General features: G+C 64.1%; 55 protein-coding genes, 1 tRNA gene and 2 riboswitches (2 of these 58 running past the window's edge). Of the genes, 33 read left to right on the top strand and 23 right to left on the bottom strand.

The window, feature by feature from the left end; translation table 11 throughout:
* The 7 genes from uriH to pabB all read left to right on the top strand — a co-directional run.
* Positions 1 to 376 carry the 3' portion of a uridine-preferring nucleoside hydrolase UriH gene (gene uriH / locus ACSKT0_RS22010; RefSeq protein ID WP_437771624.1) on the top strand. 659 nt of this gene lie to the left of the window's left edge, so only the last 376 of its 1,035 coding nucleotides appear in the window; its start codon lies beyond the left edge, outside the window; the stop codon is at positions 374 to 376.
* Positions 377 to 1,804, top strand: coding sequence for a uridine transporter UriT (gene uriT, locus ACSKT0_RS22015; RefSeq protein WP_437771625.1), 1,428 nt, complete (start codon positions 377 to 379; stop codon positions 1,802 to 1,804). It abuts the gene before it with no gap.
* The gene (locus ACSKT0_RS22020; RefSeq protein ID WP_437771626.1) at positions 1,801 to 2,745 is read left to right on the top strand and encodes a ribokinase; all 945 of its coding nucleotides are present in this window, start codon (positions 1,801 to 1,803) and stop codon (positions 2,743 to 2,745) included. The genes uriT and ACSKT0_RS22020 overlap by 4 nt, the downstream gene beginning before the upstream one ends.
* 104 nt (positions 2,746 to 2,849) lie before the next feature.
* Positions 2,850 to 3,812 carry an ATP-binding cassette domain-containing protein gene (locus ACSKT0_RS22025; protein WP_437771627.1) on the top strand — a complete coding sequence of 321 codons (963 nt, stop codon included), beginning with the start codon at positions 2,850 to 2,852 and terminating at the stop codon, positions 3,810 to 3,812.
* Positions 3,809 to 5,401, top strand: a complete 1,593-nt coding sequence (locus tag ACSKT0_RS22030; RefSeq protein ID WP_437771628.1) for an ABC transporter permease — start codon at positions 3,809 to 3,811, stop codon at positions 5,399 to 5,401. Before ACSKT0_RS22025 ends, ACSKT0_RS22030 begins: the two co-directional genes overlap by 4 nt.
* Positions 5,402 to 5,594: 193 nt before the next feature.
* On the top strand, positions 5,595 to 6,155 hold the full coding sequence (locus ACSKT0_RS22035; protein ID WP_437771629.1) for a low molecular weight protein-tyrosine-phosphatase: 561 nt from the start codon (positions 5,595 to 5,597) through the stop codon (positions 6,153 to 6,155).
* Positions 6,152 to 8,236, top strand: a complete 2,085-nt coding sequence (gene pabB, locus ACSKT0_RS22040; protein WP_437771630.1) for an aminodeoxychorismate synthase component I — start codon at positions 6,152 to 6,154, stop codon at positions 8,234 to 8,236. The genes ACSKT0_RS22035 and pabB overlap by 4 nt, the downstream gene beginning before the upstream one ends.
* 3 nt (positions 8,237 to 8,239) lie before the next feature.
* On the opposite strand, the gene ACSKT0_RS22045 is transcribed toward pabB, so the two are convergent.
* On the bottom strand, positions 8,240 to 9,820 hold the full coding sequence (locus ACSKT0_RS22045) for an NCS1 family nucleobase:cation symporter-1 (RefSeq protein ID WP_437771631.1): 1,581 nt from the start codon (positions 9,818 to 9,820) through the stop codon (positions 8,240 to 8,242).
* Between the two features lie 136 nt (positions 9,821 to 9,956).
* Here ACSKT0_RS22045 and ACSKT0_RS22050 point away from each other — a divergent pair, with 136 nt between their 5' ends.
* Together ACSKT0_RS22050 and ACSKT0_RS22055 are read left to right on the top strand one after the other, a co-directional pair.
* Positions 9,957 to 10,421 (top strand): phage tail protein, encoded by a 465-nt coding sequence (locus ACSKT0_RS22050; protein WP_437771632.1) that lies wholly within the window; start codon positions 9,957 to 9,959, stop codon positions 10,419 to 10,421.
* 184 nt (positions 10,422 to 10,605) lie between these two features.
* Positions 10,606 to 11,325: a hypothetical protein gene (locus ACSKT0_RS22055; protein WP_437771633.1), complete on the top strand. Its 720-nt coding sequence runs from the start codon at positions 10,606 to 10,608 to the stop codon at positions 11,323 to 11,325.
* Between the two features lie 21 nt (positions 11,326 to 11,346).
* On the opposite strand, the gene ACSKT0_RS22060 is transcribed toward ACSKT0_RS22055, so the two are convergent.
* A complete protein-coding gene (locus ACSKT0_RS22060) occupies positions 11,347 to 12,444 on the bottom strand; it encodes an FAD-dependent oxidoreductase (protein WP_437771634.1) in 1,098 nt (365 codons plus the stop codon).
* 112 nt (positions 12,445 to 12,556) lie between these two features.
* On the opposite strand from ACSKT0_RS22060, the gene ACSKT0_RS22065 reads away from it, so the two are divergent.
* Positions 12,557 to 13,006, top strand: a complete 450-nt coding sequence (locus ACSKT0_RS22065) for a MarR family winged helix-turn-helix transcriptional regulator (RefSeq protein WP_437771635.1) — start codon at positions 12,557 to 12,559, stop codon at positions 13,004 to 13,006.
* A 4-nt stretch (positions 13,007 to 13,010) separates the two neighbouring features.
* Here ACSKT0_RS22065 and cls read toward each other — a convergent pair whose 3' ends face one another.
* Entirely contained in the window at positions 13,011 to 14,483 is a 1,473-nt protein-coding gene (gene cls / locus ACSKT0_RS22070; protein WP_437771636.1) for a cardiolipin synthase, read from the bottom strand.
* Between the two features lie 109 nt (positions 14,484 to 14,592).
* Between cls and ACSKT0_RS22075 the strand changes: the two genes are divergently transcribed.
* The gene (locus tag ACSKT0_RS22075) at positions 14,593 to 15,534 is read left to right on the top strand and encodes an aminodeoxychorismate lyase (protein WP_437771637.1); all 942 of its coding nucleotides are present in this window, start codon (positions 14,593 to 14,595) and stop codon (positions 15,532 to 15,534) included.
* Between the two features lie 153 nt (positions 15,535 to 15,687).
* On the opposite strand, the gene ACSKT0_RS22080 is transcribed toward ACSKT0_RS22075, so the two are convergent.
* Entirely contained in the window at positions 15,688 to 17,832 is a 2,145-nt protein-coding gene (locus ACSKT0_RS22080) for a polysaccharide deacetylase family protein (RefSeq protein ID WP_437771638.1), read from the bottom strand.
* A gap of 414 nt (positions 17,833 to 18,246) precedes the next feature.
* Complete coding sequence (locus tag ACSKT0_RS22085; protein WP_437771639.1) at positions 18,247 to 18,732, bottom strand: DinB family protein; 486 nt, start codon at positions 18,730 to 18,732, stop codon at positions 18,247 to 18,249.
* Positions 18,733 to 18,853: 121 nt separating this feature from the next.
* Between ACSKT0_RS22085 and ACSKT0_RS22090 the strand changes: the two genes are divergently transcribed.
* Both ACSKT0_RS22090 and ACSKT0_RS22095 read left to right on the top strand, forming a co-directional pair.
* Positions 18,854 to 20,050: an SLC13 family permease gene (locus ACSKT0_RS22090; protein WP_437771640.1), complete on the top strand. Its 1,197-nt coding sequence runs from the start codon at positions 18,854 to 18,856 to the stop codon at positions 20,048 to 20,050.
* Positions 20,051 to 20,158: 108 nt separating this feature from the next.
* Positions 20,159 to 20,728 (top strand): hypothetical protein, encoded by a 570-nt coding sequence (locus ACSKT0_RS22095; protein ID WP_437771641.1) that lies wholly within the window; start codon positions 20,159 to 20,161, stop codon positions 20,726 to 20,728.
* A 24-nt stretch (positions 20,729 to 20,752) separates the two neighbouring features.
* Here ACSKT0_RS22095 and ACSKT0_RS22100 read toward each other — a convergent pair whose 3' ends face one another.
* The 3 genes from ACSKT0_RS22100 to ACSKT0_RS22110 form a co-directional block, all read right to left on the bottom strand.
* Positions 20,753 to 21,139, bottom strand: coding sequence for a hypothetical protein (locus ACSKT0_RS22100; RefSeq protein WP_437771642.1), 387 nt, complete (start codon positions 21,137 to 21,139; stop codon positions 20,753 to 20,755).
* A 381-nt stretch (positions 21,140 to 21,520) separates the two neighbouring features.
* A complete protein-coding gene (locus ACSKT0_RS22105; protein WP_437771643.1) occupies positions 21,521 to 22,552 on the bottom strand; it encodes an ornithine cyclodeaminase in 1,032 nt (343 codons plus the stop codon).
* Positions 22,553 to 22,709: 157 nt separating this feature from the next.
* On the bottom strand, positions 22,710 to 23,141 hold the full coding sequence (locus ACSKT0_RS22110; protein ID WP_059389854.1) for an Lrp/AsnC family transcriptional regulator: 432 nt from the start codon (positions 23,139 to 23,141) through the stop codon (positions 22,710 to 22,712).
* A 55-nt stretch (positions 23,142 to 23,196) separates the two neighbouring features.
* Here ACSKT0_RS22110 and ACSKT0_RS22115 point away from each other — a divergent pair, with 55 nt between their 5' ends.
* The 4 genes from ACSKT0_RS22115 (at position 23,197) to ACSKT0_RS22130 (ending at position 25,623) form a co-directional block, all read left to right on the top strand.
* Complete coding sequence (locus ACSKT0_RS22115; protein WP_437771644.1) at positions 23,197 to 23,556, top strand: hypothetical protein; 360 nt, start codon at positions 23,197 to 23,199, stop codon at positions 23,554 to 23,556.
* A 70-nt stretch (positions 23,557 to 23,626) separates the two neighbouring features.
* A riboswitch (SAM riboswitch) is annotated at positions 23,627 to 23,739 on the top strand.
* Positions 23,740 to 23,749: 10 nt separating this feature from the next.
* The gene (locus tag ACSKT0_RS22120; RefSeq protein WP_236813293.1) at positions 23,750 to 24,007 is read left to right on the top strand and encodes a DUF1737 domain-containing protein; all 258 of its coding nucleotides are present in this window, start codon (positions 23,750 to 23,752) and stop codon (positions 24,005 to 24,007) included.
* The gene (locus ACSKT0_RS22125) at positions 24,004 to 24,414 is read left to right on the top strand and encodes a rhodanese-like domain-containing protein (protein WP_234750991.1); all 411 of its coding nucleotides are present in this window, start codon (positions 24,004 to 24,006) and stop codon (positions 24,412 to 24,414) included. Before ACSKT0_RS22120 ends, ACSKT0_RS22125 begins: the two co-directional genes overlap by 4 nt.
* A complete protein-coding gene (locus tag ACSKT0_RS22130) occupies positions 24,415 to 25,623 on the top strand; it encodes an O-succinylhomoserine sulfhydrylase (protein ID WP_437771645.1) in 1,209 nt (402 codons plus the stop codon).
* Here the strand turns inward: ACSKT0_RS22130 and ACSKT0_RS22135 are convergent.
* The 5 genes from ACSKT0_RS22135 to ACSKT0_RS22155 form a co-directional block, all read right to left on the bottom strand.
* Positions 25,620 to 26,891: a glutamate--cysteine ligase 2 gene (locus ACSKT0_RS22135; RefSeq protein ID WP_437771646.1), complete on the bottom strand. Its 1,272-nt coding sequence runs from the start codon at positions 26,889 to 26,891 to the stop codon at positions 25,620 to 25,622. The genes ACSKT0_RS22130 and ACSKT0_RS22135 overlap by 4 nt on opposite strands.
* Positions 26,892 to 26,994: 103 nt before the next feature.
* Positions 26,995 to 28,518, bottom strand: a complete 1,524-nt coding sequence (locus ACSKT0_RS22140) for a UDP-N-acetylglucosamine 1-carboxyvinyltransferase (protein ID WP_437771647.1) — start codon at positions 28,516 to 28,518, stop codon at positions 26,995 to 26,997.
* 208 nt (positions 28,519 to 28,726) lie between these two features.
* Positions 28,727 to 29,533 carry an energy-coupling factor transporter transmembrane component T family protein gene (locus ACSKT0_RS22145; RefSeq protein ID WP_437771648.1) on the bottom strand — a complete coding sequence of 269 codons (807 nt, stop codon included), beginning with the start codon at positions 29,531 to 29,533 and terminating at the stop codon, positions 28,727 to 28,729.
* Positions 29,530 to 31,134, bottom strand: coding sequence for an ABC transporter ATP-binding protein (locus ACSKT0_RS22150; protein WP_437771649.1), 1,605 nt, complete (start codon positions 31,132 to 31,134; stop codon positions 29,530 to 29,532). Before ACSKT0_RS22150 ends, ACSKT0_RS22145 begins: the two co-directional genes overlap by 4 nt.
* Entirely contained in the window at positions 31,134 to 31,763 is a 630-nt protein-coding gene (locus ACSKT0_RS22155; protein WP_345448478.1) for an ECF transporter S component, read from the bottom strand. Before ACSKT0_RS22155 ends, ACSKT0_RS22150 begins: the two co-directional genes overlap by 1 nt.
* 74 nt (positions 31,764 to 31,837) lie before the next feature.
* Positions 31,838 to 31,974, bottom strand: a riboswitch (TPP riboswitch).
* A gap of 202 nt (positions 31,975 to 32,176) precedes the next feature.
* Between ACSKT0_RS22155 and ACSKT0_RS22160 the strand changes: the two genes are divergently transcribed.
* Positions 32,177 to 32,923 carry an NUDIX hydrolase gene (locus ACSKT0_RS22160; RefSeq protein ID WP_437771650.1) on the top strand — a complete coding sequence of 249 codons (747 nt, stop codon included), beginning with the start codon at positions 32,177 to 32,179 and terminating at the stop codon, positions 32,921 to 32,923.
* Between the two features lie 51 nt (positions 32,924 to 32,974).
* Positions 32,975 to 33,235: a DUF4235 domain-containing protein gene (locus ACSKT0_RS22165; RefSeq protein WP_306963155.1), complete on the top strand. Its 261-nt coding sequence runs from the start codon at positions 32,975 to 32,977 to the stop codon at positions 33,233 to 33,235.
* Here ACSKT0_RS22165 and mnhG read toward each other — a convergent pair.
* The 6 genes from mnhG to ACSKT0_RS22195 are packed head-to-tail and all read right to left on the bottom strand — an operon-like array spanning position 33,232 to position 39,606.
* Positions 33,232 to 33,702, bottom strand: coding sequence for a monovalent cation/H(+) antiporter subunit G (gene mnhG, locus ACSKT0_RS22170; RefSeq protein ID WP_437771651.1), 471 nt, complete (start codon positions 33,700 to 33,702; stop codon positions 33,232 to 33,234). The two genes, ACSKT0_RS22165 and mnhG, sit on opposite strands and share 4 nt — an antisense overlap.
* On the bottom strand, positions 33,692 to 33,970 hold the full coding sequence (locus ACSKT0_RS22175) for a monovalent cation/H+ antiporter complex subunit F (protein WP_078107371.1): 279 nt from the start codon (positions 33,968 to 33,970) through the stop codon (positions 33,692 to 33,694). Before ACSKT0_RS22175 ends, mnhG begins: the two co-directional genes overlap by 11 nt.
* Positions 33,967 to 34,533, bottom strand: coding sequence for a Na+/H+ antiporter subunit E (locus tag ACSKT0_RS22180; RefSeq protein WP_437771652.1), 567 nt, complete (start codon positions 34,531 to 34,533; stop codon positions 33,967 to 33,969). Before ACSKT0_RS22180 ends, ACSKT0_RS22175 begins: the two co-directional genes overlap by 4 nt.
* The gene (locus ACSKT0_RS22185) at positions 34,530 to 36,104 is read right to left on the bottom strand and encodes a Na+/H+ antiporter subunit D (RefSeq protein ID WP_437771653.1); all 1,575 of its coding nucleotides are present in this window, start codon (positions 36,102 to 36,104) and stop codon (positions 34,530 to 34,532) included. Before ACSKT0_RS22185 ends, ACSKT0_RS22180 begins: the two co-directional genes overlap by 4 nt.
* The gene (locus ACSKT0_RS22190; protein ID WP_437771654.1) at positions 36,101 to 36,556 is read right to left on the bottom strand and encodes a Na(+)/H(+) antiporter subunit C; all 456 of its coding nucleotides are present in this window, start codon (positions 36,554 to 36,556) and stop codon (positions 36,101 to 36,103) included. The genes ACSKT0_RS22185 and ACSKT0_RS22190 overlap by 4 nt, the downstream gene beginning before the upstream one ends.
* The gene (locus tag ACSKT0_RS22195; protein WP_437771655.1) at positions 36,553 to 39,606 is read right to left on the bottom strand and encodes a Na+/H+ antiporter subunit A; all 3,054 of its coding nucleotides are present in this window, start codon (positions 39,604 to 39,606) and stop codon (positions 36,553 to 36,555) included. The genes ACSKT0_RS22190 and ACSKT0_RS22195 overlap by 4 nt, the downstream gene beginning before the upstream one ends.
* Before the next feature lie 86 nt (positions 39,607 to 39,692).
* Here ACSKT0_RS22195 and ACSKT0_RS22200 point away from each other — a divergent pair, with 86 nt between their 5' ends.
* The 7 genes from ACSKT0_RS22200 to ACSKT0_RS22230 all read left to right on the top strand — a co-directional run bounded on the left by ACSKT0_RS22200 (position 39,693) and on the right by ACSKT0_RS22230 (position 47,608).
* Entirely contained in the window at positions 39,693 to 41,096 is a 1,404-nt protein-coding gene (locus tag ACSKT0_RS22200; protein WP_437771656.1) for an MFS transporter, read from the top strand.
* An 85-nt stretch (positions 41,097 to 41,181) separates the two neighbouring features.
* A complete protein-coding gene (locus ACSKT0_RS22205) occupies positions 41,182 to 42,348 on the top strand; it encodes an ROK family transcriptional regulator (protein WP_437771657.1) in 1,167 nt (388 codons plus the stop codon).
* Positions 42,349 to 42,410: 62 nt separating this feature from the next.
* The gene (locus ACSKT0_RS22210) at positions 42,411 to 43,934 is read left to right on the top strand and encodes a glycoside hydrolase family 3 protein (protein ID WP_437771658.1); all 1,524 of its coding nucleotides are present in this window, start codon (positions 42,411 to 42,413) and stop codon (positions 43,932 to 43,934) included.
* Between the two features lie 48 nt (positions 43,935 to 43,982).
* The gene (locus ACSKT0_RS22215; RefSeq protein WP_437771659.1) at positions 43,983 to 44,768 is read left to right on the top strand and encodes a glucosamine-6-phosphate deaminase; all 786 of its coding nucleotides are present in this window, start codon (positions 43,983 to 43,985) and stop codon (positions 44,766 to 44,768) included.
* 77 nt (positions 44,769 to 44,845) lie between these two features.
* Complete coding sequence (locus ACSKT0_RS22220) at positions 44,846 to 45,328, top strand: cation:proton antiporter regulatory subunit (protein WP_059389838.1); 483 nt, start codon at positions 44,846 to 44,848, stop codon at positions 45,326 to 45,328.
* A gap of 5 nt (positions 45,329 to 45,333) precedes the next feature.
* A complete protein-coding gene (locus ACSKT0_RS22225) occupies positions 45,334 to 46,539 on the top strand; it encodes a cation:proton antiporter (RefSeq protein ID WP_437771660.1) in 1,206 nt (401 codons plus the stop codon).
* Positions 46,540 to 46,666: 127 nt separating this feature from the next.
* Positions 46,667 to 47,608, top strand: a complete 942-nt coding sequence (locus tag ACSKT0_RS22230; protein WP_437771661.1) for a hypothetical protein — start codon at positions 46,667 to 46,669, stop codon at positions 47,606 to 47,608.
* A gap of 64 nt (positions 47,609 to 47,672) precedes the next feature.
* Here the strand turns inward: ACSKT0_RS22230 and dcd are convergent, their stop codons facing one another.
* On the bottom strand, positions 47,673 to 48,248 hold the full coding sequence (dcd, locus tag ACSKT0_RS22235) for a dCTP deaminase (protein WP_236813334.1): 576 nt from the start codon (positions 48,246 to 48,248) through the stop codon (positions 47,673 to 47,675).
* A 133-nt stretch (positions 48,249 to 48,381) separates the two neighbouring features.
* Here dcd and ACSKT0_RS22240 point away from each other — a divergent pair, with 133 nt between their 5' ends.
* Positions 48,382 to 50,163, top strand: coding sequence for a CAP domain-containing protein (locus ACSKT0_RS22240; protein ID WP_437771662.1), 1,782 nt, complete (start codon positions 48,382 to 48,384; stop codon positions 50,161 to 50,163).
* A 70-nt stretch (positions 50,164 to 50,233) separates the two neighbouring features.
* Here ACSKT0_RS22240 and ACSKT0_RS22245 read toward each other — a convergent pair whose 3' ends face one another.
* Entirely contained in the window at positions 50,234 to 50,680 is a 447-nt protein-coding gene (locus ACSKT0_RS22245) for an SRPBCC family protein (RefSeq protein WP_345448491.1), read from the bottom strand.
* Between the two features lie 237 nt (positions 50,681 to 50,917).
* Between ACSKT0_RS22245 and ACSKT0_RS22250 the strand changes: the two genes are divergently transcribed.
* From ACSKT0_RS22250 to ACSKT0_RS22260, 3 genes are all read left to right on the top strand, one after another.
* A tRNA-Gly gene (locus ACSKT0_RS22250) sits at positions 50,918 to 50,991 on the top strand.
* An 86-nt stretch (positions 50,992 to 51,077) separates the two neighbouring features.
* A complete protein-coding gene (locus tag ACSKT0_RS22255; protein ID WP_269317335.1) occupies positions 51,078 to 51,212 on the top strand; it encodes a hypothetical protein in 135 nt (44 codons plus the stop codon).
* A gap of 17 nt (positions 51,213 to 51,229) precedes the next feature.
* Positions 51,230 to 52,363, top strand: coding sequence for a N(5)-(carboxyethyl)ornithine synthase (locus ACSKT0_RS22260; RefSeq protein ID WP_437771663.1), 1,134 nt, complete (start codon positions 51,230 to 51,232; stop codon positions 52,361 to 52,363).
* A gap of 78 nt (positions 52,364 to 52,441) precedes the next feature.
* Here ACSKT0_RS22260 and ACSKT0_RS22265 read toward each other — a convergent pair whose 3' ends face one another.
* Positions 52,442 to 53,839, bottom strand: coding sequence for an MFS transporter (locus ACSKT0_RS22265; protein ID WP_437771664.1), 1,398 nt, complete (start codon positions 53,837 to 53,839; stop codon positions 52,442 to 52,444).
* A 150-nt stretch (positions 53,840 to 53,989) separates the two neighbouring features.
* Here ACSKT0_RS22265 and ACSKT0_RS22270 point away from each other — a divergent pair, with 150 nt between their 5' ends.
* Complete coding sequence (locus ACSKT0_RS22270) at positions 53,990 to 54,844, top strand: LysR substrate-binding domain-containing protein (protein WP_236813341.1); 855 nt, start codon at positions 53,990 to 53,992, stop codon at positions 54,842 to 54,844.
* Here the strand turns inward: ACSKT0_RS22270 and ACSKT0_RS22275 are convergent.
* Positions 54,828 to 55,421 (bottom strand): TetR/AcrR family transcriptional regulator, encoded by a 594-nt coding sequence (locus ACSKT0_RS22275; protein ID WP_437771665.1) that lies wholly within the window; start codon positions 55,419 to 55,421, stop codon positions 54,828 to 54,830. The two genes, ACSKT0_RS22270 and ACSKT0_RS22275, sit on opposite strands and share 17 nt — an antisense overlap.
* Positions 55,422 to 55,520: 99 nt before the next feature.
* Here ACSKT0_RS22275 and ACSKT0_RS22280 point away from each other — a divergent pair, with 99 nt between their 5' ends.
* Together ACSKT0_RS22280 and panD are read left to right on the top strand one after the other, a co-directional pair.
* Entirely contained in the window at positions 55,521 to 55,853 is a 333-nt protein-coding gene (locus tag ACSKT0_RS22280) for a hypothetical protein (RefSeq protein ID WP_437771666.1), read from the top strand.
* A 55-nt stretch (positions 55,854 to 55,908) separates the two neighbouring features.
* Positions 55,909 to 56,156, top strand: the 5' portion of a protein-coding gene (panD, locus tag ACSKT0_RS22285; RefSeq protein WP_437771667.1) for an aspartate 1-decarboxylase. 181 nt of this gene lie beyond the right edge of the window; the window shows 248 of its 429 coding nt (coding positions 1–248); it begins with the start codon at positions 55,909 to 55,911; the stop codon falls past the right edge of the window.

A 56,156-nucleotide genomic window follows, 5' to 3' on the forward strand; every position in this document is an offset into this window, starting at 1 on the left:
GCCGGCCAAGTTCGTGATGGAACTGATGGAGTTCTTCACCAAGACCTACAAGGATGCACAGGGCTTCGACTATCCCCCGGTGCACGATCCCTGCGCCGTGGCCTACGTCATCGACCCCACCGTGATGACTACCCGCAAAGTCCCCGTTGACATCGAACTGCAGGGCAAGCTCACCCTTGGCATGACCGTGGCAGATTTCCGCGCCCCAGCGCCGGCCGACTGCCACACCTCCGTCGCCGTCGACCTTGACCACGAGAAGTTCTGGAACCTCGTAACCGACGCGATCATCCGCATCGGGGAGCCCGACGCCGGGGCTCCCGCCACCATTAGCGGCGACGCCGTCGTCGCCAGCGGCATCGCAGGAGAGGCCAAGTAAATGACCACCCTCATCAACGAAACCAAGACAAGCCGCGGCAACGTCGCGGCCCTCATGGTCGCCCTGCTGGCAGCCTGCGTAGCCTTCCAGCTCAACGCGTCCATGCTCAGCCCGGCACTGGTCACCATGGGAAACGAGCTCCACACGGACCAGGCGGTCATCGGCCTCTCCCAGACCTGGTTCTTCACGGCAGCAGCTTTGTTCTCGCTCTTCCTGCCGCGCCTGAGCGACATCGTCGGCCGCAAGAAGATCCTCCTCGGCATGATGCTGCTGATGGCCGTCGGCTCGGTCATCGCAGCCATGGCGCCCGACGTTACATGGCTCTTCGTGGGCCGCATCGTCCAGGGCGTCAGTGGCCCCACCGTGCCGCTGTGCCTCATCATGCTGCGCTCCGCGGTCAACAACCCGCGCAAGTACGGAGCCTTGATGGGCCTCATCACGGCAGTCAACGGCGGCGTTGCGGGCGTCGACTCCTTTGTAGGCGGTTACTTCGCCGAACACTTCGGATTCCGCAGCATCTTCTGGCTTATGGTCGGTCTCGCAATCGTGGCCACGACCCTGGTCGCCATCCTTGCTGGCGAGAGCAAGCCCGCCGCAGGCACAACCATGGATTGGCTCGGCGTGTTCTTCATAGTCATCGCGGTGGGCGCACTCCTGACAGCCCTCAATGAGGGGTCCAAGCTGGTCGGCGCCTTCTCTTCCGGAACGCTGATGCTGGCCATCGGGCTGATTGTGGTCGCTGCTGCCGCGTTCGCCGCGTTCTGGACAGTCGAGAAGCGGTCCAAGGAACCGATGGTGGAAACCGTCCACCTGCGCCAGCGTTCCACCTGGGCGCCGCTGCTGACCACCACCCTCGCCATGACCGGCATCTTCGCAGTCATCAACGGCATCGTCCCGGCCTACGTCCAGGCCGCGGCACCGGGATTCGGGGTTGGCCCCACCGAGATGTCCCTCATGATCCTCACGCCTTACGCCCTGCTCGGCTGGGTATTCGGACCCATCAGCGGCCGGCTCGCCCCGGTGCTCGGCTACACCAAAGTCCTGCGCATCGGCATGCTGGGAAGCATCGCGGCCCTCGCCGTCATCGCGTTCTTCGGACTCAGCAGCCTGCCCCTCATGATCGTGGGAACGGCGTTGCTCGGCATCATGTATGCCGGTACCGTCAACATCATGCTCAACGGACTCGGAGTTGTCCTCTCCCCCGCCGGCAACCCCGGCTTCCTGCCCGGCATGAACGCCGGAGCCTTCAACCTCGGCGCCGGCCTGAGCTTCCTGGTGTTGCCGGCGGTCCTTGTGGCGACCTCGGCGCTTGGTGACGCCAAGGCCTCGTACTTGACTGTCGTCGTCGTCGGCCTGGCCATCACAGTTGCCGCCTTCGCGGCATCGCTGCTCATCCCCAAGCCCCTCGAAGCCGAGGTTGAAAAGTGAACCGAAGGATCGTCGTCGTCGGGTCCTTGAATGCGGACCTGACCATCTATTGCGAGCGGCTCCCGCTCCCGGGTGAAACCGTCCACGGCAACGGCTTCGCGGTCAATCCCGGCGGCAAGAGCGCCAACCAGGCCGTCGCGGCGAGCAAGCTGGGCGGCACGGTGAGCCTGATCGGCGCGGTCGGAAACGACCCCAACGGTGACATGCTCCTTGCCTCCACGCAAGGGGCCGGCGTGGACGTTTCGCGCGTCCGCCGTTCCGCGGATGTCGCCACCGGCGTCGCGGTCATCGCGGTAGACGCGAACGGTGAGAACAACATCATCATTTCGGCAGGCGCCAACGGAACGCTCGCCCCGGCGGATGTGTCGGCGGACGCCTTCGACGACGCCGCGGTGCTCTGCCTCTGCCTGGAGGTCAGCCTTGAGACTGTGGAGGCTGCCGCCAAAACAGCGCACGACGCCGGCGCAACCGTTCTGTTGAACCTCTCGCCGTACGCCGAGATCCCGCAAAGCCTGGCCGCCTTGAGCGATGTACTGCTGGTGAACGCCCATGAAGCGTCCATGTTCCTGGGCGACGCCGAAATGCCGCACCCGGGGGCGCATGCAAGCGCCTGGGAGTCGGTCCGAAGCCAGTTCGCCGAGCGCGGATTGCAACGGGTATTGGTTACCCTCGGCTCGCACGGCTCGGTGGTGTTGGATTCGCTCGCCGCATCCGGGGAACAGATCTCCCGGATCGCGCCCACGAAGGTCAATGCCGTGGATACGACCGGTGCGGGTGACGCTTTCACCGGTGCCGTCGCTGCCCGCCTCGCAGTAGGCGTAACCCTGGCCGAAGCCGCGGCGTTCGCATCGGTGGCCGCAGCGCTCGCCACCACCAAGAAGGGCACCCAGGCCGCCTACCCCGGCGCTGAGGAAGTCCTGGAGCACTTGCGGATTTCCTGACTCAGACCCAGCCCGCAAGGCGCCCTTGGGAGATCACCGGCAGGTGCGGCGGACGACCTCCGCTGCACCTGTCCGCCCTGACAACGCGGGAGTAAGCTCACTCCATGACTGCCGCCGTCAGCATTTCGGGGCTCGTGAAATCCTTCGGGCGGTTCACGGCCTTGGACGGACTGGATCTCGAGGTCCGCGAAGGCGAGGTCCTTGGCTTTCTGGGGCCGAACGGCGCAGGCAAATCGACGACGCTCCGCATACTCCTTGGGCTCCTCAGGGCCGACTCAGGCGCTGTGAAGGTTCTTGGTGCCGACCCCTGGCGAGATGTCGTCCCATTGCACAAGCGCATCGCCTATGTCCCGGGGGATGTCAGCATCTGGCCCAGCCTGACCGGAGGCGAAGCGATCGATCTTCTCGGCAGACTGCGGGGCGGTTTGGATGAAAAGCGCCGCGAAGATCTCTTGGAGGCCCTTGAGTTGGATCCTTCCAAGCGTGGGCACACCTATTCGAAGGGCAACCGGCAAAAAGTGGCCATTGTGGCGGCCTTGTCCTCCAACGCCGAACTGTTGATCCTGGATGAGCCGACCGCCGGATTGGATCCACTCATGGAAGCTACCTTCCGGGAGGAAATCCAACGGGAACGGACCTTGGGACGTACGGTGTTGCTCTCCAGCCATATCCTCGCCGAGGTGGAAGCCTTGGCCGACCGCATCAGCATCATCCGCAAAGGCAAGGTCGTGGAAACGAACAGCCTTGAGGAGATGCGCAGCCGGACCCGCACCAACGTCTCGGCGACGCTCGATGACGGCGCCGGGACGCTGACCGCGCTGCCTGGAGTCACGGATCTGAGGATCGAGGGGAAGCGCGTGCATTTCAGCGTGGACGCAGAAACCCTTGGGGACGCGATGAGCGTTCTTGGCCGCCACGGCATGTCCGCGCTGACTGTCACGCCGCCAAGCCTTGAGGACCTGTTCCTCCAGCACTATGGCGAACAACATGATCCTCCCCGGGACGACGACGAGCAACGGCTGAACCCCTCTTTCTCGCTCAGGCGGGGCCGCAGGCGCACGCCATGAACCACGCGTTCACGGGGACGCTGCCCCTACTGCGGCACGCGATCCGCTTGGACCGTTGGAAGTTGCTGCCCTGGTTTCTGGCCTTCGGGATCATCCCGGTAGTTGTCTACGCGGTGTACGGATCCCTCTTCCCTTCGCGCTTGGACGCCTTGGCCCTCCAATCGAGCCTCTCCACCAATCCGGCATTCTCCTTGCTCCTGGGCCCCGCCACGGATCTCAGCAACGCGATCGGCTTCACCACGTGGCGCATCCAGATGTTCGGCATGTTTTTCGCCGCCCTCATGGCGATTCTCTCCGTGACCCGTCACACCCGGGCAGCCGAAGACTCCGGACAAGCCGAGCTTCTGGACTCCGGAGTCGTTGGCAGGCACGCAAGGCTGACATCGGCCGTCCTGTTCGCCTGGCTGGCTTCTGCCGCACTGACCGTGTTGGTGGGGGCGGCGTTGGCGATGGCCGGAGCGCCCACCACGTCGGCCTACGCGCTGGGGGGCGTCATGGGAGGCGCCGGCGTGGCCTTCGCAGGCGTCGGAGCGGTGACCGCGCAGTTGGGCTCCGTGGCGCGTACGGCCAACACCCTTGCAGGTACGGTGCTCGGCGTCAGCTACCTTGTGCGTGGACTAGGTGACACGCTCCAAGATTCCAACTGGCTTCTCTGGGCCAGTCCGCTGGGCTGGGCTGAACACATCCGCCCGGCGTCGGAAAACAATGCCGGGCCGTTGCTGCTCTTGGTAAGCGCCGGCGGCATACTGGCGGTTCTTGCCGCGTGGTTGTCTTCGCGGCGGGATTTTGGTCTCGGGCTGATCCCCACCAGGCCCGGTCCGGCTCGGGGACGCACAGGAATCTGGGGCCTGACCTCGCGGCTGAACCGCCTGCCGTTGTGGACGTGGGGGGTGAACCTGTTGATTCTAGGCACTGTGTTCGGCCTGGTTACGGGCACCCTCAGCAGCGCCTTTGCCGGCAACCCCTTCGTCAGGCAATTGATCGCCTTCCGCATCACCACCGAGGAGCAACTGACCTACGGATTCGTCGAAGTCCTCCTGCTGATACTGGGGATCATCGGTGCGACGATGGGCCTACAGCTCGCCCTTCGTTTCTATGCGGAAGAAGAGGAGCGCAGGGCCGAGTGGGTATTGTCGGCACCGCTGTCACGGTTGCGCCACGTCATGCCGACGGCGGCGCTTTCCATCCTTGCTCCCGCGGCGGGGATGGTGGTCTGCTCCCTTGCTTTGGCCACCGCGTCGAACGTCTCCGGTTCTCCGCTCGACGCAGGCAAGGTGGTGCTGCAGGGCACTGCCGAGCTTCCCGCCATATGGCTCGCCGTAGGAGCGGCCCTTGCCCTCATCGGGATTGCCCCGCAATTGCGATCGCTGGCCTGGCTGCTCCTGGTCTATTGGCTGCTAATCACGTTCTTCGGGCCGATATTGAAGTTCCCGGAGTGGCTGATGGACACGAGCCCCTTCCACGTGGTGCCACACGTTTTCTCCCCCGGAACGGACTGGGGGTCAACCTGGTGGACCTTGGCGATTGCCGCCGTCCTGGCTTCCGCCGGCCTGGTTGGTTACCGCCGTCGGGATCTGGTGTGCACCTAGGCGAGCCCACCTCAACCTCCCACCAGTTTTCCGGATCCGCACCCCGGAATCCCTGCGTCGGCGGCGTCACCGGCGGTCAAAAGCGGCAGGAAGTCGAGGCCCTTTTACGCCTCCCCCAGCGACTTTACAAATCCTGTAATCTCCTTTCCTTTTTGACTAGCCAAGACAGGGTGGCATCCCCCATGCTTGCTCCATGTACTCAGCGTCGAGCCCATACCGCATCATCACCGTATGCACGGGAAACATCTGCCGCTCACCCATGGCGCAACTGATGTTGACTGAAGCGTTCGACGCCGGAGGGCTGGGTGGAGCGGTTGTTGTGGACTCCGCGGGAACCACGTCCTACGAAGCCGGGCACCCCATCGATCCACGCGCAGCCCGGGTCTTGTCGGCACACCGCATCCGCTCCGAGGGTCACATTGCCAGGATCTGGCGCCCGGAGTGGTTCCGGGAACGGGACCTGATTTTGGCCCTCGACGTGGATCACTATGGCTGGCTGCACGAGGCCGCCCCGGATTCGGAAACACTCGCCAAGATCCGGATGCTTCGTAGTTTCGACCCAGCCGTTGTTGGCCGGAGCACCCTGGACCTTGGCGTCGAGGATCCTTGGTATGGGGGCCACCACGACTTCGACGTGACCTGGGACCTCATTCGCGCGGCCGTCCCTGGCATCGTCGCGCACACGCGGGAAGCCCTTGCCGCGAGGCAGCACGCACAGCAGCACGACCCGCAGCAGGTACGCTCTATTTCATGACCCCAGCACCTGTGATCATTGCCATCGATGGCCGGTCCGGCGCGGGAAAGACTACTCTCGCCGTCGAACTCGCCGCCCGCCTACGCATGCATCACAAGGTGTCGTTGTTCCATCTTGAGGACATCTATCCGGGCTGGAACGGCCTTGCCGCGGGCGTCGAGCGGTACGTCACCACCGTCCTGGCACCGCTGCGGCACGGCGACGCCGCCGAGTGGGTCAGTTGGGATTGGGACAAACACTACGACGGCCGCAGCCATGTGACGCTGCCTGCCGAAATCGTCATCGTCGAGGGCGTCGGTGCCGCCGCGAGTGCGGCCCGGCCCATGCTGGACGCCGTGGTCTGGGTAGACGCTCCCGACGACGACCGCCGGCACCGTGCAATGGCCCGGGACGGCAGCAGCTACGAACCGTTCTGGGACAGCTGGGCGGCGCAGGAGGACGAGTGGCTCGAGTCCGACGACGTCCTCGACCACATCGACGTCCGGGTGCTGAACCGGGCGGACGGCGAGGCCCCTGATGACGCCCTGCAGGCGCTGAACTACCTCCCTACGCTCTCCCCTGTGCTGGCTCCCGAGCTCTCGGCGCGCCGCGGATTGCAGCTCAAGGCCGAACGGATCGATGCCGCGCCGGACGCCGTTGCCCTGTTCCACGCTCTCTACGCCGAGTCCGCCAACGCCGTCTGGCTCGATTCCTCCAACACGTCCTCCAACAGGGACACAGCCGGCGACGCCGTTTCCTTCAACGCCGCCGAACGCAGCCGCTTCAGTATCCTCGCGGACGACGGCGGCTCCTTCGGCCAAGCCGTAACGCACAGCTCCGGAACCACCCACCTCAGCGCCGGATGCGCCACCGTGGAGACCACCGGTCCTTTCTTCCGCTGGCTGGACACCGTGTGGGGCCGCAAGGCCTTGAGGGCGCCGGAAGGCTACGACTGCGAATTCACGCTCGGCTGGTTGGGCTATCTCGGCTATGAATTGAAGCGGGAGACCGGTGGCAGCGATGTCCAAGCCGGCACTCCGGATGCGGCGTTGCTTTTCGCGGGCCGGGCCGTCGTGATCGACCACCGTGACGGTGCCGTCTGGCTGCTCGCCATCGATGCTCCCGACGCCGGCGAATGGCTTGGGATTGCGCGCGAGGCCGTGCTGTCCGCGGCCTCGGCACCCCAAGCGGCGGGCGCGCCGAGGCACTCGGCCGGGGATCCCGCCGCCGGGAGCCGTACAGTGGCACTCGAGTTCTCCAGCCGCGACACCGAGGACGACTACAAAAGCAAAATCACTGAAGCCCAGCACCAGATCGCCGAGGGCAACACGTACGAGGTCTGCCTGACCACCACAGTGACGGCTCCGGATCCCGGGATGGACCCGTGGGAGATCTACCTCGCGCTGCGCAAACGCAACCCGGCGCCGTTCGCGAGCTATTTGCGGTTCGGCGATATGACGGTCGCGAGTACTTCGCCGGAGCGCTTCCTTCGGATAACTTCCGACGGCGGCATGCGGGCCGAGCCGATCAAGGGCACGAGGGGCCGGGCCAACGATCCCGCCATTGACGAGGCCCTGCGGCGTGCCCTTGAATCCTCGCTCAAGGACCGTGCCGAGAACATCATGATCGTGGACCTGCTCCGCAACGACCTCAGCCATTTCGCGGTGCCCGGGTCAGTGACCGTCAGCCGGTTGTGCGAGGTGGAAAGCTATGCCACGGTGCACCAGATGGTGAGCACCATCGACGCCCGGCTGCGCCCCGGAGCACCCCGGGCGGAGGCCGTGGCGGCCGCGTTCCCTGCCGGGTCCATGACGGGCGCCCCGAAGATCAGCACCATGGACATCCTTGACGGTTTGGAGTCCGGACCGCGCGGGGTCTACTCCGGCGCGATCGGGTACTTTTCGCTCAACGCGGCGACGGACCTCGCCGTCGTGATCCGGACTCTGGTGATGGGTCGCGACGGCGACGGCGGACGCACGCTCAGCCTCGGCGTCGGAGGTGCCATTACGGCGGATTCGACGCCCCAGGACGAATATGACGAAATCCGTACCAAGGCGTTCGGCGTGCTCTCGGCCCTGGGCGCGGAGTTTCCCACTACCTGAGAATCAGTCGTGCTCCTCAGTGCGGGCGCGGACTGTCCGGGGATCGTTGCGGGTGATCGTGTAGTAGATCAGGCTGGCCAGGATCGCCCCCACGAACCATGAATACGGACCCAGGCCCGAGCCTCCCGGGAGGAAGTTCTGCAGTGCCGGGACCAGCGCCAAAACGCCTGCGACGACGGCGGCCGGGACCAGCGCCGCAATGGCCTTGAGGTTCCAGCCCTTGGTGTAGAAGTAGAGGCCTTTCTCGTCCTCGTGGTACAGGTCCGAGACCTTGCACCGCTGGTGCCGGATGCGGAAGAAATCCGTGAAGATGACCCCGAACAGCGGACCGAGCAGCGCGCCCAGACCACCCAGGAAGTACACGATCACCACGGGACTGCTGAAGAGGTTCCAAGGCAGGATCACGATCGCGAGCACCGCGCTGATAAGTCCGCCACGGCGGAAGTCGATCCGGTGCGGGGCCACGTTGGCGAGGTCGTAGGAGGCCGAAACGAAGTTGGCCACCACGTTGATGCCGATCGTGGCCACCACAAACGTGACGGCGGCGATGATGGTGATCCACGGATTCTTGATCGCCTGGACGATCGCCACCGGATCGGTGATGACCTTGAACATGTCCTGGCCACGGTACTGGTCTGCGGTGAAGTAGGACGCCGCACCGGCTGTGACCACCACTGTGACAAGGGCAAACGCGATGAAGTTCACGGGCAGGCCCCAGAAGTTGCCGCGCAGGATGGTCTTGCGGTCCGGTGCGAACCTGGAGAAATCGCAGAAGTTCAGGAGCAGCGCGGCGAAGTAGGTGACTGTGAGGGCGATGGCGGAGAAGAACTGGGCCAGGGCCGCCGGGCCGTCCAAAGGCGCGACGCCGGGGATCGAGAGGCTGAACTTGTTGCCCGCTTGCGTCAGGATGTAGACCGCGAGCGCGAACATTGCCACCCAGATGGCAGGACCGGCCCAGTCCTGGAACTTCCGGACCGTCTCCATGCCGCGCCGGATGACCAGCAGCTGGACCGCCCAAAGGACCAGGAACGCCGCCCAGCCGAGCGGCGTCAAGCCAAGGATGCGCGGCACGTCCGGACCGTCGAGCGAAGTCAGCTGGGGCCACACAGAAAACAGCAGAACGAGCACGGCTTCAGAAGCAAGCCAGGTCTGGATGCCGTACCACGCGATGGCGATAAGTGCCCGGATCAGGGCGGCCAGGTTGGCACCGAAGAGGCCGAAAGACATCCGCGCCAGGACCGGATACGGTACGCCGGTCTTCTGCCCTGCCGTCCCGGCAAAGTTCATGAGGAAATAAACCAGGGTAATGCCGAGGACCAGGGCCAGGAAGACTTGCCAGCCGACCAGGCCGGTGATGAAGAGACCGGCCGCAAAAGTGTAACCGGCGATGCTGTGGACGTCGCACATCCACAGGGCGAAGAGGCTGCGGACTCTCCAGTTGCGTTCCCGGGCCGGTGCGAGGTCCGCATTCCACAGCCTGTCGCTGACCAATCGGCCCTCGGCGAGGATTCGGACTTTCTCAGGGTATTCGTCTCCGGGCTCAGGCGGTGCCTGCACAGCCGGGGACTCGTTTTTCCGCGCCATGATGCCTCCAAAGAACGCTTCCAAACATGCTTGGACTTACAGAATCGCCCCATTGCTCCTGGATGGAAAGCCCCTTGGGATCGCTGGAACGCCGTCACGTTAGCATTGGTCCAACCATGTCTTACTAGGAGGATGCATGCCGTACATCGTTGACTTCGAGAACGTTTCTACCGTTGGCCTGGAATCGTCTCCAGTTGCCGAGGCGCTTGCCGAGTTGCGCGCCAACGAGGGCCGCTACTACCGGAACAAATACGACCACGTCTTCACGGTGAGCCCGGCCCGCGAGGTCCCCGAAGTCGTCGAGCGCGTGAGGCGCATCCTGAAAGAGGAGCGTGACATCGTCATCAGCTCCCGCCCCCTGGAAGCAACTGCCTTCGACGTCGACGGCTTGCGGATGGCGTACGTCTTCTACGAGTCCGGGTTGTCGATCAACGTCATGTACAGCATCGAGGCCGGCGGGAAGCGAGCGGTCGGATTCAAACTCGCCGACGGCATGGAGATCCCGGAAGAACTGGCGTCACGCTTCAAATTCGCTCGCCAGAAGTCGAAGCTGGCAGGCGTCATTCGCGGCTCTTTCTTCGTGATCAAAGGCGAGTACTGACCCTGCTCACGGCATCCAAGTAGACAACACTCTACTTAGGAAGCCTACTGATTATGTACCGTGGCAACCATCCTATTCACTACTGCCCGGATCGGTGCGGGGAATGACCGGCCGGGCGGTTGAGGCAAGGCTGTACCGGTTATCCCCGGGAAGGTCGTGCCGCCATAAAAATTGGGGTTTACAAATGAAAAAAATGCTCGCACCGCTCGGGATTCTCTTTGCTGCCGTACTGGCTTTGACCGCCTGCGGAGGTCCCGCAAATCCGGGAAGCGCAGCCGCTTCGTCCTCGACGCCAACGCCTACTCCAACACCGACTCCTACGCCGAAGACGTACACAAACGAGGAACTCGCATCGATCGTCGCGCAGTTGAAAGATGACCAGGGCAAGCCGTTGACCGTGGTGCCTGCTGCGCAGATAGACCAGGGCATGAGCGCGGCGAAGCAGATGCTCGCGTCCGCCGTCATCACTCCCCCGGCATGCGCAGCCCTGGCGAACAACAGCGCGCAGGTCCCGGAGGGGGCGACGTATGCCGCTGGGCAGAGCATTTCGGCCGCGGATAAGTCCGTCACAGTGATCACTGCCCTGGCGGTGAAGGACCCCAGCGTGCTGACCGGTCAGACAAAGAAGGCCACTGATGCGCTGGCTCAGTGTTCGACCTTCACGATCGAGGTAGGAGGGCAGAAGGTCACGACCCAGACCCAGCCGTTGCCGCAAAAGACCACCGGCGATCAGTCGACGGGAGCGTTGAGCACCCAGGTCCTGCCCTCCGGCCAGAAGATGACCACACTGACCGTGACCGGCGTGAAAGGCAATCTCGGGGCCACGGCGATTAAGATGGGCACCGCTGTCACTGCCGACTCCGCGGCGGACCTCGTCAAACTCGTCAACGCCGTCCTCGGCTAGCAGTCGGCGTAAGCGGTCAACTTATGCGCCGAGATTCAACATTTCGACATAGCGGTCGATCATCATGTGTTGGCCCTTGATCTGGGAGATCAGCTCCGGGCTGGCGATCTCACCGTCGGGCAGTTGGCCCGAACCGCCGGAGGGCCCCAGGGGAAGGATGATGACCGGCTTCGACGGCGCGTAAGCGGACAGTTCCGCCGTGCCCTCAATCTGGGCTTGGATGTTCTTGGCAACCACCACGGCCTCGCGTCCCGCGACGCCGGCTTTGTTCACGTCGATCGCCGAAATGTCGCCCAAGGCGTAGACGTTCTCGAAGCCCGCGACGCGGAGTTCGGGGGTGACGTCCAGGTAGCCCTCGGCAGTCCGTGCGGCCAGGAGGTCTCCCGCCACATAGTCCGTCTGCGGGGCTATTCCATAGCAGCGGAACCAAATGTCCGCCTGGATGTCCGTACCGTCCGCGGTGTTCACGGTAAAGGTGGCGAATTCGCCCGCGGGAACGGGCGGCAACTGGACCAACGGATTCCCCAGGATCCGCCGTACGCCGAGTTCATCCAGCTGCCGGTTGACCTCAATCCGCAGCCGTGGATCGTACGGCCCCGGCAGGATGTCCGGCGCCACATCCACCATCACGATGTCCTTCTCCGGCCATGCCGCCGCGATCTCGCCGGCAAATTCAAGGCCTACAGCCCCGGCTCCCAGCAGCATCACCCTGTCGGCGCGTTTGAGGTCATCATGTGCGGCCAGGTAGCGGGCGATCGCGTCGGAAGTGACCATTCGATCGCTCTTGGCCGGGAACGGGTAGCTGGAACCGCTTGCGAGGACCATGTAGTCCGGTGCCAGGCTGGCACCCGAGGCCAACTCGACCGTGTGCCCGTCCACCCGGACCGCGCGGTCCCGGAGTACCGTGCCGTGCACCAGCAGGCGGTCATAGGGAAGGAACATCCGCGGCAGGAAATCGGGCTGGACTACCGATCGGAGGGCCGCGATGTTGTGTACGAAAGCGTCCTTGGGCTCCACCAAGGTAACCGTCGCGTGTTCGTCCAGGGCCTTTGCTACGGAGATCCCACCGTAGCCTCCACCGATAACCACCACAGTGGGGTGCGGAGCCTGATCATTCATGGCAACTCCTTAGGTAGAAAGCTCACGCTGCTCGGCTCGTGCCGCTCAGATCGTTTATGAAAGACAACGATTGCCGGTGATCAATAATTTCCTCAGTGATAAGATTTTGCTGATGAGTTCTTCGGCAGCGGGAAAGCAACTGGGGTTCCTCTTGGCGCGCCACGGGCGCATCATGAATACGCGCCTCCGCCAAGCCCTCGACTCCTCCGGGCTCAGCCCGAGGCACGCCGTGTTGCTGTGCCGGCTAGAGGAGTCCGGGCCGCTCAGCCAGCAGGGCCTGATCGATGCTCTCTCCATCGACGCGAGCGGACTGGTAGCGGTCCTGAACGACCTCGAACGCGAAGGGCTGGCGGAACGACGCCGCGATCCCGCCGACCGTCGTCGTCATATCGTTGAAATCACCGCGGAAGGCAAGCGCGCGGTGGCGTCGATTGAAGTTGCGGTGGCCGACGTCGAGCAGGAGGCCTTTGCGGGGTTCTCCGCCGATGAGCTCCAGCAACTCCATCGGTTGCTGTCGAGGGTCCATGCCGAACCCGCGGACGAGGCCTGCGCCGAGGACTGAGTCCCTACTGCAGGGTCGCCGTCAGCCGCGCCACGTTGTCCACATATTTGGCAAGCATCGGCCGGTGCAACCAGCCCTGCAGGGTCAGCTCGCGGCACATTTCCCGGTAACTCGATTCAACGGAGCGCATGCTGTCCACAGCTTCGGCGCCCAGGAGCATCACGGACACCTCCATGTTGAGCGAGAAGGAGCGCATGTCCATATTGCTGGAGCCTAGGACGGCCACTTCTTCGTCGATGGTGAAGTGCTTGGCGTGCAGGACGTACGGCGCGCGGTACAGGTAGATCCGCACCCCGGCTTCCAGCAGCGCCTCGTAGTAGGAGCGCTGGGCATGGTGGACCAGGAACTGGTCGCCCTTCTCGGAGACGAAAAGTTCCACGTCGACGCCACGCTGGGCCGCCGTCGTAATGGCGTACAGCAGGGAATCGTCGGGCACGAAGTACGGGCTGCAAATTGAGATGCGGTGCTGGGCCGAGTAAATCAGTGTATTGAACAGGCGCAGGTTGTTTTCCGTGACGAACCCCGGGCCGCTGGGAACCACTTGGGCCGTCATTCGGCCGGGTGTTGCCTGGACCGCGACCTGCAGTTGGTTTTCCAGGGATTCATCGGTTTCGCTGAGCCAGTCGGTAGCGAAGACGACGTTGAGGGTAGCAACGATCGGCCCCTCCATCCGCGCCATGAGTTCCACCCATTTACGCCCGGCGCGCCGGTGCTTGGGGTTGTTGTAAGAGGGCTCGATCAGGTTCTGCGAGCCCGTGAAGGCAATTTCGCCGTCGATCACCAGGATTTTACGGTGGTTCCGCAAATCCGGACGGCGCCACTGTCCGTGGATGGGCAGCAGCGGCAACATGCGGCGCCACTGGATCTGGCCGCTGCTGAGCCTACGGACCAGCCTCCGGTAGCCGGGGATCCGCAGCGTGCCGATGTGATCGAACAGAAGGCGGACGCTGACGCCGCGCGCTGCCGCGTTTTCCAACTCGGTGAGGAGCTCGTCCGTGACGGAGTCACTGCTCATGATGTAGAACTCCGCATTGACGAACTTCTTGGCCCCCCGGACCGCTTCCGCCATGGCCTTGATCGACTCCTCGTAGCCGGGGAACAGCTCCACGGAGTTACCGTCCACCATCGGCAAGGAACCCAGGCGCCGGTTCAGTTCACCGGCCGACGTCACCCATTCGGGTCCCGAGTATGTGCTTACGACGTCGGCGAGCGCCGAAGTGCCTGCACGCACCCGATCGTTGACTTGCTCCTGCTGCTCCCGACGACGGCGGGACAAGCGGAAATTGCCGAACAACAGGAACAGGACGAAACCGACGGACGGAACGAGGAAGACGGCGAGGAGCCACGCCATGGCCGTCGTGGGGCGGCGGTTTCCGGGGATGACGCCCAGCAGCACGACGCGCAAGACGATCTCAACGATGGCCCACGCGCCGAGGAGCCAAGTCCACTCTGTCCCGAACTGAAAAGGAAACAGCACCCCACACCCCCACGATCGAATAGCTAATCAAAGAACCAACAGTCAGCCCAGCCTATCTGGCGCAACGCTCCCGACTGCTCGTCCTGTGGGCCAGCACTAAGCTGGAAGCATGACTTTACCTGCCTCGACGGTCCTCGTTTTCCTGGATCCAAAGTTCGAAAACGGCCGCGTCGCCGATTCCAACCAGCCGCAGCTCATGGCAACCGACCTGGGCGCCACCCGGGGTGACGGCGTCTTCGAGTCGCTGCTCGCCGTCGAGGGCCGTGCTCGCAAGGTGCAAGCGCACCTGAACAGGCTTGAGAGCTCAGCCCGCGCACTGGACCTCAACATTCCCGAACAGGACGTCTGGCGCCGCGCGATCGACACCGCGATCACCGAATTCCGGGACGCCTTCCCCGCGCCAAGCCCAGCCGAGGACGAAGTCGTCGTGAAGCTTCTGGTGACGCGCGGAGTGGAAGGCGCCTCGACTCCCACATGCTGGATCCAGGCTTCGCCGTCCCCCGCGGGCAGCCGCCGGCAGCGCGAGACGGGCATCGACGTCGTACTTCTTGACCGTGGCTTCGACACTGAAGCGGGCGACCGCGCCCCCTGGCTGCTGCTCGGCGCCAAGACGCTCTCCTACGCCGTGAACATGGCCGCGCTGCGCTACGCGCACAAGCAAGGCGCGGACGACGCCATCTTCACCTCAACAGACGGCCGTGTTCTGGAGGGCCCGACGTCCACGGTGTTGCTGGCCCACGTTGAAACCGTCGACGACGGCGCCGGCTCGGTACGCACGGTCAAGCGCCTCATCACTCCGCAACTGGACAGCGGGATCCTCCCGGGCACGTCCCAGGACGCGCTGTTCACCAAGGCGAAGGCCGCGGGCTGGGAGCTCGGCTACGGGCCCCTGGTCCCGGAAGACCTGTTCGACGCCGATGCTGTGTGGCTGATCTCGAGCATCCGGCTCATTGCGCCGGTCAACCATGTGGACGGCAGGGAGATCGGTACCCCGGCAATGCGCAAACAGCTGACGGCCGAGCTCAACGAGCTGTTCGCGGGGATCGAGTAGGGCTTTCGACCCCTGAGAAACGATGAGCGGAGGCTAGTCCTCCGCAGCAGGCAGCGGCAGGGGGCGTGCGTCAGAGATGCAGTCTGCCGCTACGCCCCCTGCCGGTTCAAGGGTGCGGACGCCGGCAGGGCCGGCGTCCGCGTGCGTTCAATCTCAGTTGTAGGTAATGGTGGTTGCGTTTGTAGTCGCCGACCAGGTGATGTGTCCTCCTTGGAAGTTCTGCGCTCTTCCGCCCGAAACCGCGTACTCGGTGGTGGTCGGGTAACCAAGGCGACCGTTCTCCCAACCCTGGGAAGCGTAGGCTACGCGAATGGCTCCGCCGTTGGGGAAGGCACCGGTGGCTGGGGACCAGTAGATGACTCCACCTTGGAAGTTCTGGTAAACGCCGCCATTCTTCAGCCCGCTGGTCTCATTGCTGCTCGGATAGCCGAGGAACCCGTTCTCCCAATTCTGGGCCGCCCACGCCGCATCAATGGCGCCCCTGGTGATATGGGCTCCCGTTGCAGCAGACCAGTGGATCACGCCGCCCTGGAACGTCTGGTAGGCGCCGCCGTTCTTAAGCCCGCCGATCTCATTGCTGGTCGGATAGCCGAGGAACCCGTTCTCCCAATTCTGGGCCGCCCACGCCGCATCAATGGCGCCCCTGGTGAAATGGGCTCCCGTTGCAGCAGACCAGTGGATCACGCCGCCCTGGAACGTCTGGTAGACGCCCCCGTTCTTAAGCCCGCCAATCTCATTGCTGGTCGGATAGCCCAGAATACCGTTCTCCCAATTCGTTGCAGCCCAAGCCGCGTCGATGGCGCCCTTCGTGACGTGTGCCCCGGTCGCGGTTGACCAGTGCACCACGCCGCCCTGGAAGTACTGGTAGCAGCCGCCTGCGGCCAGGCCACAAACCATTGCTCCGGTGGCGGTGCCGATACTCGGAGGCCCAGCAGCCGCAGCCGCAATTGCGGCATCGGCCCCCGCGCCTGTGTCTGTGAGCGTGTAATCGTCCGTCACCAGAGTCCCGTTAGCTTTCAGGTTCAGCCCCATACTGATGGCCGTCGCACCAGCGGGCACAGCCTTAGTTGTCCACGTAATCTGGGTCCAGTTACCAGCGGCAAGGACTTGGGGACCGGCGTCCCAATAGCTCCACGTGCCCAATCCCGTGCGGTAATACACCTCAAACTGGGTTGGAGCGGTGGACTTGAACCACGCAGACATCGTGTACACGTGGCCAGGTATTGCACTTGGGGCGCATTCGCCCAGATCAAGAGTCGGTAGAAGCTTGCCGTCGCCGGTGGCATACCCGGTTATGACCATTTGCTCAGCGACATTCCCGGTATGGCCCGGAGTGACCGAGGTGAAGGTTCGCGTGTTGGTTCCGTATCCGCCAGCCGCCCAGCACTGTGGTAGCCCTGTCGCGGCAGGCCCTGCCGTTTCCAGGCTCGGGTTCTTGGCGAGGTTACCGCTAGTCTGCGGCGGCGGCGCAGCCGGGCCGTTGACGAGCGGCTGCACTGCCCCGCCGATCACCTGGTCAACGGTCTTGACGGACGCAAGCCCTGACGTCTGTTGCCCCGCTAGCCACTGTACAAACTGGGTGAAGAGGGCTGTGGTTACCGTCAAGGGGTCAGCAATGCCGGTGGTCGGATCAATGCCCGTGCCGATGTGGTGGAACGTGATCTGAACCCATCCGCCGCCAGGCTGTGCTTTCGTGACGAGGTTCTGCAGGTCCAGCAATGTCCAGGTGTTGTCCACCTCATCGGGGGCCTTAGTGAGCCACGGGTCCGCTGGCGGAATTGTCTCGGCAAATCCGAGACCTGCTGAGCCGGGCACTTTGCTTTCGAGATCGCCCAAACTGCGCGCACTATTGAAACCGCAATCTTTCACCGTCTGCTCTACCGCGGGTGTCAGCGAAGCGAACGGATAGGCGAAGCTTGTAATCCGGAAACCCATGTTGGTTAGATTCACGCGGTCATTGCAGATTTGGCGCTTGACCTCGTCCGGTCCCATCTGGGCCAGGTCCGGGTGGGTCACAGTGTGGCCACCGATCTCGTTCCCGGCCGCCTGGATTGCCAAGGCTTGGGCCTTCGTCATATAGCCGTTCGCATCCAAGTAACCGGAAGGCGTGAAGAACGTCCCTTTCAGACCAGCTCCGTTAAGAATCTGGGCAGCAGCCACTTGGTCTCCGTTGGCGTCGTCAAACGTCAAGGTGATGACCGGAGGAGTTGCCGCCTGTGCAGGCGCCGCGACGACAACGCCCACCAGGAAGCTGGCCATGACAGCCGCAACGCTGCCCGCGGCGAACCACCGGCTCATTGGCCTGATTTTCGCGGGAAGCCGCGGTGCTGGATCTGTTGAGCCCCTCATGAGGGGCTGGCGACTCGTCAATTTCATGTCTGCATCCCATAACTTGATTGCGCGACTTCGGCGTGCGCCGGATTACCCCGAATCCCCGGTCCAGCGAAGTCTCAGCCGCAGTAAATAAATCCGATGCGTCTCCGCGTGAAACGCCTTGACGCTTCGCAATCCCCACGGGATTCCGAACGATTGTGTTTTGGACAACGAAAGCCCCAATTCGGATCATATGGACCAAGGCTCAACGGGTCGCGAGTAATGGCTACTGGACTGCTTACGGGAATCGAGAATCGACACTCCCCTACTACCTACCGGAAAGTAATCGCTCTCAGCGGGACTCGAGAGCGCCCGAACCCGGCGACGAGCACCTCGTCTTTATCCCCGGCTGAGGATCTGCTCGCGCAGGATGTCTGCGTGCCCGCAGTGTTGCGCAAGCTCGCGGAGCATGTGGAGGTACACCCAGCGCAGCGGGAGCGGACCGCGTCGGTTGCCGTTGAGCATTTCGTCGAGCCCCAAGGACGATGTCGCCTGGCGCGATGCTTCGCATGCCTCGCGGTGTGCTTGCTGGATCGTGGCGATCGTGTCGCCGTCATCGAGGATAAAAGACTCATCCGGCGTCGCAGGGATACCGATCTCGGCCCGGGAACGGCACGTTATGGCTTCGTCGAACCAGACCTTCTCCACGAAGGTCGCGTGTTTCACGAGGCCAAGCAAGGTGGTCCGGTACGGCACCAACGACCGCCGGGACTGTTCTTCCGTCAACCCGTTCAAGCAGTCATGGAGCGCCCGCCGGTGCTCGTCGATAAATGCCTCGAATTGGACCCGAAAGGGCTGGTTGAAGATGTTCTCGGCAAGCGTCACGGTTGCACCTATGTTTTCCGTCAGGCAGGGACTCAGTCAGTATCAACGTGATCCGAGCTTAGCGTGGCGATGATTGCCGTTGTTGGTCCGAGGATCGCATGCTGGGGAATAGACTCCGTTCATGCGTCTGGCGATCATTGGAGCGGTCCTGCTTTTGGCGGGTGCCGTGGCGATCGCCACGGGCGCCCTGCCTTTCACCGATCTCATGGCACTCGTGGATCGAGTGGCTCCCATTCTGCTGTTCGTCGTCGCGATGACGGTTGTGACTGAGCTGTGCAGCGAGGCCGGGGTGTTCCTTTGGACTGCCCGCCGGCTCCGTTATTGGGGCCGCGGATACAGCATTCTCTTGTGGCTGCTACTCGCGGTCTTTGCGACGCTGAGCACTGTCTTCCTTTCCCTGGACACAACGGCTGTGCTGCTGACCCCGGTGGTGGTCAGCGTTACGCGGCAAGCCGGGCTGCCGGCCCTGCCTTTCGCACTGACGACGGTCTGGCTGGCCAACACGGCAAGCCTGCTGTTGCCCATTTCCAACCTGACGAACCTTCTGGCGCAGCACAGTCTTGGCGGTATTACTCCTGGCGGCTTTGCTGGCCTGATGTGGGCGCCCTCCCTTGCGGCCGTCGTCGTACCGCTGCTGTTCATCGCCATCGTCTTCCGGCGGGATCTGCGCAACCGGTATTCACGGATCCCGGTCGGGCGGATCAGGTCTGACCAGCCAGCCGGCGGTGAATCCAGGCCTGCGGCGGACCGGGTCCTGCTCGGGTGCAGCGCTGTGGTTCTGGCGCTGCTGCTGCCCGCATTGGTGTCCGGAGTCCCGGTATGGATCCCTGCCCTGGCCGGGGCTGTAGTGCTGGGCGTGGTGTTCGCGTTCCGGCGCCCGCGGGTTCTCAAGGTGACCCTGATTCCTTGGTCCTTGTTGCTGTTCGCTTCCGGCCTCTTTCTGGTGATGGAGGCCGCCAGGCATCTGGGGGTTTCCGTGTTGCTGAGTCAGGTGGCCGGACAAGGCCAGGGCTTCCTGGATCTGGTTCGGCTCGCCGTGACGGGTGCCGCCGGCTCCAATGTCCTCAACAATTTGCCTGCGTACCTGCTCGCAGAACCGCTGGCGGGGACCCCATTGCGGATGGCGGCGTTGCTGATCGGAGTCAATGCTGGCCCGATCATCACGCCGTGGGCCTCCCTGGCAACCTTGCTGTGGCACGACCGGCTGATGCGGATGAACGTCCTGATTACGTGGAAGGGTTACGCGATCTTCGGACTGATGGTTGCTCCTCTGACCGTGTTTGCCGCAGTAGCGGTGCTGGCAGTCACCGGACAGTGAGTGCGTTCGGCGCGTGGCGGCGCCTATCGCCGGGCCGGAAGAATCAGGACAGAATATAGAACAGCTCGGCCGTACAGCCGGAACCCCGACACGACAAGGATCTGCCTCATGCTCAGCCTGCAGGACATCGACGACATCGTCCTCAACGGAGGGATTGTCGTTGACGTCGCCGGGGAGAAAATCGGCTCAGTGGAGCAGGTTTTCACCAGCGGTGATTCCGGGGATCCTGTCTTTGTCACCGTGCGGACCGGCCTGTTCGGCATGTCCGAGTCTTTCGCGCCGCTTTCCGGAGCCAGCCTTGAGAATTCAGTGATCAAGGTGGCTTTCGCCAAGGACAAAGTGAAGAACGGCCCGCGCATCGAGAGCGACCGCGGCGCGATCACGGAGACGCAGGAACAGGAACTCTACAACTATTACGGGCTCGTGACCGAGGCCCCCGACGAAGGTGCCGCGGAGGAAACCAGTGCCGACGATGGACGGACGGTGCCTGAGGCCGCGGCTGGGGAGACCGAGCCGGAACCGGGCCCGCCACCCCCGCCCCGGCATCCTCCGCGTCCGCCGCACGGCGGTCCGCATCCGCCGCACCTGCACAAACATGTACCCCACCCCCCGCACCCCGGCCCGCCCGCGCCGCATCGGCCACCTGGGCCCTCGGCGGAACCGGAAGACATTCCATAACCGTCGCCCGCGAGCCGGAGGATTTCAGCCGCCGGCCGTGAGCCTCACCGCAGCGACGCCCCCGCCTGTTGAGGTGGCGGAAGCACTTGAATAAACCCGCATTACCAGAACCTGGACATTGACCGACCCAGGCTGGAGCTGAACAACTCGCGAGTAGGAAGTAGCGCAATCGATCGTCTGATCCTGGGGGGCAAGGCCGATCCGTGGATCCTGGGCGATGACAAGGTGGACATCCGAGGCGCCAACACAGGCTGCGGTCAGAGTATACGGGCCCGCGTCCTCGACCCTTGCACTCTTTCCAACCCCGCTAACGGCGCCGCCCACCGTGCCGGAATCCTCCAGGATCACCGCGCCGGAGGCGGCCCCGAGAAGCTTCCTGGCGGTCACGAGGTTGCTGGCTTCGAGCGACACCGTTGCCTGGTCCTTGGTTGGCAATGGCGGCCGAGGAGGGGAACTCCGAGTGGGCCCGGCAGCCGGCCGAGGATCGCCGGCGTCGGTATATTCACATCCGGACACATAGGCCGCGAGCAGCAGCCCTGCCAGTGTTAGCGCTACGGTTCTGGTTCCCCCATGACCCACCATGAATCCGAGTGTAGCGGGCCGCGTAATTTAGCATCGCGACCCTATTGTGCCGCCATGCCCTCAGTAGTTAACTAGTTTGCGGCCGGTCAAGCTTGTTAAATGTCTGGTGCGCCGGTTCTGGGGCCGGCGCACCAGACTTCCCCAACTAACTCGCATTTGTTGTCGTTTAGCGGCCCCTAAACGACAACAAATGCGAGTCAGTTGGGCTTCTCAGGAGCCGATCGGAGAAAGCGCCCGCACCAGGCCGAAGAGGTCCTTGGGGTCATCGGGGTTCGCGACGAGGTCGATCTCATCGAAGAATTCCGAACCCTCAACGGCGGCGCGGAGATACCGCAATGCCGAAAAGTCCTCGATCGCGAAGCCCACAGAATCGAAAATCGTGATCTGGTCCGTGGCGGTGCGGCCCGGCGCGTTCCCGCACAGGACCTGCCAGAATTCCGTGACGGGAAATTCGGCGGACATTTGTTGGATCTCGCCTTCAATCCGCGTCTGGGGATCGTATTCCACAAAAACGTCGCCGAGGCCCAGGATGGCGGCGTCGAGCTCGGTCTTCCCTGGGCAATCGCCTCCGATCGCGTTGATGTGAACGCCGGGCGAGACCTGGGCAGCCGTCAGGATGGTGGCATTCGCCTTGTCCGCCGTGCAGGTGGTGATGACATCGGCACCCTCCACTGCTTGGGCTGCCGAGTCTGCGATGGTGATGTCGAGGCCGAGGGGAGCCATGTTCCGGACGAATTTCTCCATCGCAGCCGGATCCGTGTCCCAGATCCTGACACTGTTAATACCCAGGGCCGCCCGGAAGGCAAGGGCCTGAAACTCCGATTGGGTTCCGGTCCCGATCATCGCCATGATCCGGGCATCCGGGCGCGCGAGCTTCTTCGCGACCATCCCGGACGTGGCCGCCGTCCGAAGCGCCGTCAGCACTGTCATCTCTGCAAGGAACGTCGGGTAGCCGTTATGGACGTCGGACAGGACACCGAAAGCCGTCACGGTCTGGAAGCCGCGCGCGGGATTCGAAGGGTGTCCATTTACATACTTGAAGCCGTATGTTTCCTGGTCGCTGGTGGGCATCAGTTCGATGACCCCAAATGGCGTGTGACTTGCCACCCGCGGAGTCTTGTCGAAAGATTCCCACCTCCGAAAGTCGTCCTCCAGGTACTGAATCATCTCCGAGATGATGGTTTCCGGGCCCCGCCCGGCCGTCCAACGAACCATATTGCGGACATCGACAAAGCGCGTCATGTGCGCTCCTTTCCCTCATAAACATTGTTGCTACGAGGCTACGGAGCGGCGATATGCATCCACAATTGCCAAAGTACGTACTTTTCATTGAAAAAATGTACAAAATGGCGATTGATCCTTTGCAAAATGCTTAGACGAGTCGTCGTCTCGCTGACGACTACCGGAGGACGGAACTGAGCAACAGGCTCGTCTCGCTATTGACGATCCCCTCGATGCCGCGGATCCTGCCCAACACCTGGTCAAAGTCGCTGAGGCTTTCCGTGCGCAGCTCGGCCACGAGATCCCAACCGCCATTTGTGGTGTGCAGTGCCCAAATCTCCGGCAGTCCCCTGAGTTGGCGAATGACTTTGTCAGCCGATCTTCCTTCCACGGCAATGAGCGCAATGGCGCGAATGGCAAGTGGATCGACCTCGTCGCGCACCCTCGCAGTGAAACCGACGATGGTTCCCGAGGAGACAAGACGCTCGAGCCTGCTATTCACAGTGGCCCTGGCCACGCCCAGCTTACGCGCGAGGCTCGCCACGGACGCCCTGCCGTCCTCCCGGAGGGCGGAGAGGAGCTGACGGTCAAGGTCGGTGAGTGCTGCCATAAAGATAAACGTATCGCCCATTCCCCAAGCGGGCCTGAGTCCGTAGGGTATCGACATGAGCATCTACATCAGCCCCGACTCTGCTGCATGGTCGCTGACGGCCATGGCGACTGGTGCGTCAGCGGGATCAATCGATGATGCAAACGGCATGTCCAACTTGGTGAAGGAAATCTACGAGACAGAAGGTTTCGAAGCCCTGTCGGGTGTGGTTTTTGCCTTGGCTCATCACAACAGCCTCTCGCTGCACGCGCTCGCCACGGCCACCGGGATATCCGTGCACGAGTTGCTGGAAATCCGGAAGCACCAAGGTTCCACTTTCCATCACTCCCCTACGGGAGTAGCGTCGCGGTTTGACGCCATTCCACCCCGGATCCAGGCAAGCCTTGAACCGCTGCCGAATGAAACCGACGCCTAAGACCCCCGGTTACGGAACATGACGACGGCCAGTGATGCAGGCCGCCGTCGTGGATGTTATTTTCTTCTTGAGTAATGAGCACCAGCGCGAAGCCCTGACTTGCTGGTCGGCAACCCTCTCTCCGGCGGGGTGCCTCAGGTGACTACTCGGCGTATCGACACTTTCGAACTGCAAGCGTGACTGAGGAGCACCAATGCCTGAACCCACCGAAGAAAAACTCTCGTACCGTCTCATCACGGGCCCTGACACGAAGGATTTCTGCGAGCGGATCTCCACCGCCCTCGCGGAGGGATACGTGTTGCACGGCAGCCCGGCCGCGACCTTCAATGGCACGGACGTGATTGTGGCCCAGGCCATCGTCCTACCCGCCGCGATCGCGAGCGCAGATGCAGCAGTTGCCAACGCGGTAGACCAGCTTGATGAAGAGTTCGACGGCGAGGGCCACGCATGAGCTACGCAGGCGACCTCAGCCCGCACGATGCCTGGGCCAAGCTGGAACAAGGCGCCATCCTGGTGGACGTCCGCACCGAAGGCGAGTGGGCACACATCGGGATCCCTGACACAAAGGCCACGGAAAACGATCCCTTGTTCATCCAGTGGAACCTGGCCGGCGGCATCCCCAACACCCGTTTCATCGAAGAGCTGACGCAGCAGGCTCCGGAAGCGGATGGCACCGAACTGGTCTTCCTTTGCCGCTCCGGACAGCGCTCCATCGCCGCCGCGATCGCCGCAACACAGGCCGGCTACACCGCCTACAACGTCCTGGAGGGTTTCGAGGGCGAACCGGACCGCTACGGCGAGCGAACCGTGAACGGCTGGAAAAACCGTGGACTTCCGACGAACCTGGGGAACATCTAAGTGACTTTCAATCCTGACGCCGCCGGCTGGAGCCCTGATACCCAGGCCGTCCGCGGCGGTCTTGACCGCACCAACTTCCAAGAAACGTCCGAGGCCGTCTTCCTGAACTCCGGCTTCGTCTACGAGTCCGCCGCAGCCGCAGAGCGCGCATTCACCGGTGAGGACGAGCGCTTCGTCTACTCCCGTTACGGCAACCCCTCCGTGGCCACTTTCCAGGAGCGACTCCGCCTTCTCGAAGGCACCGAAGCGTGCTTCGCGACGGCGTCGGGCATGTCCGCTGTCTTCACCGCCCTCGGTGCGTTGCTGGCTGCGGGCGACCGCGTGGTTGCCGCCCGCTCGCTCTTCGGTTCCTGCTTCGTGATCCTCAACGAGATCCTGCCCCGCTGGGGCGTCGAGACCGTCTTCGTGGACGGCCCGGACCTGGACCAGTGGCGTGCCGCGTTGTCCGAGCCGACAACGGCAGTGTTCTTCGAGTCGCCGTCGAACCCCATGCAGGAAATCGTGGACATCGCGGCGGTGAGCGAGCTGGCCCACGCGGCGGGCGCTACCGTCGTCGTCGACAACGTCTTTGCCACCCCCCTGCTGCAGCGCTGCGGCGATCTCGGCGCGGACGTGATTGTCTACTCGGGCACCAAGCACATCGACGGCCAGGGCCGGGTCCTTGGCGGAGCGATCCTGGGTACCAAGGAATTCATCGACGGTCCCGTCAAGCAGCTCATGCGGCACACCGGGCCATCGCTTTCCGCGTTCAACGCCTGGGTCCTGACCAAGGGCCTGGAGACGATGGCGCTGCGCGTCAACCACTCCTCGGCGTCTGCGTTGCGGATCGCCGAATGGCTTGAGGATCAGCCGGCCATCAGCTGGGTCAAGTACCCCCTGCTGAAGTCGCACCCGCAGTACGAGCTCGCCGCGAAGCAAATGAAGGCCGGCGGAACCGTGCTCACCTTTGAACTGCTGCCCTCGGCGGGGCGATCGGCGAAAGAGGCCGCCTTCGCGCTGCTGGACGGGCTCGCCGTGATCGACATCTCGAACAACCTAGGCGACTCCAAGTCCCTCATCACCCACCCCGCCACCACCACGCACCGCGCCATGGGTCCGGAAGGCCGCGCGGCCATTGGCCTGAGCGACGGCGTCGTGCGGCTTTCAGTGGGGCTGGAGGACGTGGACGACCTCATCGGGGACCTGGAGAGGGCCCTCAAGCAGGTCTAGCCGGGCGGTTCGCGCCAGTCCTGGCGCACCCAGGTGAGGACGGGCTGCGGCTTGGTGTCGCTCTCGTCCCTCTCCGAGCGCATCGTGATCTGAACGGCGTGCTCGACGACGGCGGCCAGCCCGGCGGCGTCGGGCGCGCTCCCGTTGCTCTCGCTCCAGCGCCCGGCAACACCGCGCTGTTCGATGGCGCCGTTGCCGCGGCCCAGGATGGCTGCCACGCCGGTTTGGACCAAGTCGAATTCACCCTGTTCGGCGAGGACAGGTTCCAGGTACTCCACCAACGACCACACGACATCCGCGGCGGGCTCCGGGCGAAAGGTTCCAAAGTCCAGCAGTTCGGTGCGGAGGCCGAAGTTGCTTGCTTGCCAGGACGCCATCCGCAAAAGCGCCGTAGGCACGGCCGCCGGCTCTATTCCGGCATGGTACTCACGAACAGAAGTCTCAACCAAGGCCCTGACGAGCACCGCGAGGAGCGCCGCATCCTCGGCCCGGAGGCAGACATCGGCCACCCGGACCTCCACCGTGGGAACGTGCCGGGACAGCCTGGCGTCGAAGTAGACCATCCCCTCGTCCAGCAACACTCCTGTTTCGATGAGCCTCCTGACAACACGTCGGTAAGCGGCCAAGGAACCGAAGATGGCTGACGGCCCCGACGAAGGCCAGCGGTTCCACGCCTGCGTCCGGTAACTCTCAAAACCGGTAGCCAGCCCCCGCCAGTACGGAGAATTGGCGCTCATCGCCGTGAAGACAGCGAGCTTGTCCCGGATCCTGTCAAGCACCATCACGCCTTCCTCCGGGGACTCGATCGAAGTGTGGACGTGGAATCCGCAGGTGAGCTGTTCGTGCGCCGTGATGCCGAAACGTTCGAGCATAATGGCGTAGCGGGGATCCGGGGTGGTGTGCAACGCGGCGTCCACGGGCGACGTGGCCAACGCGGCGATCCTTGCGCCGTGGCGGCGAGCGGCATGGCTCGCGAGGCCCCGCCCCCTGCGGATCTGGTGCAGGAGCTCTGCGTAGCTGCGGCATGGCCGGGTCTGGGTTTCTATCTGCTCAAGCTTGAGCTCGTGGCTTAGGCCGGTATCGGGGCCGTCGATCTCCTCAAGGGGCGGACCGGCGTCGGGACTCTCCTGGCTCGGACCAGCGTCGGGACCGTCCTGGGCGAGGCCGTCGTGGGTGGGACCCGATAGGAGCGCGTCGGCAAGGGCGAGCGGCTCGCCGGTCACGGGATCGACGATCAGCAATTCCTCTTCCACACCAAAAGTGCGCACGGATCAATTGTGCGCCATGGCAGCCTCGCCGAGACAGATCGGGGTTTTGCGGCCCGCCCGAAGGATTCTGCTGGAAGTCCGAATCGAGCCAAATCCGACGCGGTCAGTCCTGGAAGTACTCGATCTTGGCACCGATGGTGTTGAGCCGCTCGGCCAGGTCCTCGTATCCGCGCTCAATCACGTAGATATTGCGCAACTCGGACGTTCCGCGGGCCGCCAGCATCGCCAACAGCAGGCAAGCTGCGGGTCGGAGTGCCGGAGGGCATCCGACTTCCGCACCACGCCACTTGGTGGGGCCATTGACGTAGATGCGGTGCGGATCGAGGAGTTGGACCTGGGCGCCGAGCTTGTTGAGCTCGGTCAAGTAGATCGCCCGGTTCTCGTAGACCCAGTCGTGGATCATGGTCTGGCCCTCGGCATTGCCGGCGATGACCGCGAAGAACGGCAAGTTGTCGATGTTTAGCCCCGGGAACGGCATCGGATGGATCTTGTCTTCCGGGGCGCGCAACCGTGATGGCTTGGTAGTGACATCCACCAGGCGAGTCCGTCCGTTGCGGGCAAAGTACTCCCCGGAGATGTCGAGCTGCTGGCCCATCTGCTCAAGCGTGGCCAGTTCGATCTCCATGAACTCAATGGGGACCCTGCAAATGGTGACTTCCGAGTTGGTCACGATGCCCGCGGTGATGAGGCTCATGGCCTCGATCGGGTCTTCCGACGGGAAGTACTCAATGTCAACATCGATCGCCGGGCGGCCCGTGATCTTCAGGGTGGTTGTCCCGATGCCGTCGATCACCACGCCGAGCCCCTGCAGGTAGAAACAGAGGTCCTGAACCATGTAATTGGGGCTGGCATTGCGGATCACGGTAGTACCGCTGCGGTGTGCGGCGGCCATGATGGCGTTCTCCGTCACTGTGTCGCCGCGCTCCGTAAGGACAAAGGTGCGGTGCTCGCCGTCGGCCGGTGGAGCCTGCACGGAATAGAAGCCGGACTTGGCCTCCACCGAGAGCCCGAACTGCCGCAACGCCTGCATATGCGGTTCCACGGTTCGAGTCCCGAGATCGCAACCACCGGCGTAGGGCAGTTGATACGAGGCCGCCTCATCCAAGAGGGGGCCCAGCAGCATGATGACGCTACGGGTGCGGCGGGCCGCCTCCACGTCCATGGAGGCAAGGTCCAGGGTCTCCGGGCGGCGGATGCGAAGATCGTTGCCGTTCAGCCAGGTGCATTCGACACCAATTGAGGTCAAAACCTCGACGATCCGGTTGACTTCTTCGATCCGGGCAAGCCGACGCAAGATAGTGGTGCCGCGGTTGATGAGGCTCGCGCAAAGCAATGCGACGCCGGCATTCTTGCTGCTGTTGACGTCTACCGAGCCGAAGAGCGTGCGTCCGCCCTCCACGCGCAGGTGGGTCATCTGCCGTTTGCCGACTTTGACGATGGTTCGTCCGAAGATCGACTCAAGTCGCTCGATCATCCGGAGGCTAAGGTTCTGCTTGCCCTGTTCCATGCGGGCAATGGCGCTTTGGCTGGTGCCCAGTTCCGAAGCGAGCTGTCCTTGTGTCCAGCCCTTTTCGCCGCGGGCGTCGCGAAGAAGGAGACCTACATGTTCGGCAGTCGGTTGCGTCATACCCAATAAATATCACAGATGGTCTATCAATCGGAGGTTTCGTGACGCAACTCGCCGATTTTGTCGCAGAATAGTCGTCTCGTGCGATATCCGGCCTAGAGCCTGAGTGTTGCGTTGCTCGCGGCCACCGGAAGCCAGCCACACGTCCTCCCCCAAGTAACTCGCAGTTGTTGTCGTTATGAGGCCCCAAAACGACAACAAATGCGAGTTAGTTGGGCTGCTTCAGCCAGACGAAGTGCCACGTTCCTGCCCATTGGGCCGCGAGCACCGCCGCGGCTGCGATGAGCAGCCCGCCAGCGAGAACCCAGACGTCCAGGCGACTGTAGGAGGATTCGCGCGCCCAAGTCCGCCGTCCGCCGCCGAAGCCTCTGGCCTCCATAGTCACAGCCAAGCGGGACGCGCGACGGATCGCCTGCACCAACAAACCGAAGCTTTGGCCGAGCATGGCCTTGAACCGTTGCGGCGGGCTCCCATGCGAGCCGACACCCCGCGCGCGCCGTGCCATGCCGATCGTCTGCCACTCCTCCGCCATGAGTCCCACGAGCCGCAGCGCGGCCAAAGTGCCCAAGACAAAACGGTGCGGCAGTTTCGCCTTCTGCGCCAGGGCATCGGCAAGGTCCGTCGGATCGGTGCAACTCATCAGGAGAATGGCCGGCAACGCTATGGCAAGGCCGCGCAGCATGAACCCGAGTCCCAGCTGAAGCGAGCCTTCGCTGATAGACCAGATCCCGACGTCGAGCAGTATCCTTCCGCTGTCCGCCGACAGGATCGCGGTGCTCCAGCCTCCAAGCGCGGCCGCGATAATCAAGGGCCAGCCGCGCTGCCACAGCAAGCGCACGGTGAGCCCCGCGAGGGGGAACAACGCCAGTTCGCCGATGAGCGCCGTCGAAGCTGACACCAGGTCGATGGACAGCGCCAACACCAGGGTGATCAGGAAGACCGACACGAACTTGGCCAGCGGATTCGCGCGCGTCAGGAGTGCATTGTTGCCTCGCAGGGTCAGGGTTTCCCTCATGCCGCACCCGCTTCCTGCCGGGCCCCGCCTTGGAACGCAGGCTCGAGCCGCATCTCGGTGCCGCCCAGGACGGAGCTGAACTCCCGGTCATGGGTCACGGAAACCACCGAGGTGCCGGCGTCGAGCAGTTCAGACAGGAACGACGCAAGCTCGGCCCAAGTGTTCGCGTCCTGGCCGAAGGTGGGTTCGTCCAGCACCAGGACGCGTGGGTGCGCGGCGAGCACTGTGGCCACGGACAGCCGGCGCTTTTCGCCACCGGAGAGCGTGTACGGGTTGGCGTCCACGAGATGCCCCAGGCGCAGCCGTTCCAGCAATTCGTCCACCCGTTCCTCTCCATGGCCAAGGTGTTTGGGGCCGAACATGAGCTCGTCGAGCACGCGGCCGGTCACGAACTGGTGCTCAGGCTCCTGGAACACGGTCCCTATGCGGGAGATCAGCTGCTGGGCCTTCCACTTGAAGGGGTCGTTACCAGCGCCGTCGCTGAGCCCGACGGCGGCAGTCACCGTGCCGGACACCGGCGCCAACAAGCCCGCGAGGGTCAACGCGAAGGTCGATTTTCCGGCGCCGTTGGGACCGGTGATGGTCAGTGCCTGCCCGGCGAGCACTTCGGCGTCGAGTCCGGACTGCACAGGAAGGGGCGGGATGGTTTTGAACCCGCGGCGCCGTGGCCGTTCGCGGGACACCGCGAGCTCCTGCGTGGCGAGCAGCAGCTCCCCAGCGTTCCGGGGGCCGGCCCCCGAGCCATAGCCTGTTCCTGAACGTGGCCGGGTGGCCGGCACGTACCCGGGCACCCACACGCCCGCAGCAATGAGCATGTCCCTTGCTTGAGCCAGAACCGTGTCCGGATCGCCGTCCAGAAGCACCGCAGGCGTCGACCCTCCCGCGGACGAGGAGCTGCCCGGCTGGAGCACCACGATCCGGTCCACGAGGTCTTTCCAAACCGAGACCCGGTGCTCCACCACCACCAACGTGGCGCCGGTCTTGTCCAGGCAGCGGGCGACGGCATCGCGGACCTCCAGTACGCCAGCGGGGTCCAGGTTGGCGGTCGGCTCGTCCAGGAGGATCAAGCCGGGCCGCATCGCCAGGATGCCGGCGAGCGCAAGGCGCTGCTTCTGCCCGCCCGAGAGGGCCGAGGTCGGGTGGTCGAGCGCAAAGTTGCCGCTCGCACTATTCCGCAGCCCGACGTCGTCGAGCGCTTCATGGACCCGCGTCCAGATCTCTTCCCGCGGCACGCAAAGGTTCTCGGCGCCGAACGCGACGTCGTCGCCCAACCGGGAAAGCACCACCTGGGTTTCGGGGTCCTGTTGCATGAGTCCGGCACGGCCCCGCTGGGCCTTCGGCGAAACGCCGTCCACCAGCAACGAGCCGGTCTCGTCGGCGTCGTCACCTTCCTCGCCCAATACGCCCGCCAAGGCGTGCAGGAGCGTCGACTTGCCCGCGCCCGAGGGGCCGAGCAGGAGCACACGCTCGCCTGGGCGGATGTCCAGGTCGAGGGCGTGGATGGCCTGCGTGGTGCGGCCAGCGTGCCGCCAGCCCCAGCCTTGCGCGGAAATGGCGGCGGGTCGCACAGTAGCAGGGGTGCCGGAATCAGGACTGGGCATCAGGAAAAGACGGGCTCCGAGGCGGCCTTGCGGGACGCGAACGCGCTCAGGACACCGGTCTTGGCCAGGCCGCGGGTCGCGATCCAGGACAGGGCTCCGGCAATGACGGCACCGGAGATCGTGCAGAACACGATGTACGCGAGCTTGTCGACGGGTTCGTAGGCGATGTTCCAGCCCCACGGCAGGAAGGAGTCGTTCAAACCACAGAACAGGCCCGCGCCGGCACCGGCCAGCAGGGACACCGGCAGGTTGAACTTCTTGTACATGAAGGCCAGGAAGATGAGTTCCGCGCCGAGACCCTGGAGCAGGCCCGAGATCAGGACCGTGGTGCCGTACTGCGAACCCATGATGAGCTCACTGGTGGCGGCCACCGTCTCGCAGAAAATTGCCGCACCGGGCTTGCGGACGATGAGCATGCCCAGCACTGCCGGAATCATCCAGCCACCGGCGATCAGGCCGCTCAGCGGCGGGTAGCCGGCAGACATAGGCGTAGCAACCAGAGCCATCTGGTCCCATGCCCAGAAGATCACGCCACCGGCGATCGAGATCAGTGCCGCCACGACGATGTCCACGACGCGCCAGTTGTAACCAGGCTTGGTGAGGCCCGGCCTTGCAGAAATACCAGTCATTTTGTCCTCCTGAGGAACAGGAGGGGAAAGTGTTTCCGGTTGCCTGCGAGCGGCTTCCGCCGCGCCGGTCCGGACACTATGAGAACTCGACTCCCTTGCGCCGGTACTAGCCGGATCAGGTTCGAGGGTCTGCGGCTGTCCGCACTCTCAGCGCCCGTCATCCGTACCGCATTGCTGCGAGCCCGACGGCGGCGCTCCCCTGTCGTTATCAATCCACCCTTTTGGGCGTGGTTCAGTTTACACCTTGGCGGGGTTGCGGGCGCTGTGCTGGCCTACGCGGAACGGTCACACGACGGATTCTGCTGGATCACTCGCCGGCCGGACGCGGGCAGGGCCCGGAATGGCGCGGGCGGGCGCAGAAGCTGGGAGAATGATCCAGCAGAATGTGACGCAACGCGGGCAAAGGAGCGGTCTTGGCAGGCATTGACGAAGCGAACAGCACCACGGTGGCCGAACCTAGGCTCGCCGCGAGCGTGATCCTGGTCCGCGAGGCCCCCGTTCACACGGTTCAGTCAGACCCGGAGGTTCCGGCGGATGCCGGGCGCGGCCTGGAGGTGTTCGTGCAGCACCGCGTGACCACGATGGATTTCGCCGCGGGCATGGTCGTCTTCCCCGGGGGACGAGTGGACCAGGCGGACAGCTCCGGCTGGGACTTCGAGGACGACGTCGTCGAGCGGCACACCGCCGCATGGCACCGGAGCAGCATCGCCGTCGAGCCCGCTTCGGCCCGGTTCAACGCCGGCCGGGTGCTGGCGGCCGCACAGCGCGAGGTGTTCGAAGAGGCCGGGCTGAAGCTCGACGCCGCCACCCTCCGCCCGTGGGCCAACTGGGTCACCCCCGCAGACCAGCCCAAGCGCTTCGACACATACTTCTACCTTGCCTGCCCGCTTTCCGGTGCCGAACCAAGGCACCAAACCACGGAAGCGTCATCGTCCTTGTGGATGCCGGTCCGCGGGATCCTGGATGCCGAAGCCGCCGGAACCCTTAAGCTCATGCCGCCCACGTTGGCGCTGCTGGATGAGCTCCTCGCTCTCGGCACGGTGGAAGCGATACTGGCCGAGGACCGTGACATCGTGCCCGTCCGTCCAAAGCCTGGAGCTTTGGAGGAGTTCTTCCGGCTGAGGCGCCAATCCCCAACCGTTGCTCCGGAACTGCCCTGAAGTGGGGTTAGGCTGGGGACGGTCCTGTTTCCTCCCGCAAGGAGTCCCGGAATGAACCTCCTCATCAAGCTGCTCGGCACTGGCGTCAGCATCGGCGCAGGCTTTGTCGGCACCAAGATCGTCAATGCGTTGTGGGAAAAGTCGACCGGCAAGAAGCCTCCCAAGGGTCACGACGACATGGAGGCAAGCCTGCGCTCGGCGCTGACCTTTGCGCTGATTTCGGCGACCGTCAGCGCAGTCATCCAGGTTTTCGCAAGCCGCAGTACACAGCGCGCCATCTCGCGTTTCTCGAAGACGCAGGACATCGTCTAGGCTGACGGCCCGCCGTCCCGGCCGTTCGCCGCTGGGCTCCCGCCGTTCCCGGTGTGGGGCATTGCCGGTCCCGTTTCCTGAGCTTTCTCCGCTGCCCGTTGACCGGCAGCCCGCAGCACCACGGCCTCAAGTTCGTCTATGCTCAGCAACTCGCGGTGGAGGTGCTTGGTCCGGTAGCCTGCGCGGCCCACCATGTGTGCGGATACGGGCACGGTCAGCAGCTGGAAGATCCAGGCCACCGCCAGGATCGGCCACACCCACCATTCGCGCATCTGCAGCCCGATGGCCGCCAAGACGAGGAACAGCCCCAACACTTGCGGCTTGGTGGCCGCGTGCATGCGGCTCATGAGGTCCGGGAACCGCAACAGGCCGATTGCCGCGCCCAATGACATCAGCGCACCAACAATCAGCAGCACTGCGGTGACCGCATCGATCACTGCGTCAACTCCGGTGGCATTAGGAGTCATTGACCTGTCCCCTTCGGTCGGCCACGAAGCGGGCCACCGTCACCGAGCCAACGAACCCGATCAGCGTCAGCGCGACGAGCAGCACGAGGTTGTTGAGGTGCCTGTTGACGGCCATGTCGATGGCCAGCGCGGCGCCCAGTATGGCGAGCAGGACGTCCGAGGCAAGCACCCGGTCCAGCAGGGACGGCCCGACGGCGATCCGGTAGATCGCGCCTGCCGCCGCGAGGCTGAGAATCACCGCCGTGACGATCAGCACGATGTCTTTCATGAGCCAACTCCCCTCGTCGCAGGCCAGCCTTCGGCCTGGAGTGCGTCCATTTCCGCTCGGGTACCCATGATCCGGATCAGCGAGGCCTCCGTGTCCTGGACTTCCTTGCGCAGCTTGGCGGTGTCCACATCGTTGCGGACATTGAGCCCGTGGATATAGAGCGTGGACGTTGAGCGATCCACCTCCACCACCAAGGAACCCGGAATCAGCGAAATCACGTGGCCTGTGGCGGTCATTATGAGGTCGGAATGGCTACGCAGGGGAACCGCGACCACGGCATTGGTTACCGAAGGCCCCCGGAATACCGCGAGGTACATGACTTGGAAGCTCGCGGCCACCACTTTGGCAAGGAACACCCCGGCGAAAGGAATGGCGCGCAGCACATTGAATCGCCCGCTGAGCTCCACAGGAGGCAAGTAGAAGACCCTGGCTACCACCACTGCGATCAGCGCACCGAACACCAAGTTGCCCGGGCTGAAGTCCCGCCAAAGCGCACCCCAGACGACCACTAGCCAGACCAGTAGGGGCAACTCGGTGCGGAACGAAATCCGCTTGCGGCTCACTTGCCACCTCCCGGCACCGGCGCAGCGATCTCCGGAACCTTCGCATTCCCGCCGAGCACGGAATGGATGTACGCAGTACGGTCCAGCATCTGTTCCGCGGAGTTTCCGGCCAATTGGAACAGTGGACCGGCGAAGACGGTCAGCGCCACGCCAAAGACCACCAGCGCGGCAGTTGGCCCCACCATGGTCCGCGGAAGCAGGCCGACTGCTGCCGTGTCCTTGAGGGCGGCGGCCGGGTATTCCGCGTCCTCGGGCTTCCGCCAGAATGCGCGGTTCCAGACCCGGGCAATTGCCAGCAAGGTCAAGAGGCTCGTGACCACGCCGCCCACCACCAAGGTAATGGCCAGGGGTGTCCCGAGGGCGATGCCTGCCTGGAGGAGCCCGAGCTTGCCCAGGAACCCGGAGAAGGGCGGGATTCCCGCGAGGTTCATCGCTGGAATGAAGAACAAGAGCGCGAGGAGCGGAGACAGCTTGGCGAGCCCACCGAGCCTGTCCATGGACGAGCTGCCCCCTCGGCGCTCGATCAAGCCGGTCACCAGGAACAGGCTCGTTTGGACCGTGATGTGGTGGGCCACATAGAAGACCGCGGCAGCAAGCCCCGCAACGGAAGCCATGGCCAGTCCGAACACCATGTAGCCGATATGGCTGACCAGGGTGAAGGAGAGTAATCGTTTGATGTCGCTCTGGGCAATGGCGCCGAGAATGCCCACCAGCATGGTGAGGAGCGCTACCACCATCAACGGGGTATTCAAAGTGTCGCCCGGGAAAAGGAGGGTCTCCGTGCGGACCATCGCGTAGACGCCCACCTTCGTGAGCAGGCCGGCGAACACGGCAGTGACCGGTGCCGGCGCGGTCGGGTACGAGTCAGGCAGCCAGAAGGACAGCGGGAACACGGCAGCCTTGATGCCGAAGGCCACGAGCAGCATGACGTGGAGCAGGTTCCTGGTGCCCGGATCCAATTCGGCCAGCTTGATGGCGAGATCCGCCATGGTGATGGTCCCGGTGGCTCCGTAGATCATCGCGATGGCGATCAGGAACAATACCGAAGATACAACCGAAACCACCACGTACGTGACCCCGGCGCGGATGCGCGGACCGGTGCCGCCCAGCGTCATGAGCACGTAGCTCGCGGTCAGCAGGATCTCGAAGCCCACGTACAGGTTGAAGAGGTCACCTGTGAGGAAGGCGTTCGAGACTCCGGCTACCAGGATCAAGTAAGTCGGGTGGAAGATCGACACCGGCGCCTCTCGGTCGCCGTCGGCCATGCCCTGGCCGGTGGCGTAGATGAGCACCGCCAGGCTGATGACCGAGGAAACCACCAGCATGAGCGAGGAGAACTGGTCCACCACCATCACCACGCCAAACGGCGGCTGCCAGCCACCCAGGGTGACGGATGCTGTGCCCGTGGTCCATACCGAGGCAAGGAGCCAGCATTCCAGGAGCAAGGTCAGGGACAATAAACCGATGCTGACCGCGCGTTGGGCCCGCGGATTCCTGTTCAGGGCGAACGTCAGGGCGGCGCCGAGGATGGGAAGTACGACGGCGAGCGGCGCCAAGCTGGCGATGTTCACTGGAGGCCCCCTTCCTTGGCTGCTTCGGTGACTGCCGTAACCGGGAATTCGGACGTTTCCTCAGGAACCACGGAGTCGTCTTCGGCGTCAAAGCTGGGTGTCTTCGCCACACGCCGGTCTTCGGCGTCGTCCTGGATGTCGTCTTGACGTGCCAACGCCCATGTCCGGTAGATGATGCCGAGCATGAATGCCGTCACCGCGAAGGAAATCACGATCGACGTCAGGATCAAGGCTTGCGGCAAAGGATCGTTGTAGTCGCGAGGATCCGTCGATTTGTTGAACAGCGGGGCCAGCCCGGCATATCCGCCCGTGGCGAGGATCAACAGGTTGGTTGCGTTGGCCAGGAGCATAAGCCCCAGGAGGACGCGCGTCAGGCTGCGTTCCAGGATCAAATAAATTCCGCAGGCATAGAGCACTCCCATGACGATCAACAAGGTCAAGTTGACGCTCATGGGGTCCCCTTCCCTGGCGTAATAGTTGCTGTGGTTGCCGCAGTTGCGGTTGCGGTGGCGGCTTCGGACCGGGAATCCCGAGCGTCTCCGCCGGCGGTCTCTTCGAAGTGTTCGTCGATCTCGGCTCCCAAGCTGCGCAGCACGTCCAAGGCCAGCCCTACGACCACGAGGTACACGCCGATGTCGAAGACCGTCGAGGTCACGAACTTGATGTCACCGAACAGCGGTAGCCAGAACCCGATGATGGCACTTTGGAACACTTGGCCGCCCAGCAGCAGCGGGACGAAGCCCGCCGCGGCCGCCGTCGCAAGACCGGTTCCCAGCAGCATGCCGGCGCTGATCGGTGCGGCTTCCCGCAACTCGAACCGTCCGCCTGCCAAGTAGCGGATGGTCAGGGCGAGTCCGGCCGTGAGTCCGCCGGCGAAGCCGCCTCCAGGAAGATTGTGTCCCGCCAGCAGGAGGTACACCGAGAACACGATCATCGAGTGGAAAATCAGCCGCGTGACCACTTCGAAGATGATGGAACGCCGTTCCGGTGCCAGGGTTCGGCCGGCCACGAGCCAAGGGTCCGTCAGGGAGCCCGCGAACTTGCGGACGAGTGCCAGCGAGGCGTCGTCGCGCGAACTGCCCCCGGCGGCGGCGCGCCTTCCCACCGTGCCCTCGGGAATCGTGGCGGCTTTGTTGAGGCGCTCACCCCTGCTGCGGACAAAGATCAAGCTCGCGACGCCGGTAGCGGCGACTGCCAGCACCGAGATCTCACCGAAGGTGTCCCACGCCCGGATGTCCACCAGCGTCACGTTGACCACGTTGAGTCCGCCGCCGCCTTCGTAGGCCAGACGGGGGAACGAGAGCGACACGGGCTCGGCGATGCGTGCGCCCATCGCGTAGATCGCAACGAAGATCATGGTGACCGCGAACGCCACACCGATAATGACCCGAACCACCCGGTATTTGCCGCCGGTGCGGTCCCGGAGCTCCGGAGGCAGGCTGCGCATCGCCAGAACGAAGGCCACGAGGATGATGGTCTCCACGAGCATTTGCGTCAAGGCGAGGTCCGGGGCTCCCTGCAACGCGAACATGAGCGCAATGCCGTAGCCCGTGACAGACACCATGAGCACGGCGAGGAAGCGCTTGTTGGCACGGACCGCCGCGAGCGCGCCAACAACAATTCCTGCCGCTGCGATGAGCTGAAGCGGAGAATTCGGGTCGATCAGAAAGAGACCGCCCGGGAGCGGCTTGTTGGCCACGATGAGTGCCGTGAGCGGGACGGCGAACGCCACGGTGAGAATAACCGCCAGGTAGAAGTAGAGGGAACCGCGCTGCGTACGCCCGGTGACCCACACGGCGACGTCGTCCAAGGCCCCGATGGTGCGCTGGTAGGCGCGGTCACCGTCCACCCAGTCCGGGACGCGGTTCTGCGCCCGGGACACGAGATTTCGGGCATAGAACATCACGACGCCGGCCGCGAAGGTCAGGGCTGTCAGTCCCAAGGCGGGAGTCAGGCCATGCCACAGCGCAAGATGGCTGGCGCTGGCTGCGTTTGATCCGGCGTCGGGCGCTACAAATGATGCCGCATACGGCTGGATCCAGCCGTCAACGGGATCCGGCCACAGGCCGTACACGATGGTGAGAAAGCTCAGGATGGCGGGCGCCGCCAGGAACGATGGCTGGATGGCTTTGAAGGGCGTCCGGTCCACGCCCGGCTTGGTGGCGAAAGCACCCCACATGAAGCGGGCGCTATAAGCGAACGTGAGAATGGACCCCAGGACCAGGCCGACCAGGAGGACCAGCCCCCATGGCTGGGAAGCAGCGCCAGTGCCGTAGTGGACGAACGCTTCGAACACGGATTCCTTGGCCACGAAACCTGCCAGCGGAGGTATTCCGGCCATGGATGCGGCGGCAATGCCCGCCACAATGGCGAGTGCCCTCGAGGACTTGTACACCCCCGAGAGCTTGCGGATATCGCGCGTGCCGGATTGGTGGTCGATGATGCCCACCACCAGGAACAACGCGGCCTTGAACAGACCGTGTGCCAGCAACAGCGCGAGTCCGGCCAGCGCGGCGTCGGGCCGGCCGAGGCCCACCACCATGGTGAGGAACCCGAGCTGGCTGACGGTTCCATAGGCGAGGATGAGCTTGATGTCAGTCTGCCGGAGCGCCCGGTAGCCGCCCACCAGCATCGTTGCCAGGCCGAGCCCGAGCACCAGCGGCAACCAGTACGGGCTTTCGCTGAACCCCGGCGCCATTCGGGCGACGATGTAGATCCCGGCCTTCACCATGGCCGCCGCATGCAGGTAGGCGCTCACCGGGGTGGGGGCGGCCATGGCACCCGGGAGCCAGAAGTGGAAAGGGACCAGCGCCGATTTGGTAATCGCACCTACCAAGATGAGTACGACGGCGGCAGCAACCGCACCTTGTGCGGGTCCCGTGACGAGGGTGGCCGCTTGAGTCATGATCGCCGAAATCCGGTATGTTCCGGCCACTTGGCCCAAAATGATGAGGCCGACGAGCATGGCCAGGCCGCCAGCGGTGGTGACCATGAGGGCCTGCAAAGCCGAGCGCCGTGCGGAAAGGCGGGTGCGCGCATAGCCGATCAGCAGATAGGACAGGACTGTAGTGAGTTCCCAGAAGATGAACATCATCAGCAGGTCGTCGGCCGTCACCAGGCCGAACATCGCCCCGGCGAAGGCAAGAAGTTGCGCCCCGAACCCGCCGAGGTCGGCATCCTTGTTCTTGAAGTACCGGGCGCAATAGACCAGAACCAGCGCGCCGACCCCCAGGACCAGAAGGGACATCACCCACGCCAGGACGTCCATGCGGAAGGCGAATTCAAGCTTGAGGTTCGGAATCCACGGGAGGGTTTCTTCGATGAAGCCGCCGGTGGGGTCCCCGCCTTTTCCGGGATAGATCCGGTCATACTGCAGGAGCAGCCAGATAAATGCGAGCGCGGGAACCGCTGCAAGGACGTAGAAGGCATTCCGCTGAAGTTTCCGGAAGATCCAGGGCGCCACAGTTGCCGCTGCAAAGGTCACGGCAAGGACTGTGATCACTGGAATCTCCGCAAAGTCAGGAATGAGTTGTCAAAAGTTGGAGCAGGCGGTCAAACGTTGGGTTCGGTGCAGGTAGTTTATCAAGCATGAACATGGCAACTGCGCCTGAGGCCCCGCACCCGGCATCCGAGCTTGCTTCAGGGCCTGCCCTGTCGAACAAAGGCCAGATCCTTGCGTGGGCGTCCTGGGACTGGGGTTCCGCGGCATTCAATGCCGTCATGACCACCTTCGTGTTCACCGTCTACCTGACGTCCAAGGCGTTTGGCGGCGAAGACTCCGCGTCGGCGACGTTGGGTGCCGCGCTGGCGATTGCCGGCGTCGCGATTGCGATCCTCGCGCCTGTCACCGGTCAGCGTTCCGACTCGGGGGGCCGCCGGAAACTGTGGCTCGGAGTCAACACCGTGCTCGTGGCCGTCCTGACTGGCTCGTGCTTCTTTGTTTTCCCCAAGCCGGAGTTCCTGCTCCTGGGCGTCTCATTGATCGCGCTCGGCAATGTGTTTTTCGAGTTCGCGGGCGTCAATTACAACGCCATGCTGGCCCAGATCTCCACCCCCGCCAATATCGGCAAAGTGAGCGGCTTCGGCTGGGGGATGGGATACCTGGGCGGGATTATCGCGCTGCTCGTGGTGCTGCAGCTATTCGTCCAACCATCCTTCGAGTGGTTCGGGGCCTCCACCCAGGACAGCCTGAATATCAGGCTCGTGGCTGTCTTCTCCGCACTCTGGTTCTTCATCTTCGCGCTACCGGTCCTTTTCGCGGTTCCGGAACTCTCCGTCAAGAAACCGGAATCCCGTCTCGGGTTCCTTGCCTCCTACGGTTTGCTGGTCCGCAGGATCAAGGCCATTTATCGAACCAGCCCGCACACCATCTATTTCCTGCTCGCGAGCGCCATCTTCCGCGACGGCCTGGCGGCGGTCTTCACCTTCGGCGGGGTCATTGCTGCCGGGACCTTTGGCTTCGAGCTCAAACAAGTCATCTTCTTCGCGATTTTCGGCAACGTGGTGGCCGCCGTCGGCGCCATGATCGGCGGATTCCTGGACGACAGGATCGGGCCCAAGGCCGTCATCGTCATCTCCCTTCTAGGACTCCTGGTAGCCGGCACCGCGATCCTGGTTCTCGGCAACGGCGACTACGTGTTCTTCGGAGCCCATTGGGCAGGCAGCACTACGTTCTGGGTGTTCGGGCTATTCCTCTGCCTCTTCGTGGGACCAGCGCAGGCTTCCTCCCGCGCCTACCTCGCGAGGCTGGCGCCTGACGGCGAATCCGGCGAGCTGTTCGGGCTCTACGCCACCACCGGCCGGGCCGTGAGCTTCCTGGCACCGGCGCTCTTCACCTTGTGCATCACCCTGGCGGCCCCTCTTGTGGCCCCGGGCGCGGCCCAACGCTGGGGAATCCTGGGCATCATGGTGGTGCTCCTGGCCGGCCTGCTGGTGATCCTGCCCGTCAAGTCACCCAACAAGACGGAAATCGCCACCGTTCCGCTGAGCTGAGGGTGGGGCTCGCGCGAGCGCCTTGATTCCACACAATCTGCGGAAACCCTTGATCTTTGATTGTTAGTAGAGTTTACTAACTTGCATGGAAGCCCTTCGTGACCGCCAGCGCACCGACCGTCAGCGCACCGATCGAACCGGCGCTGCAACCCTGCCTTCCGACGGGCGGGCCCACAACCTCTCCTTGGTGCGCCAGACGCTCCACTCGGCAGGGGCGATGAGCCGTGCGGAACTCTCCCGGACCCTGGGCCTGACCCGCGTCACGGTATCAGACCTCGTCTCGGACCTCCTGGAACGAGGCCACGTGGTGGAGCTGGGCCAATCGGATGAGGTCCGCCCGGGCAAGCCGGCCATCCTGGTGGACATCAATCGCCAGGGCCTTCAAGTGATCGGCATGGACTTGGCCGAAAATTCCGTGCTGCGCGCGGCCGTCCTTGACCTTGACGGCAACATCCTCGATCGGGTCGAGCGCTCGCTCTCCGAGGAGACCGGACTGGACGTCGTCAACCAGGTCCTCAAGCTCGCTTCCGAGGCCGTCGGCCGAGCCACCGCCACACTGCTCGGAATCGGCGTCGGAACCCCCGGCATCGTCAACGCGGACGGCGTTGTCACCACTGCCCCCAACTTCGAATGGAAGGATATCCCCCTTCGCGATCTCCTCCAGGAGCGCACTGGCCTGCCGACCCTCGTTTCCAACGACGCCGACGCGGCAGTCCACGCGGACCACACCTTCGGCGGCGGCAGCGATGACATGGTCCTTGTGAAAATCGGGCGCGGTGTCGGTTCAGGGCTCATTGTGGGCGGCCGGCGTGCCCGGGGCGCCCACTCCGCGGCGGGCGAAATCGGCCACGTCACGGTCGGCACCGATGGCGGGACCATGTGCAAATGCGGTAAAACAGGCTGCCTCGAAACCTGGATGTCCGTTCCCAGCCTCGAACGGGCCCTCACCGAAGCGGCAGCGAGCTCCGAACCGGAAGCCGCGGCCGACGTCGTACTCCGGGAAGCAGGCGAGCGGCTCGCCATCGCCCTCGCGCCCGTTGTGGGCGCGCTCGACTTGGCTGAAGTGGTCCTCAGCGGACCCAGGGAGCTGTTGGAAGGCCCCCTTCTCAACGCCGTCCAGCAGACCCTGCTTGAGCGGCTATTGCACCAGGACCCTTCACCGGTGTCCGTCCGTCTCGCGGAAGAGGCACAGGACATTGTCCTGCGCGGAGCCGCGGTGATGGTCCTGTGGAACCAGCTCGGTGTGGCCTGAGCGCCGCGCCTGCCGTTTCCAGCCCTGACTACCCAACAAGCATCCCTCCAAAGGAGCCGGACATGGACACGATTCAGTCCCCCGCTACCCAGTCCTTTGCCGCCGGGCCTGCCCGCGCGCACCTCCGCCGATTGGCGGCAGGCACCCTCATGCCCGGATTCACCGGCATCGCCGTCCCCGTCTGGATCCTGGACGCGTACGACGCCGGGCTGGCTGCTGTGTGCCTCTACGGCACAAACGTGGCGTCCCCCGTGCAACTGCGCGAGCTCTGCGCCGGGCTCCGCGCGCATTCCCCGAACACGCTTATCGCCGTCGATGAAGAGGGCGGCGACGTCACGAGGCTGCACTACCTCACTGGTTCCCCGCAGCCCGGAAACGCGGTGCTCGGGCGTTTGGACGACATCGAACTGACGGCCGCCAGTGCCAGTGCCATCGGCCACGAACTCGCAGGGCTGGGCATCAACTTGAACCTGGCTCCGGATGCCGACGTCAATTCCGCTCCGGACAATCCCGTGATCGGCGTGCGCAGCTTCGGGGCCGAACCGGATTTGGTGGCCCGGCACACTGCCGCTTGGATCCGCGGGCTCGAAGACGCCGGCGTGGCGTCCTGCGCCAAGCACTTCCCGGGCCACGGCGACACCACCACCGATTCCCACCTGGCCCTCCCGCGGGTCACGGCCAACGCCGCAACGCTGGATGCCCGCGAACTTGTCCCGTTCCGCGCGCTCGTCGCGGCTCACGGCGCCACGGTCATGACCAGCCACATCCTGGTCGAAGCCCTCGACCCGGACCACCCTGCCACCTTCTCTTCGCGCATCCTGCAAGATCTGCTTCGCGGCGACATGGGATTCGAGGGCGTCATCATCACGGATGCGCTGGACATGGCCGGCGCATCCGCCCAAACCGGAGTTCCGGAAGCAGCCGTCCGGGCGCTCATAGCCGGGGCGGACCTGCTGTGCCTTGGTTCCGAAACAGGACCGGCCCTCTTCGAACAGACGATCACCGCCATTACAGACGCTGTTGAAGAGGGACGCTTGCCCATGGAACGGCTGGCGGACGCTGTAGGACGCACGGCAGCACTGTCCTCGCGTTTCCCCGCTGCGGGTGCTGCGGAAATACAGGAGGCCGCGATCAGGGGCCGGCTCGGCCTGCCCGGCAAGCCGCAGCCTGCCGGCGTGCTTGGCGATGCGGCGGAGCTCGACGGCGAGCGCATCGCCGAGGCCTTCGAGGTGTCCGAAGCCGCCCGGAGGTGGCTGGCGCGGGAGGAACCCGTGGCGATCGTGCAGGTTGAAACCGGATCCAATTTCGCGGTCGGCCGCGTGCCGTGGGGCCCCGCTGCCACAACTTCCGCCGTGGTCCACGAAGGCGAGGTGCCTGACGGCGCGCGGGTCGCCGTCGTCGGGCGCGGCCTGGATGCCGAGCACCCGCTGTGGACCGTCTTCGCCCGCTTGAGGGCGGAGGGGCACGCGGTGATCGCTGTCGAGTGCGGCTGGCCCAGAGGCGGGGCGGACATCGTCACCTACGGTGCGTCCCTCACTGTGTCCCAGGCCCTGACTGCGCTGCTGAACGGCAGCGCCAAGGCCTGACCGCCGCCAATTTAACGCCCGGACACCACCCATCGACAGAAAGTTGCCATGGAAGTCATTGTCACGACCACTCCTGAATCGGCCGCTTCGGCCGCCGCCCAAGCCGTCCTCTCAGGACTCCCTTCGGGCAGGGGACCCGTGCTGGGCCTGGCCACCGGCTCGTCTCCGCTGGGGCTGTACGCGGAGCTCGCAGCTGCGGCGGCTGCGGGACGCGTCGATTTCTCGGCCGCCACGGGATTCGCCTTGGACGAATACGTGGGCCTTCCGACTGGACATGTCCAGTCCTACCGCGAGGTCTTGATCCGCGAGGTCTGCGATGTCATCGGGCTTCCCTTGGCCGGGCTGAATATCCCTGACGGAACCGGCACCACGCAGGCCGAGCTCGAAGCGGGAGCTGTTGCCTACGACGCCGCAATCGGTGCCGCCGGCGGCGTCGATGTGCAGATCCTGGGCATTGGCGCCAACGGCCATGTGGGATTCAATGAGCCCGGATCCTCTTTGTCCTCCCGGACGCGGCTGAAGAGGCTGACGGCCCGCACGAGGCGGGACAACGCCCGGTTCTTCGACCACGACGGCGATGTCCCTACCCACTGCATCACCCAGGGATTGGGGACCGTGCTGGATGCGCGCCGGCTGGTGCTCATCGCCACCGGCGCCGCGAAGGCCGCCGCGGTCGCTGCCGCGATCGAGGGGCCGCTGACGGCGTCGTGCCCTGGTTCGATCCTGCAATGGCATGCCGACGCTGTGGTGGTTCTGGACGAGGCAGCCGCCGCCGGATTGGCGAACCGCGAATACTACGACGACGCCGCGCGGGGCCTGGCTTTGACCCCCTAGAAAGTCGCGGACCGCTTTGCGCGGCGGCTGCGAGTGGCATCATTCCGCCGCCCCTTCAAGAGGGCTAGGGTGGACTTATGAACGTGGATGAGACAGAACTTCCAGGCCTCGGGGTCCGCAAGGATTTCATCACGGCCTCGGGACGCCGGATCGGTGTTGTCGAGATGCGGGAGGGTGAGACCGAGCTTTTCGTCTCCACATGGGACGATCCCGATACCTGCCAGGCATCCATCCCGTTGACCGCAGACGAGGCCGCCGCACTGGGCAACCTGCTGGGCGGGCAGCACATCGCGATGCGTTTGGCCGAAGCCCACAAGGAAATCCCCGGCATTGTCACGCGGCAGTTCTCCATCACCGCGGACTCCCCTTTCAACAACCAGCCCATGGGCAAAGCCCAGATCCGCACCCGCAGTGGTGTCTCGATCGTGGCGATCATGCGCGAAGGCGAAGTGGTTCCCTCACCGGCTCCCGACGTCGTCCTTCACACGGGTGATTTGCTGGTGGCTGTCGGTACGCAGGAAGGTCTTGACTCTGCGGCTGCCATTCTGCGCAACGGCTGACGTCCATGGACCCCCTGGCCCTGACCCTCATTGAGCTGGGCGCAGTCGTTTTCTGTCTCGGCCTCTTGGCGCGCTTGGCCGGCAGGATCGGCATGTCACCCATTCCGCTCTATTTGGTGGGGGGACTGGCGTTCGGGGCGGGTGGACTGATCAAGCTCGATGGCATGCACGAGTTCGCCCACCTTTCCGGCGAAATCGGCGTCATCCTGCTCCTGTTGATGCTCGGCTTGGAATACACAGCCGCGGAACTCGTCACCGGGCTGCGGCGCTCCTGGCAAGCCGGCGTTTTGGACCTCGTGTTGAACTTCCTGCCAGGTGCGGGCATCGCGGTGTGGCTCGGCTGGGGACTCGTGGGCGCGATCGTGATGGGCGGTGTCACCTATATTTCTTCCTCCGGCATCGCCGCGAAGGTGATCACGGACCTCGGCCGGATCGGTAACCGTGAAACGCCGGTGGTGCTGGCCATCCTGGTGTTCGAAGACCTCACAATGGCCATCTACCTTCCGATCCTGACGGCGATCCTCGCTGGCGTGGGCTTCCTGGGCGGACTCCAGACGGTGGGCATTGCCTTAGCCGTCGTCACCCTCGTGCTGGTGGTGGCCCTGAAACACGGTCACCGGGTTTCCCAGGCCGTGCACAGCGAAAACTCCGAAGTCTTCCTGCTCAATCTCCTTGGGGCCGCACTTCTCGTGGCGGGCATCGCGTCCGCCCTCCAGGTCTCCGCGGCCGTCGGGGCGTTCATGCTGGGCATTGCCATTTCGGGGGCAACGGCCCACAACGCGACGCGGATCCTTGAACCCCTGCGGGACCTCTTCGCGGCGATCTTCTTCGTAGCCTTCGGCCTCAACACGGACCCGTCCAGCATCCCGCCAGTCCTGGGCTGGGCGCTGCTCCTTGCTCTCGCGACAGCCGTGACCAAGGTGCTGACCGGATTCTGGGCGGCAAAGCGGGCCGGGATCGCCATTCCCGGTAGTTTCCGCGCCGGGGCCGCCCTGATTGCCCGCGGCGAATTCTCCATTGTCATTGCGGGCCTGGCCGTGGCCTCGGGAGTCGTCCCGCGCGAACTTGCTGCCCTCGCCACCGCGTATGTGTTGCTCATGGCCATCATCGGACCGCTCGCAGCCCGCTTCGTGGAGCCGGCGGTCAAGGCCTTCCGCAAGTCGCCGCGCAAACCGAAGGCATCCGAGCCTATTGCCTCGTTCGAGGCGTGAGATCTCGTCTCTTTCGCGCGTTCAAAGAGTCGAGATCTCACGTCTCGAGCTGTAGGCGGGCCATCACTAGTCCTCCCCACTGTGGATAACCAGTTGGGGACCCCCGCGCTGTGCCAAGAATTGGTGCATGCGCCGTCCTGGACCTCTTCCTGAAACCCTCAGGGGCCGCTCGTTCACGCTTTCCGAGCAACGCGATGCCGGGGTTTCGGATAACCGGGCTTGGAACAAGGATCTTCGCGTCGCCAGCCGCGGAGTCCGCGTTCCATGGGGCGCCGCCCAGGAACTTTCCCACACCGCACGCCTACTGACCAGCATCTCGCCGGGAACAGTTTGTTGCGGCCCGACGGCGGCAATCCTGTGGCGTTGTCCCCTCCCTTTTGACCTCGAACGCGAGCCGTTGGTGCATTTGCTGCGGTGGGACGGCGGGAACCGGCCAGTTCGCAAGGGGGTCGCCGGTCGCAGGGTAGCGTTGGGGGCCGCCGACCGTCAGGCCATTGACGGAGTCCCCGTGACGAGTCCTGCCCGAACGTGGCTTGATTTGGCGGCCTTGCTGCCCTTGGACGATCTCGTGGCCGCGGCCGACCACTTCATCTGCAGTCAGTCCCGCAGTTTCGGCCACAACCGCGCCGCCCTTTGTTCCCTGGAGGATTTGCGTTCTCAAGTGGAGAGAAACCCAGGGATCCGTCGACGCCGGAACGCCCGGCTGGCGCTGGAACTCGCGAGGGTTGGCGCAGACTCCGTACCGGAAACCAAGCTCCGGCTTGCCGTCGGCCGGCAGGGACTGCCGGAACCTGAATTGCGCTTTGTGGTCCAGGATTCAAGCGGCTGGGAGTTGGCGTGGCCGGACTTGGCCTTCCCCCGGTACAAAGTAGCCGTCAACTACGACGGCGGCCACCACCTGACAGCCGAGCAAAAGGAATCGGACATTCGCCGTGACGAATCCATCGCAGCGATCGGCTGGACCTCGGTGACCATTACGGCACGGCACGTGAAGGCGTGCGGGTTCGACGGCGTCGTACCCCGTGTGCGAGGCGCCCTGGCCCGCGCCGGGTGGGTCCACGAGGCGTGAGATCTCGGCCTTTTCGAGCCTTCAAAGAGGCGAGATCTCACTTCTCGAGGCAAGCAGTCGGGTGCTAAACAGCCGTCCGGTGGAAATTCAGGTGGCTGCGGCTGGCGGTGGGGCCGCGCTGGCCTTGGTAACGGTTGCCGTAACCGCCGGAACCATAGGGATGTTCAGCGGCCGACGAGAGTCGGAAGAAGCACAACTGGCCGATCTTCATGCCGGGCCACAACTTGATGGGCAGCGTCGCAACGTTGGAGAGTTCCAGCGTCACATGGCCCGAGAACCCGGGATCAATGAAGCCGGCCGTGGAGTGCGTCAACAAGCCGAGGCGCCCCAGCGAGGACTTTCCTTCGAGTCGTGCGGCGACGTCGTCCGGGAGGCTCACTGTTTCGTATGTTGAACCGAGCACGAACTCGCCCGGGTGCAGGATGAAAGGCTCGTCGCCCTCGACCTCAACCAGCCGAGTCAGCTCAGGCTGCTCCTCGGAGGGGTCGATGTGTGCGTATTTGTGGTTGTCGAACAGCCGGAAGAAACGGTCAATCCTCACATCCACCGAGGACGGCTGAACCATTGCGGGGTCGTAGGGCTCCAGGACGATACGTCGGGAGTCGATTTCGGCACGTATGTCGCGGTCAGAGATCAGCACAGGATCAAAAGTACCGTATGCATCGCGCACCCCGTGGTGCCGGAGTGGCGCATGGGACTATAGTGCACCACATAGACTACCGTTACCGCTGTTGTGTTTGGGAACGGTGGCACGACGCGAATCTGGGGAAACATTGAGACGAATTGCGGTGCCCGTTGCCGTGCTGGTGGTCTGCCTTCTCACGGTGATGGCCCCTGCTTCTGGCCCGCTCGCCGTTCCGGTTTCGCTCGCGGGAACTGCCGCCGCTGCCGCGCCTTCCACCTCAAACACCACCGCTGGCGCTGAAAGTACGACGGCGGCGTCCGCACCGCCGTCGGGATCCAGCCTTCCGCAGGCCGCACCCGCGCCGGGGTCACCAACAGCCACCCCCGCAGCACCAGCAGCCGCCCCTGCAGCAGCCGGGGCTGGCGCGGGCACCGCCTCAACCGTCCCAGCGGCGACCTCCCCTGCGCAGGGGAGCCCAGTCATCGAGCCCGGCAACGGCACCTCACCCCAGGCAGCGGCCGGCCCGCCCCCGCTGCCCTCCATCCCGCCCGCATCCGGCCCGGACCCGCTCCCCGGAACCGCAGCTGGGGACGCCACACAGCCGGCCCCAGCCCCGACGAAGTCCTCCCCCGCAGCTGTGCCCCTGGTCTCGACGCAAGCATTGGTCAATGACGATAATTCCGCCCAGGTGCTGGCCGTATTCAACGCCATCAATGCCTACAGGACGTCGCTTGGCTTGAATCCGGTGAAGTACAACCCCACGGTGTCCACTCTTTCGCAGGACTGGTCCAACAACATCGCCAGCCGCCAAGTGATTGAACACCGCAGCAACTTCTGGACCGACCCCAGGGCCTTGAACCCCAACAACGGGGCAGGCGAGATCATCGCGGTCCGCTGGGATCGGAATGCCGCCCAGCTTGTCGAATGGTGGAAAAGCTCACCCGCCCATGATGCGCTGTTGCGTGACCCCCGTTTCAACGTGATCGGCGTTGGTATCACGTTCACCGACGGCAACTACCTGACCACCCCCAATAGCTACACGATGTGGGGCGTGGTCAATCTCTTCGGCTATACGACGCTCCCCGCCGGCACAGTCAACAGCCCGGGCGCCGGCACGGCCCCTCCCCAGCTTCCGCCTCCGACCGTCTGCGACCCCATCGCGAAGCACCAGCCGCCCACGCTGGACCTCAGCGCCGCGGCCATCCGCAGCTCCGGTGACCTGGTCGCCGTCGACCCCTCTGGCAACTTGAGGGACTACCCGGCACTCGGCAACGGCACGTTCGGTCCCGCCCGGACGGTCGGATCCGGTTTCTCCGGGGCGAAAGAAGTGATGACCACCGATTGGGACCGCGACGGTGTGATCGACGTCTTGGTCCAAATGCTGGACGGCAGGCTACTGCTCTACCCCGGAGCGGTGAGCGGAGGATTCAAAGCGCCGGTGACGTTAGGCGGATCGGGCTGGCAGTCGATGACCATGGCCGTGGGCACATGGTGCGGCAACAACCGGCTCCCGCAAATCCTCGCCACTGATTCCAGCGGCGCGCTCTACCTGTACCGGAACCTGGGGCTCACCGCCCTGGTCGGACGGACCCAAGTGGGATCGGGCGTCAGCGCGATCCGGCTGAGCATGGTGGACTACGACGCCGACGGCTTTCAGGACCTGCTGGCGGTGGAAGCAAACGGGAACCTGCGACTCTACCGCGGCTCCGGGCTCACCGCGCCGATGGCAGAGGCACATCTAGTGGTCGGAACCGCCTGGACCGACTACTCCGGATTGCGCACGCTCAAGGGTGCCACTGGCCTCAACACCACCGGAATCGCGGGCCTGCTGAGCAATGGAACGATCGAGTATTGGGACCTGACTGGCGGACGCCTCACGACGCCGAGCACTCCGATAACCGGTTTGGGCGGACTCAAGCTGGCGCAGTAACTGGGCCCACGCCGGCAGGGTTCCCTGGGCGAGCGGAGCGAGGCGAGGGAGGCGAGGGAGGCGGTGGAGACTAGGCCTCCGGGGTTTGCTCTTCGATGACCGACTTGAGCTGCTCCACCTGGACTACTTCATCTTCCATGGTCTTCTGGATCATGCTGTTCATGAGTTTCTGCAGGCCCTTGGGGTGGTACTCCAGGGCGAAGCGCAGGCGGGTATTGGGCCCCTCGGTGCTGAGGTAGTAGCCGCCTGTGGGCCGCGCAGGACCGGCGACGACGGCGAAACGCACTTCGGCGCCTGGCCTGGCTTCAGTGATTTGGAAGTCAGCCGCGATCGGGCGCCCGCCCGGGCCCGCCAAAGTCTGCTGGTAAACGGCGCCTTTTTCGCCGGCGTGTCCCGAACGGAGCGAAATACTGCGGATACCGCTGCGCCACAGCGGATTGTTGAGTCCGTCCACCAGGAATTGATAGACAGTCATGGCATCGCGACCAATGAGTACTTCATGCTCTGCAAATGCCACGGAATCCTCTTTCGGCGTACGGCTCATAGACATAGCCGGGTTCCCCATGACACAGCAGCTAACTGCTACAGAATAGTCAGGCACGGCGCAGCGCAACACACCCACGTCGAGCCTTAACCGAATCTTTACGAGCCCCGTAGGGAAATTGATGAGACCGTGATACCGGTGAGTCTGTGTCTGGATCAGCGCGCCATCTGCGCTAAGCTGGGATCTGCTCCGGCTGGTTTGCGGAGTATTGCGGGCGTAGCTCAATGGTAGAGCGCTAGCTTCCCAAGCTCGATACGCGGGTTCGATTCCCGTCGCCCGCTCCAGTTTTGCCCGGATACAAGGCGTCCCATCGCCTGGGTGTATCGTCAGAAGCTAGGAGCCATTTCGGCTCTGCTCTAAGGGAGCGATCATGGCTGACAAATCACCTCGCCAAGCTGCATCGAAAAAATCCGGCAAATCCATCAAAGAAAAGCGCGCGGATAAGCGGGCGTCAGAGTCCCCCGCAACCACGGTGGCCAAGCCGGCAACCGGCAACAAAAAGTGAGCGGCCATATAGGCGCCATGACCCTCGGCATCCTGTCGTCCTCGCGGAAGCCGGACGAGCGCCGGCTGCCTGTCCATCCCCTGCACCTGGAGCGTATTGCTCCGGAACTCCGGGAGCACATCCGGCTCGAGCGCGGCTACGGCGAGCGCTTCGGCTTTTCGGACAGCCAACTTGAGCCGCTGGTCGCTGGCATGGCAAGCCGTGAAGAACTGATCGCGGATTCGGATGTCATTCTCCTGCCCAAACCGCAGCCGGAAGACCTTGCTGACCTCCGCGACGGCCAGGTTCTCTGGGGCTGGCCGCACTGCGTCCAGGACAGGGCAATCACCCAGCTGGCCATCGACAAGAAGCTGACCCTGATCGCGTTCGAGGCGATGAACCACTGGGCCAGCGACGGCGGCTTCGGGCTCCACGTTTTCCACAAGAACAACGAACTTGCAGGCTACTGTTCCGTCATCCACGCCCTTGCCCTGACGGGCTCGACGGGTGACTACGGGCGGCGGCTGAGCGCCGTCGTGATTGGCTTCGGAGCCACAGCGCGTGGCGCCGTCACCGCCCTCAACGCGCACGGCGTCCACGATGTCCAAGTGCTGACAAACCGCGGCGTTGCGGCGGTCGGTTCCCCCATCCACTCGGTGCGCATAGTGCAGTTCGACCACGACCAGAACGCCCCTTTCCTGAGCGAGGTCATTACCGATCGTGGCCGCCTGCCACTCGCGCCGTTCCTTGCCGCGAGCGACATCGTGGTCAACTGCACGCTTCAGGACCCGAACTCGCCGCTGACATACCTGCGGACCGAGGACCTGGATGCGTTCCAGCCAGGCAGTTTGATTGTTGACGTCTCCTGCGACGAAGGCATGGGCTTCAGTTGGGCGCGGACCACGACGTTCGCCGAACCCATGTTCACGGTGGGCGACCACATCAACTACTACGCCGTGGACCACAGCCCGTCCTACTTGTGGAATTCGTCCAGCTGGGAGATCAGCGAAGCGCTCCTGCCGTTCCTTGGGACGGTCATTTCGGGCCCCGAGGCCTGGGACGCCAGCGAAACGATCTCCCGGGCCATCGAGATCCGGGACGGTGTCATCCGCAACCCGGACGTGCTGCAGTTCCAAGGGCGCACAGCGGACTATCCGCACCTTGCGGCGTAACCGCCTCGCAGCCTAATAATGCGGCTGAGCCGGGCGCCTTGTGGGTGCCCGGCTCAACCACGTTCAGGCGTTACTCCGCTACGTCGACTGCGGGACGATCCGCACCATCCGGCGTCGATCCCGCACGTTCACTTTGAGCCGCAATTCAGACTTCCGGGCGAGCACGACGGCGACTGTCGCTGCCGCGAGCGCCGGCACCCCGCCTGACACCAAGAGAGCCGCGTGCGGGTTCAGGTGCTCGGCAAGCCAGCCCAGCATGGGTCCACCGATGGCTTGGCCGCCGATGAGCACCATGATGTAGAGGCTCATGACGCGGCCGCGGATGCTCATGTTGGCGCTCACCTGGACCAGCTGGTTGGCGGCGGTCAGGAACATGAGGCACCAGAATCCGGAGAGAACCATGGCAGCGGAGAGCCACACCATGGACGGAGCCAACGCCGCCAGGCACAGCATCAAGCCGTACATCCCGGCGCACAGCACCACCGAGCGTAGGCGCAATTGGCGGCGGCGGGCCGAAGTGATTGCTCCGGCCAGCGCGCCAAGGGCAACCATGGCGTTGAGCAAGCCGTAGCCGCCGGCACCCGCATGGTAGATGTGGTCCGCGAAGGCGGCGAGGAGCACAGGCAGGCTCATCGCGAAGACCGCTACAAAGCCGGCCATGAGCCACGGCCAATAGATGGTGGGCTTGCTGAGGGCGTATCGCAGGCCTTCCTGCAGCATTCCCTTGCGTTTTGGCACGGGCGTGCTGACATAGAGTTCGTTCTTGCGCAGCATCAGGAGCATGGTCACGGTGGAGCAGCAGGCCACCGCGTTCGCCGCGAAAGCCCAGCCCGCGCCGACCGCGGTCAGCAACACACCAGCCAGGGCGGGACCAATCAGGCCGCCCAGCTGGAACGTGGTGGAGTTGACGCTGATGGCGTTGCGCAGGTACTTCGGTCCCACGAGTTCATTGACGAAGACCTGCCGGGCCGGCTGGTCGAGGACCGTCACAAGGCCCAGGACAAACGCGATCACGTAGACGTGCCAGACCTCGATGCGGTGGCTCAACGCCAACACGGCAAGGATGGCGGCCAGGGAGGCCGCGACGCTTTGGCACACGATGAGGATGCGTCGCTTGGGGAAGCGGTCCGCCATCATGCCGCCCCAGGGGCCCAGGAACAGCGACGGCATGAACTGCAATGCCACGGTTATTCCGACGGCGGTGACGGATCCGGAGAGCTGGAGTACCAACCAGTCCTGGGCAATTCTCTGCATCCAGAGTGCGATGACAGCCACGAAGTGGCCCACGGCGAAAATCCGGAAGTTGGGTACTTTGAGGGAAATGAAGGTGTGCCGCCAGGGTAACCGTTCGCTGACGACGGCGATTGGCTGGGTGACCGTGTCCGGTTCGGCAGCGTGTGAAATTCGGCTGCTTGCGGCGAGTGAATCGATGATGGGTTGGCTGACGTTTGCCGCTGAGGGCGGTGGGGGTGCCAAAAGTAGTCCTTGGATAGACGTTTCGCTGGGATGCCTTTAACGCTAGGGTTGGCCGCGGTGATTATGGAAGTGAATTGGCCGTATAACTAGCATTGCGAAGTGCAATACACCGGCGGGAGCGGCGGTGAACGTAGCTATTCAAGGAGTCCCGTGTTCGAACCCGTGCAGCTGCGGTCCTTCCTGGCCGTGGCCGAGACTTTGAGTTTCACGAAGGCCGCCGAGCGCCTCGGCTTGGCGCAGCCCACGGTCAGCCAGCACGTGAGAAAGCTGGAGACGGCGGCCAAACGGGCACTTGTAGCCCGCGATACCCGGGATGTCCGGCTCACGGACAATGGCGACGCCATGGCAGGCTTTGCCCGCAATATCCTCTCCGCGCACGATTCCGCGGCGAGGTACTTTTCCGGCTCCGCGATGCGAGGTCGCCTCCGGTTCGGAACCGCCGACGATCTCGCCATCACAGGTTTGCCTCGGATCCTGCGCGAGTTCCGGCAGTTGTACCCCCAGATCAACCTGGAACTCACGGTCAGCCAGAGTGACCAGCTCTACAAACGCGTCAATGCGGGGCAGTTGGATCTCGTATTCGTGAAGTGGGTGGGCGAGGCGAAGGACGGCACGGTCGTCCGGCACGACAAGTTTGCCTGGGTGGGCGTCGAACAGACGGTGCTGGACCCCGCCAGCCCTGTGCCGCTGATCTGCTATCCGGCCCCGAGCGTCAGCCGGAAACTTGCCATCGACGCGCTGGAGGCCATGGGCCGGACGTGGCGGGTCACCTGCTCGACCAAGCAGATCGCGGGCGTCTTGGCAGCGGTGCGCGCAGGCATCGGCGTCGCAGTCATGCCGTCCTCGCTGGTTCCCGAGGACCTCACGGTGATCACCAAACGCTTCGACCTCCCGCCCGTGGGTGACGTCGACTTCACCTTGATCCGCAACCCTTTGGCGAACGCCGAGGTAGTGGATGCGCTGACACAGGCGATCATCGGCAGAACGCTCAACAAGCAGGCGTAGCCAGCGACTGTGCGGCGAGGAGGACGGTCCGGACGATCGCCTTCCGGCGCCGCTCCGCCCTGCTTGACCCCTTGCTGCCGGCCATGAGGCCATCCAGCTCGGGCAGTACCGGCCAGGCGTCACACAACGCAATGATGGTGAGCATCAGATCGGCCGCATCTTCTCTGGACGTCCCGGGGATGGCTCGGATGACACCGTCAACTTTGTTTCTGCAGTTCGCGGCCCGGCCCGGACGGTTGACCACATATTCGCCCCGCTCCAAACCCTCCCAAAACAGCAGCCTCGGAAGGGTGGCATCTTGGTGGTGATGGTCGAACAGGCGTCCGGCGTAATCGGCCAAGGCTTCGGGACCAGCGCCTTCGACGCGGACTTCGTCCACCACCTTGCTGAGCTGGGACGCGATCACGGCATCGAAGAGAAGATCTTTATTGCCGAAGTACTGATAGATGCGTTCCTTGTTGACTCCGGCCGCAGCCGCGATGCGGTCCACCCTGGCGCCGGCGAGTCCGAATTGGCAAAACTCGGCAGTGGCTGCCTCAAGGAGGAGTCGCTTGGTCCGCTCGGTATCCCATGCCATGTGTCCACCTTAACAGATTCCAACCAAGTAGTTGCAGTTTTTGAGGGCGAGGTCTAGTCTGAACTCACGCCGAAAGCAACCAATTAGTTGGAGAATGTCATGAGCACCCAAATCCCCGTTTCCGCACCCGCGGATAGCGCCGCGGTTGCGCCGGCTCCCGCGCCCGCTCCGCACTCTGCGCATCTGCCTTCAGTACACACGCCTTCAGTACACATGCGTGCCGCCATCACGTGGCTGGCCATCTTCCCCCTCGTCGCGATCGGCATGACGATCCTCGCTCCGCTCACCGAGTCCTGGCACCCCGCGCTGCGCGCCCTCGTCCTGACCCTCGTTGTGGTTCCTACCGCCGTCTACGTGGTTGTCCCGAAGCTTCTCGCTGGCTACGGCGCCCTGAAGAGGCGGCAGGCAAGAAAGGCCACGGCCAAGGCCTAGCCTGTGTCAGGTATCACCAGGCGATCGAGCGGCCACGCGCTAAGCTTGTCACGTTATGAACCGCACAATGTTTAAGTCCAAGATCCACCGTGCAACGGTGACCCATGCCGATCTGCACTATGTAGGTTCAGTGACGGTCGACCTGGATCTGCTGGATGCCGCGGATATTCTCCCCGGCGAGCTCGTCTCCATTGTTGACGTGACCAATGGCGCGCGCCTGGAAACGTACACCATTGCCGGCGAACGCGGCTCGGGCGTCATTGGCATCAACGGTGCCGCAGCGCACCTCGTGCACGTGGGTGA

It is taken from the genome of Arthrobacter sp. KNU40 (assembly GCF_051515115.1).
Taxonomy (GTDB): domain Bacteria; phylum Actinomycetota; class Actinomycetes; order Actinomycetales; family Micrococcaceae; genus Arthrobacter.

Coding starts and splice junctions, on each gene's coding strand:
- uriT (WP_437771625.1), top strand. CDS start 377: ATGACCACCCTCATCAACGAAACCAAGACAAGCCGCGGCAACGTCGCG.
- ACSKT0_RS22025 (WP_437771627.1), top strand. CDS start 2,850: ATGACTGCCGCCGTCAGCATTTCGGGGCTCGTGAAATCCTTCGGGCGG.
- ACSKT0_RS22030 (WP_437771628.1), top strand. CDS start 3,809: ATGAACCACGCGTTCACGGGGACGCTGCCCCTACTGCGGCACGCGATC.
- ACSKT0_RS22035 (WP_437771629.1), top strand. CDS start 5,595: ATGTACTCAGCGTCGAGCCCATACCGCATCATCACCGTATGCACGGGA.
- pabB (WP_437771630.1), top strand. CDS start 6,152: ATGACCCCAGCACCTGTGATCATTGCCATCGATGGCCGGTCCGGCGCG.
- ACSKT0_RS22045 (WP_437771631.1), bottom strand. CDS start 9,820: ATGGCGCGGAAAAACGAGTCCCCGGCTGTGCAGGCACCGCCTGAGCCC.
- ACSKT0_RS22050 (WP_437771632.1), top strand. CDS start 9,957: ATGCCGTACATCGTTGACTTCGAGAACGTTTCTACCGTTGGCCTGGAA.
- ACSKT0_RS22055 (WP_437771633.1), top strand. CDS start 10,606: ATGAAAAAAATGCTCGCACCGCTCGGGATTCTCTTTGCTGCCGTACTG.
- ACSKT0_RS22060 (WP_437771634.1), bottom strand. CDS start 12,444: ATGAATGATCAGGCTCCGCACCCCACTGTGGTGGTTATCGGTGGAGGC.
- ACSKT0_RS22065 (WP_437771635.1), top strand. CDS start 12,557: ATGAGTTCTTCGGCAGCGGGAAAGCAACTGGGGTTCCTCTTGGCGCGC.
- ACSKT0_RS22075 (WP_437771637.1), top strand. CDS start 14,593: ATGACTTTACCTGCCTCGACGGTCCTCGTTTTCCTGGATCCAAAGTTC.
- ACSKT0_RS22080 (WP_437771638.1), bottom strand. CDS start 17,832: ATGAGCCGGTGGTTCGCCGCGGGCAGCGTTGCGGCTGTCATGGCCAGC.
- ACSKT0_RS22090 (WP_437771640.1), top strand. CDS start 18,854: ATGCGTCTGGCGATCATTGGAGCGGTCCTGCTTTTGGCGGGTGCCGTG.
- ACSKT0_RS22095 (WP_437771641.1), top strand. CDS start 20,159: ATGCTCAGCCTGCAGGACATCGACGACATCGTCCTCAACGGAGGGATT.
- ACSKT0_RS22105 (WP_437771643.1), bottom strand. CDS start 22,552: ATGACGCGCTTTGTCGATGTCCGCAATATGGTTCGTTGGACGGCCGGG.
- ACSKT0_RS22110 (WP_059389854.1), bottom strand. CDS start 23,141: ATGGCAGCACTCACCGACCTTGACCGTCAGCTCCTCTCCGCCCTCCGG.
- ACSKT0_RS22115 (WP_437771644.1), top strand. CDS start 23,197: ATGAGCATCTACATCAGCCCCGACTCTGCTGCATGGTCGCTGACGGCC.
- ACSKT0_RS22120 (WP_236813293.1), top strand. CDS start 23,750: ATGCCTGAACCCACCGAAGAAAAACTCTCGTACCGTCTCATCACGGGC.
- ACSKT0_RS22125 (WP_234750991.1), top strand. CDS start 24,004: ATGAGCTACGCAGGCGACCTCAGCCCGCACGATGCCTGGGCCAAGCTG.
- ACSKT0_RS22140 (WP_437771647.1), bottom strand. CDS start 28,518: ATGACGCAACCGACTGCCGAACATGTAGGTCTCCTTCTTCGCGACGCC.
- ACSKT0_RS22145 (WP_437771648.1), bottom strand. CDS start 29,533: ATGAGGGAAACCCTGACCCTGCGAGGCAACAATGCACTCCTGACGCGC.
- ACSKT0_RS22150 (WP_437771649.1), bottom strand. CDS start 31,134: ATGCCCAGTCCTGATTCCGGCACCCCTGCTACTGTGCGACCCGCCGCC.
- ACSKT0_RS22155 (WP_345448478.1), bottom strand. CDS start 31,763: ATGACTGGTATTTCTGCAAGGCCGGGCCTCACCAAGCCTGGTTACAAC.
- ACSKT0_RS22165 (WP_306963155.1), top strand. CDS start 32,975: ATGAACCTCCTCATCAAGCTGCTCGGCACTGGCGTCAGCATCGGCGCA.
- mnhG (WP_437771651.1), bottom strand. CDS start 33,702: ATGACTCCTAATGCCACCGGAGTTGACGCAGTGATCGATGCGGTCACC.
- ACSKT0_RS22175 (WP_078107371.1), bottom strand. CDS start 33,970: ATGAAAGACATCGTGCTGATCGTCACGGCGGTGATTCTCAGCCTCGCG.
- ACSKT0_RS22190 (WP_437771654.1), bottom strand. CDS start 36,556: ATGAGCGTCAACTTGACCTTGTTGATCGTCATGGGAGTGCTCTATGCC.
- ACSKT0_RS22200 (WP_437771656.1), top strand. CDS start 39,693: ATGAACATGGCAACTGCGCCTGAGGCCCCGCACCCGGCATCCGAGCTT.
- ACSKT0_RS22205 (WP_437771657.1), top strand. CDS start 41,182: ATGGAAGCCCTTCGTGACCGCCAGCGCACCGACCGTCAGCGCACCGAT.
- ACSKT0_RS22210 (WP_437771658.1), top strand. CDS start 42,411: ATGGACACGATTCAGTCCCCCGCTACCCAGTCCTTTGCCGCCGGGCCT.
- ACSKT0_RS22215 (WP_437771659.1), top strand. CDS start 43,983: ATGGAAGTCATTGTCACGACCACTCCTGAATCGGCCGCTTCGGCCGCC.
- ACSKT0_RS22220 (WP_059389838.1), top strand. CDS start 44,846: ATGAACGTGGATGAGACAGAACTTCCAGGCCTCGGGGTCCGCAAGGAT.
- ACSKT0_RS22225 (WP_437771660.1), top strand. CDS start 45,334: ATGGACCCCCTGGCCCTGACCCTCATTGAGCTGGGCGCAGTCGTTTTC.
- ACSKT0_RS22230 (WP_437771661.1), top strand. CDS start 46,667: ATGCGCCGTCCTGGACCTCTTCCTGAAACCCTCAGGGGCCGCTCGTTC.
- ACSKT0_RS22255 (WP_269317335.1), top strand. CDS start 51,078: ATGGCTGACAAATCACCTCGCCAAGCTGCATCGAAAAAATCCGGCAAA.
- ACSKT0_RS22260 (WP_437771663.1), top strand. CDS start 51,230: ATGACCCTCGGCATCCTGTCGTCCTCGCGGAAGCCGGACGAGCGCCGG.
- ACSKT0_RS22275 (WP_437771665.1), bottom strand. CDS start 55,421: ATGGCATGGGATACCGAGCGGACCAAGCGACTCCTCCTTGAGGCAGCC.
- ACSKT0_RS22280 (WP_437771666.1), top strand. CDS start 55,521: ATGAGCACCCAAATCCCCGTTTCCGCACCCGCGGATAGCGCCGCGGTT.